Here is a 57671-nt window from a genome sequence, read left to right as displayed (position 1 = left end):
AAGAACCGATCTCTGATTATGCCCGCACAGTCCTTGCCGGAAAATATTCTGTTCCAAAGGAAAATATCATTATCGGAACCATTCATACACACTCTGGCCCTGATATCAGCTTTGAAGATGAAGGGGAAGACAGAAATCATCGCAAGGCAGTTTACAGGGAACTGGTAATGAAACAGCTTTTTGACGCTGTAGATGAATGCTTTGACCGTGGCTTCTTAGAGGTAACACCTTATATGGTAAAGGGAACAATAGAAGGTGTATACGGAAACCGCAATTATATTGACAAACCAAGTGATAAAGATATCAACATGATCCTGTTCCGCAATGAAAATCATGTAGTTGCAGGTATGTTCCAGTTTACCTGCCATCCAACTGTCCTTGGCATCCACAACATGAAGATCAGCTCTGATCTTTTAGGAAATGTGGGAAAGGCTCTGGATGAAAAATACAATAGTATTTTCATTACCATGCAGGGCGCCTGCGGTGATATGGGCAATCGCCAGTACCGTCAGGGAAATGATGAAAAAGAACTGTGGCGCGTACGTGATGAAGTAATGAAGCAGGTAAATGTTTTCGCAGAAACGGAAACTCCTATGGAGTTAAAAGCTGGATCTGTAAAAACTGCAGAATACACCATCCACCAGACTTATGATCTGGATGCCATGAAGGCACAGTTAGCAGAAGATGAAAAGAAGCTGGCTGCTGCTGTTACAGAGGATGATAAAAAGCTTCTCTGGTCCGGTGTCCGCCACATGAGAAGAAAGATCCAGTCAGGCGGCATCAATGTTACGCTCCGCTCTGTTATCTTCCATTTAGGTGACCTGGAGATGATCACGATCCCCGGAGAGCTGTTCTCCACCTTCGGAATGGAGATCAAAAAGAACTTTAATGCTCCTATGCGCATCGTATGGGGCTATGCAAACTACAGCGCAGGTTATATCGTAGAGAAAGATGAATTCGGAAAAGGTTATGAAAGCATGCAGACTCCTTTCCTCCAGGGAGAAGCAGAACTTTACGTAGATCATCTGATCAAATCCCTGTAGTATCTGATGATACCAGGGTCCCAAGTTCATAAATCCGATGCAAGCTTGCTTGCAGGAGGATTTTTGAACTTGGGACCCGCCAAAAACATGAGTAAGAAGCCATTTTTTGAAGAAAAATGAGCGGATTACGAATGTTTTTAGAATTGCGAGAGTGCAAAGCACGTAGCAATTCGGTATCAGAGGGGGCAAAATACCTTTTGACCCCAACATCATCTGATCCCCGCCACACTATTATAAATATAACTATAACTATAAAACTATAAGGAGAAGCGTTATGAGAAGATATATTATCGCCTCCCATCATTTACTGGCCCACGGCCTAAAAGACACATTAAATTTTCTTACTTCCATGGACGGCATCATTGATATCAGTGCCTATATGGATGACACCGATCTTCCAACCCAGATCAAAGAATTATTTGATTCCTTTGACCCGGAGGATGAAGTAGTCATGATGACTGATATGTTAGGTGGCAGTGTAAACCAGCAGTTCTGCCCATATGTAAACGATCATCGTCACCTGATCTGCGGTATTAATCTTCCATGTGCCTTAAGCCTGGTATTACAGCCTCAGGATATGCCTCTTACTGCAGAGACCATCCGGACTATTGTAGAAGAGTCCAGAAGCCATCTGATCTATGTAAATGAGTATAATGATGGGGCTAATGAGGATGACGAGTAAAAAATCGTGAAAATCCACTTCATTGAACAGACATACATAAAAGAAGCAGCTGACCGGATTTTTCCAACAGCTGCTTTTTTCGTAGAAAAATCAGGAATATATAAAGTCAGAAGTGTGAAAAACGCAAATTGATTTTATTTGAAAAAAATGATAAAACAGGGAATGAAAGAAGGGATATACATGAAACAAAAAACCGGGCTGCAAATGTCCAGTTCTCTGCCTGTTATGATACTTCTTAACTTATCCGGCGGAACACAGGATGCCTGCTCCTATTTTTTACGTGACCACGTTTTTGCCAATGCCCAGACGGGAAATATTGTTTTAATGGGGTGTCATCTGATCTCCAAAAATCTGAAGGATTCCATCCACTATTTTCTCCCTGTTGCCTTTTTTGCACTGGGGATACTTATGGCCTGTCTGATCCGCTCCCGTTTTCGCCGTACCGGAAGGATCCACTGGCGCCATCTGGTATTGACCATAGAGATCATCCTGCTGTTTATCGTTGGTTTTATCCCGGAACAGCTAAACTGGCTTGCAAATGGGCTTACCTCCTTTGCCTGTGCCATGCAGGTACAGTCTTTCCGTACAGTAAGAGGCAGTGCCTATGCCAGCACCATGTGTATTGGAAACCTGCGAAGCGGCACGGATCATTTTTATAAAGCTGTTACTGAAAAGAAAAAAGAGGAGCTTAAAATCGCTGCTATCTATCTGACTGCTATCGGCTCATTTACCATTGGCGCTGCCTGCGGCGGACACCTGGCAAACTATTTTTCCTACCGCACCATCTGGATCTCCTGCGGGCTTTTGATCCTGTGTTTCTTACTAATGCTGATCAAAGAAGAGGATGATCTGGCGGCAATAGAAAAGGAAGAACGCCAGGAGCTGAAAAAAGAGCAGGAAGAATTGAAAGAAGAAAAGAAAGAGCTTCAAAAAGAACAAAAAGAGCTCCAGAAAGAACAGAACGAATTAAAAGAAGACCAGAAGATCATCCGGGAAATGGATGAGAAAACACAGGATCAATAAATATATAAAACAGGCACTATGAAGATCATAAATTCCTCGCAGTGCCTGTTTTTTCAACGTTATTTTTTAGTTCATCAATTACGGTCTTACCGAAGTTCCATCAGGGAGTTTAGAAAAAAGCCAACTATGATCCATCTCTACTTCCGGATATTTTAATGCTTCTTTTTCATCAAAATCCACACCAATTCCATTTTTATCACTTACATAAGCATAACCATTTTTTACTACAGGACAATTAGGAAATACTGCCTGTTCCTCTTCAGAAAATCCTGAAAACTCCTGAATTCCAAAATTATGACAATTTAAATCCAAATGCATTTGAGCAGCCATACCAATTGGTGATAAGTCATTAGGACCATGCCATGCAGTTTTTACTCCATAAGCTTCACAATAATGAGCTAACTTTCTGGCTGGTGTAATTCCTCCAATATCGCTCAAATGAACTCGAATAAAGTCAATCCACTGATTCTGTACTAATGGTTTCCATTCTGTCGGATTGGTAAACAGTTCGCCCATTGCCAGAGGCAATGTGGTATGTTCCCGCAAAACTTTAAAAAATTCATCATACTCTGGCGCTAAAGAATCCTCCAAGAAGAACAGCTTATATTTTTCCAGTTCCCTAGCAAATTCTATTGTCTGAGCTAAAGACAGACGTTCATGTACATCATGCATTAATTCTACATTCCAGCCAATATCATTTCTAACCCGATCAAACAAATGATATACACTGTTCATGTACATTCTGGGATCAAAATATGCGCCTTGTGGAGCATTTTCAGGTTTTACAATACTTTGTCTTTTTCCTCCAAAATTTCCTCCATAAGTACCCATATGGCAACGAATATATCTGTATCCCTCTTCAATGTAACGCTGGATGCATTCTTCTACCTCTTCCACACAGCTTCCATCCGCATGGCGGTATACTGTAATTCCTTCTCTGCACTTTCCACCTAACAGACTGTACAGAGGCAGTCCTGCTATTTTTCCCTTAATATCCCAAAGAGCTTCATCCACACCAGAAATTGCATTATTCAGCACCGGACCATTTCTCCAGTAAGAACTGCCCATCATCATCTGCCATAAACCTTCAATATTATCTACAGATTTACCTTTAAGCATAGGTGCTAAATATTCTTCAATGGCTGTTACGACTGCTTTATGGCGCCATGTAAAAGTCGCACAACCATAACCACATAATTTCGGCTCAGATGTCTCTACTTTTACTACCACCAGGTTGATATTTCTTGGTGCTGTTACAAACACCTTTATATCACGTATTGTAATATGATTCATTTTTATTTTCCTCCTACTATTATCAGCTCTTCACAGCGCCACCGGTCATTCCTGCAATGAAATATTTTTGGAAACACATAAACAGAACTACTAACGGAAGGCTGGATATGGTGGATGCCGCCATCAGATCATTCCATTTGATCTGGTATTGTGAATTTAAAGCAACAATACCTACTGTCAGTGTTTTCAACGAATCCTTAGATACCAGTACTGATGAATACATATATTCATTCCAGCCATTAAAAAGCACAAACATAGCTACTGCCGCAATACCCGGAAGGATCAATGGAACAATGATCTTCCAAAATATACAAAAGCTGGAAGCTCCATCTACTCTTGCTGCTTCATCAAGTTCGATTGGTATTGTTTTAAAATATGATACCAGCATCCAGGTACTGAATGCCACATTAGTAGCCGCATACACAACGATCAGACCAAACAATGTATTGGTTAAATGATATCTGGAAAGAACTGCATAAAAAGGTACTACCAGCATAACGCTTGGAAACATTTGTGTAATCAGTAAAAAATCCAGTAACTGCTTACGTCCCTTAAACTTAAATCTTGTAACTCCGTAACCTGCAAGGCAGGCACATGCTACGCAGATGACCATTGCTGGAAGGCAGGTAAGTAAACTATTAAGTGTCATTTTTCCAAAGTTATATGTATTAAAGAATTTGTAAAATGCCTCTAACGAAAACGGATCCGGCAACCATTTAGGATTGGGATAGTAAGTCTGTGCCTCGGTCTTAAATGCCGTTGACAGCATCCACAACACAGGAACCACAATAAATGCTGCTAAAATTATAAGAATCACATAAGTAAGAACCGCATCTAATTTTTTTCGCTTTGATCTATTCATCGTCCTTCATCACCACCTTACTTACCAGATTGATCAGATAACAGATTATAAACACCAGAATACCCCAGGCAGATGCTTTTCCAAAACGCAGATCATTAAATGCTGTACCATAAATGCTTAAGCTGATCAGGCTGGTTGATGTGCCAGGTCCACCTGCTGTCATTGTATACACCAACGTATATTGTTTAAACCACCATACGCAATCAAGGATTAGCACTGTTGTTAAGATTGGTTTTAAACTCGGCAACGTAATATACTGAAACTGCTTCCATCTTCCTGCGCCATCCAGTTCTGCTGCTTCATAATAATCTTTAGAAATACTTTGCAGTCCTGCAAGTATCATTGTCATAACCAGTGGAAAGCCTTTCCAAATGCACACAAACACAACTGACGGGAACGCAAAACTGTTACTTCCCAACCATGACAGATTTGTGCTGATCAATCCCAGACCTCTAAGAATACTATTTAAAATTCCATACATGGGATTCATGATCCAGGTAAATAACAATGCCACCACTGCTTCAGGGAAAAACCACGGCAACATAAATATTACTCGAAAAAACGTTCTTCCTTTAAATTCTCTATTTAAAAGACTTGCTAATATAAATCCCAGAATAAAATGTCCTGCTACTACAAGTACCATAAATTTTAACGTTAAAAAAACTGACTGGTAAAATTCAGGTTCCGTAAAAGCCGCTAAATAATATTTCAATCCCACAAATTTCCATTTACTTACCAAATTTGTGTTAAAGAAGCTGATATAGAAGCCGTATAACATAGGGTATACAATTAATGCTCCCAGCAGAAACACAATAGGGAAGGAAAATAAGTATCCATCATACTGTTTTTTGATCTTACGTTTTTTTGGGGGCTTTTTTCCCAACATTTCCAATTCCCCTCCTTTTATTTTGTAAATTCCCGGAACTCAAAAATGTCCCGGGAATTTACAAATTACTATGAATTATAATTTTTTATATTATTAATTATAATCTTCCATTAATTCATCTACTGTCTTTTCCAGATCCGCAATTGCTTCTTCATTGGTCTTTTCATTTGAAAATACTGCAGCATAAGCATCACCCAATGCGCTCTTTAATCCACTTATGCCTGCAAAGCTTACTGTAGGACGACAGCCATCTTCGATCTGCTGCAGATAACCGGCATAATCATCACCTGTGATGTACTCAGCCTTCTGTCCATCTACAGTAGCAGGAATCTTACCACTGCTCTGCCAGAACATCATCTGATCGTCATGCTCTACAAAGAAGCGAAGAAATTCAACAGCAGCAGCGGCTTCCTCATCTGTAGTATACTCACTAATTGCATAGCCTTCTGTTCCCAGCATAGTTCCAGGATAATCACCAGGAAGTTTGAAAGACCCTAAATTGCCTTTCAAATCTGGATTATTTGCATAAGCAACTCCTAACGCATTAGAACCTGTCATAAACATACTGGTATATCCCATTGCAAAATAGTTTGCTGCTGTAGGATAATCAACTTCTGTAATACCAATTGGAACGATTCCGCCATCATTCATCTTTGTCCATTTTTCAAAAGCATCTGTAAATGTCTTATTATCTGCTTTCAGATCTGTATCCCACTTGCCGTCGGTATCTGTAACACAATCTACACCATTAGACCAAAGATAAGACATAAAACGGCTCTGTCCAGAAGAGTTATTAGAACCTACCATACCAAAGCCCCACTGATCGACTTCGCCATCACCATCTGTATCCTTTGTAAGTGCCTTTGCACACTCAACAAACTCATCCCATGTTTTAGGAATTTCCAAGCCAGCCTCTTTAAAACGGTCCTTCCTATAAATAATAGCCTGAGGCTGCAATGCAACAGGGAAATATGCGATCTCATCGCCCAGCTTGCAGGAATCTAATACACCATTAGCAAATTCTGCCGTCAGATCATCTGGAAGTAAATTAGTCAGGTCTTTTGTCAGTTCCAGATCATGCAGTGTTGCCACGGCATCCGCAGATGTAAAGAAAATCTGTGGGAGATCATCAGGAGTTGTTGCCATTGCAGACAGCTTTGTATAAATATCATTTGTGCTGATCGCCTGAATCTCTACCTTAATGTTAGGATGTTCTTTCATAAATTCATCAGCATAAGAATATACATATTTTCCATGTGGATCCTCTCCTGCATATCCACATAATACAGTCAATGAAACCTCTTTAGAGTCTTTTTCATCAGATGCAGCGCTTGTGTCTGTACTCTCACTTTTACTTGTATCAGCACTTGTTGCAGTACTGTTTCCAGAAGTTCCGCATCCTGTTAATGATGCTGCTGCTAAAACTGCCGCAAGTGCAGCAGATATAATTCTCATCTTTTTTACCATAAAATAGCTCCTCCTTCATAATTGTACTGGCCAGTACCTTTCCGATGCAATTATCTTAGCATACAGATTTCGAACAATCTGTATATATTTTTGCCGTTTTTCACCATTTTTTAGTCAAAAACGCCCAGAACTTTTCTACTCTGGGCGTTTTGCATCTCTTCATAATAAAAATTATCACCTAGCTCGTTCTAACCACGCTTTCATTTCTTTCCGGTATTGCAAAGGGCTTGTTTCCATAATTGTTTTAAATTGACGCAAAAAAGTATTTACACTGTCATACCCGCACTGGCTGGCAATGCTTGTTACACTTTCTTGCGTATTCTCCAAAAGTCTGGCCCCTTCACAAACACGAACACGATTAATATATTTTGTAAGTGGTTGCCCAATGCATCGGCTGAATTCTTTGCTGATGGTTACAGGGTGAAGATAAAATTGTTCACTCAATCCATTTAGGTTTAGATCCTCTATATAATGCTGGTCAATATACTCTTTAATATCATACATTTGCTGGCTCATAGAAGAAACCTCATTTTTATTTCTTTTCAGGTCCCATTGGCGATACAGAATAACTGCAATTTGCGTCACTATACTTTTTTCCACCATTGAACTAAAAGGCATATCCTGTTTTTGTTCATCATACAGAGATTTCAACAGATAAATACATTGATTGAAAACACTGTTTTCTACCTTTTTAAAATATTGTACAAACTCATCAGGAGATGTTCCCTGCCATACTTTGATCAAATCTTCCCCCAGGTTTAATCGCCTGTAGTAACTTGGCTTTACCGCCAGCCCATACCGCAAAAACGGAAGTTTATCTAATCGTCTCATATGATGTTTACGAGAGCCTATGATTAAAATATTACCTTTCTCTACATAATATTTTTTTCCCTCTACGTAATAATCAGCACTTCCGTTTTCTACAAAAAGAATCTCTGCAGATTCATGAATATGGTGCATTTCATTTTGTTCATATTCGCAAGAATGAGAAACATCATAATTTGCTTCGTTCAAAGCTTTAAAATGATCTGGCTCATAATAATCATTAATTTTTACATCCATAACATTGTCCTCATCCTTTCAACTTTCCTTGTATTTTTATTCCATGAACATATTAACATATACTTCTTGCTATGTATAGCAATGCATTTTCCGCAATCAAATAGTTTTTAACAACGCAAAATGTCCGGTATACGTATCTCCGGACATTTTACATTACATATGAAATTATATATTTTATACAGTATAAGAATCTACGGTAACTGTATAAGCACTGTCTCCCTGTACATACACTGTTTCGTTACTTCCCTTGATCGTTACCGTCTTTCCATCTGCATCTTTGATCGTTCCTTTATTTGTGAGCCCTGATAACCGGCTGTCTTTTGTGACGATCCATGTGGATGCGGCATCAATGGACAGATCTGCCGTTCCGCTGCCTCCATTTCCGGCGCAGGACTCATCCTGGATGAAGCCGCCTGTAAGAACGCTTCCCTCTGTCATCTTAAAGTCCAAAGTACTGATACTGTCCCAGATCACATCTCCTTCCATTTTCTGGTTTTCTTAGGCGTTTGCGAAATGCCTAAAGCCGTATAAATACGCAATGTCATTAACTTTAGCAAAGAGCAGAAATCGTAAGCATTTATAAAACTATGATTCCTGCTTTTTGTTTGTATATGGGCATACTTATCCCCTTCTCTTTGTATTCGTATTTTTTAGCTCAGTACGCTCTTTTATGGGTATTCGAATATTTTCCTGCTAATTGCCCTTTCGTTCTGGTATAATGCCGATCAGGACGAATGGGAACAAGATTTTTACTGATATCTTCATATATTTGCTGAAATAACATATTTTTCTTTTGACCATCCGTTTCAAGAAGTATATAAATCAGATCATTTTTTAAGATTCCAATACTAACAGTCTGATTGATCATCATTTTATGTTTTCTGTTCGCTTCTTTCTGATCCAGTTCACGCTCTGCATCTAATATGATATCTTCAACTAAATTGCTCAGATATATAGTGCTGTATATATCTTGTAATAACAGAATAGGTTTTGTTCCTGTAAAATTCTCTAACTGCAACCGACTCTTTAGCGTTTCATACGCAGTCTCTATCCCCCACCTCATATGATATAATTCTTTTATTTCTTCTGTATGAAATTCAGTTTGTGGAAGATTTGTAGCCAAAACTTCTAAACTTCCGTTTTCTAATAGGATTTTTACCATACGCAATGAAATTTCACCTAATTCTTTCATACGTTCTCCATCTGGCGTTCCCTCGTAATGTCTGATTCTTGACTTATCAAGTTTTATTTTAACTAGCTGATCCTTTTCTGTTAAACTGTTTTGCTCTTTTTTGTAATCACTGCTTTTTAAACGTACGATAAATTTAATATCCTTATCCATCATATGTATAAACGCTGGCGTAGAAGGATATCCTCTGTCCATGATAATAATGTAGGGAATGCTGCCTATTGTTTCCGGTATTCGCTCCATCTGTTTTTCGGCCAGGCGCATTTCATTAAATTTCACCTTATTACAGTCACTTTCCAGTATCATACGATTCATTACATCATAAATACAGCCTAATCCTATTTGAGCTTGGGGCTTTGCGTTTTTCCGGCTTGCAGAACCATATAGTTTCAGTGTTTCAGCAGTGGTAGGAATATTAATATCTGAGCCGTCAGCGGCTAATATTAAATGATCTTTATAAGTTGAAAAGGTGGAATCTGCATAAAAGTTACGGTTATGATATTTATATAATTCTAAAAAAGCATCTGGATTAAGTTTCATACGCTGTTTCAGATATCCTGGTTTTGAAATAGACACACCAGGATGAGCAAGTTTCATATAATTTCTCAGTTCCAATGCCAACGTCAGCCCCTTTCTGTTTATCATCGTGAAAAGAAGATCCTGAAGAGGCATTTTTCGAATTCTGGTAAAATAATTTTTATTACCTGATCGGCAAAATGCCTTAAATTCATCAGAAGTCATTTTTTCTATATCCATGAATATACGTTTCTGAGAATGCTTCATGCATAATCACATCCTTTTTTGAGCAGGTTCATGGCTTCTTTTTACAATATAAGCATATCAAAAAAAGCAGAAGATATCTAATCCATTTCGGAATAAATATCTTCTGCTTTTAAGTTAATGACATTGTATAAATACGGCATTTTTTCTTGTTAAAAATAAAATATCTCCTCAAGGTTTATGGTAAAATAGAATTGTCGAGAAACTATCAACCAATCCACCTAAAGGAGATATATACCCACATGATAACATATAAACAGCTCACTTTGGCAGAAATTTTTGAAGACTGTCAGCATAAATTTGACAATGACAAATACCAGTTCCTTTCGCTTTTTGATGAAGCCATTAACCTTGATGAAATTGTTCCTGTTTCTTTTATTTCTCATTTTTATGCCAGCACCGGAAGACCTCGCAAACATCAGCTTTATCCAATGCTTAAGGCACTTCTTATCCAGCGTATTTTCTCAATCCCGACGGACACACTCCTGATCGTATTTCTGAAATATTCCCAGGAACTGCGTGATTTCTGCGGTTTTGATGTTGTTCCGGATGGTTCCAAATTTACACGTTTCAAACAGGATTTTTTATCGGACTTACAATCTATGTTCGATCATCTTGTTGATCTGACCGAACCGATCTGCCAAAATCTTGATCCTGCCCTTGCTTTCATGACAATCTTTGATACCTCCTGGCATTGAAGCATGGGTTACAGAAAACAACCCCAAATATGCCAACCGTATTATCAAGCAGCTAAAGGCTTTCAAAAAATCCCATAACCTTAATGATTCCTATGATCCTTATAAAGCTGCTTATGGCTCTATGCCAACTCATGCGGCTTCCAATCAGGCAATCCAGCAGATGTACATCAATGGACATTTCTGTTACGCCTATAAATTTGGCATTATTACGAACGGGCTTGGTATTGTTCGTGACATCACTTTCTACAACAAGGACTTTCTAAAAAAACATCCTGATATCGTTGTGGGGAAGAAATCAGATTCACCGGATGAGGATAAATCCCTTGCCGATTCGAAAGCACTTCTTCCAGTTTTAATTGACTTTTTCCAGAAACATCCTTTAATAAATCCAAAGACGTTTCTTGGAGATGCTGCGTTTGATGCCACTAACATTTACAAATCCCTCTTTGAAGAAATTGGCTTTCAAAAAGCATTTATCCCTTTAAAAACAAAGCTTTCTGTGGAAGGAACCGACTATACTGTCAATGAAAACGGTATTCCCTCAGGGATTTCGCTTTTAGCACTGTATATTTATAAATAGTGCCCCTCTCACGCTTATTTTCTCTTTTGCTTCCTGAATAGCTGAATGCGCACAACGTCCCCCCTTAGTTAAATTTAGCTCATTTCAAAGCGCCTGTTTTTATTTTCCCACTGACAGACTATCCGCCCTTTTCATACAAGATACTTTTTACTTTTTCCAATAATAGCTCATCACAAAACTTCCGGTTCACACTTTTTCGGCTGATTCCACTTTCTTTAAATCTTTGAATACGGCGATACAGGTATAATTCTCTCATGTTGAAGCCGATGATCATCAGATCAAATATTACTTCTGTTGCTGCATGGCAATAGCAATGTTTTGCGTGATAATACGTTTTCAACTGGTGGAATCCATTCTCTTCTATATCCCATCTTCGGTTCATCATCTCCCATAAAACCCGAGGTTCCCCTTGATCCAGAGTCGTTACCAGCCACATCCGGCGTTCGTTTTCTTTCCAGCTTTCATGATATCGGATCACACGAAGCTTATGGGGACTATTATCTATCTCAAATCCTGAAAGATCCCAGACTTCTATATTCTTTTTTCCACAGGTAAACGACCTTTTTTTCCCCTCATCCCGCTTAAACAGGCTTTCCGCATCCTGAAACAGTTCCCTTCGTTCATCTTTTAGTCGGATCACCGCATCCAGTCCGCACTCTTTTATCGTATTGATAAATGGGGCATTCAGATACAGCGCATCTGCTACGATCACATCTGCGAAATGTCCGTGTCTTTCCTTCAGACGTCTGATCAGCTTTTTTCCTCCTGTCAGTTCTCCTTCATCTTTTTCCGCTCCGTCCCTCGGTTTTAACATTTCCTGGCCCAGGATTACATGTGGCGTTTTTCCTACTGTCATACAGACCACGCTCCGGTGGAAATATTCTGTTTCACCTGCACGGTTTTTCCGGCTAAGGCAGTCCGAACAGGACTTTTTTGTGCTGTTGAACAATTCCACTCCATCGATACCGGCTACAACATATCCACCTATAGTCCCTTCCCGAAATACACGGTTGCTTTTTATGATATCGATCGTCTGGTCGTGGATCTCACGGATCTCATCTGGATCTATCTGGGTAAGAAGGTCACGGACCGCATCAATTTTAGGTATTTTTCCATGTATGCAGTTTTTCAATCGTTTTCCCATACTTTCAGGCGCAGAAAAAACTGTATGAAAACTCTCATACTGCAGCATCAGAAAGAGCAGTGCCGGCATGACGATATTAAATAATGGGATCGTTCTTCTTTTTCTTTTGTCCGATAACCCCTTGATTTTCTCCGGGATTTTATATACACTTTTCATATAAGTTAGCAGCTTCTTTAATGCTAATTTTTCATTAAGGACACCTTCTTTCGTGTTGTTTTGTGGGTAACATAATTATACAATAAAAGGTGTCCTTTTTGATTGCTTATGCAGAAAAAACAGTAACTTTTTATTCAATATGAGAATTCCCCGTTCTGCCAGATGGATCCCTTGCAAAACGGGGAACTTTTTATCTTAAAAGCGAAATCCCTGCAGATTTCTTTATGCCAAAAGATCCCCTTTACCAGCTATTTACCGCCAATAAAGGAGATCTTACATTTCTATATTTCCATTATCCCGCTGCCTTCCCATGCAGATAAAAGCACACACCACCAACCATAACAGCACCGCCAATGATATTTTCAAGAGTAACCGGCAAAAATTAATCATTGTAAAAAAGCCTGCTGGAATATAATACATATTTGCCACGCAATGCTCAAAACCAGATACTACAAAAGCCAGAATCGGGAAGAAGATTGCCAGCACTTTTCCTCCAATATCTTTTACCGCTGCCTTTGCAACAGCTGCATTAATATTCGCCAACACCACTTCTGCCGGCACATTTAATAATGACTGCATTTTATTTTCCTCCGCTTTGTTTCTACAACTCTGTTGCTACAGCTTTATTCCAATTTCTGCTTCACAGCATCTGCCATTTTTTCACAAAATGCCGGGGATAATCATAGCACTGTCTGTCTTCTGGAACAATCAGCTTCTATGAATTAATTGAGAAAAAACATTCATGTATTCTTTTATGTATTTTTTATGCGCTCTTTATATCTGCACTTATATCCTTTTCCTTTCTTTATCTGCTTTTCTTTATAATAAAAATATCCTCAATAAACAAAAGCTTTATGCCTTACATTCACTGAGGATATCTGTTATATGATTTTATTCACACAGGAGGAGATTTTATGCTGATACTTTTTGCATTTACGATCATTTTTATTCTGTTCATCTTTGGTTATTTTGGCATCGACAAACTGGAGCATTACTTTAAAACCCTGAATAAATGATCATTCTGCCTTGATCATGCGGTACCCAATCCCTATGTGGGTCTGTATATACTGCGGGGCATCCGGTTCGCTTTCCAATTTTTTACGTAAAGTTGCCATAAATACACGTAAAGAAGCAATATCATTTTCCCAGCTGCTGCCCCACACTTTCTGGGTAATATAAGTGTGCGTCAGCACCTTACCTGTATTTTTAGCCATCAGGCACAGCAATTTATACTCTGTAGACGTAAGATGCAGCTCCTTATCCCCCATATAGGCACAACCTGCCGCAAAATCGATCCGCAGTCTGCCATTTGTATAAACAGACTCTGCTATCTGGGCTTCGTCATTCATAAGAGCCATTCTCCGTTCCACAACACGCAGACGTGCCAGCAGCTCCTCTACAGAAAAAGGCTTTGTAAGATAATCATCTGCCCCTGCGTCCAGTGCATCTATTTTATCCGTATCTTCGCTTCTTGCACTGATCACAATAATAGGTAAGTTAGACCAGGTACGTATTTTCCGGATCACATCTACACCATCCATATCAGGCAGTCCCAGATCTAAAAGAACTACATCCGGATTGTGGGAGGAAGTTTCTATAACTGCTCCATCTCCAGTCCCGGCAGTCAGGTATCTGTATCCATGGGTCTTTAATGTGATCGTGATCAGATTTCTTACCGGAACATCATCCTCCACAACCAATATCAATGGTTTACTCATTTAATGCCACCTCCTCTGCAGGCAATGTAAATGTAACGACTGCTCCATGGGGAATATTATCAGATATCCATATTTTTCCTCCATGGGCATTAATAATAGATCTGCAAAGCCCAAGCCCAAGTCCTAAGCTCCTGCGGCTGTCTGCCACCTGATCACCGCCAGTATAAAACATGTCAAATACTCTTTCTTTTCTGTCATCCGGGATCCCATCCCCCAGATCACATACAGAAATGATAACCTGGGAGTTTTCTCCGTTTTCTGCCTTTTCTTTCCTCACCCGAACCGTAATATCCGTTCCCTGAGGCGTATACTTTACTGCATTGCCGATCAGATTGATCAGTACCTGGACGATCAGCCTTGCATCCATCTTTGCAAGGATCAGCTCATCTTCCTCTTCTACCTTTATAGTTCTTCCTGTCCGGCTCTGCCCGGTATGTTTTAACGCCTCCCTGATCACCTCATCCACCAGTTCTGCTGACTGTCGGATCTGCATCCGTCCTTCCTCGATGCGGGTCACAGAAAGAAGATTTTCCACCAGATCGATCAGCCACATGGAATCATCATAAATGTCCCCATAGATCTGCCGGCGCATCTGTGCATCCAGACAGCTTTCATTGTAAAGGAGATTATTTGCATTACCTGAAATAGATGTGAGAGGCGTTCTCAGGTCATGGGAGATCGTTCTTAACAAATTCGCTCTTAACTGTTCATTCTTTGCCAGGATCGCAGCCTCCTCCTTTTCCCGGACATTTTTATCATTCTCCAGCGCAAGGGCACATTCTCCCAATATGGACAATAGCACACTGTTTTCAAATGCATCTAACGGCTGTTTCTGGATCATGATACCTACCACACCATAAACAGTACTGTTTACGCGGATCGCCAGATACTGCCTTTTTGCCTGCTTAAAATGGTCTGTTCCTGTTCCGGCATGGCGGTTATTCTCTAAAGCCCATACAGCAGCCTGTTCCTCACAGGTTTCATCTTCAACCAGGATTTCTCCCCCCTGTGGAATGGTGTGCAGAGGCTGTCCCAGTTTTCCATTTTTCACATCATAAATAACTGTTTCTCTTTTCAAAAGTTTAACGATCTGCTGTGCCGTTCCTTCCAGTATTTCTGATTTTCCCTTAGCCTGCTGTAAAAGCTGGTTTGTATCCAGAAGTACTTTCAGCCTGTACGCATCCCTTGCCGCCTGTCCTGCATGCTGTTTCAGCCTTGATGCCAAGGATCCTGTGATCAAAGCTGCAAGAAACATGACTGCAAATGTAAAAGGATAACTCCGGTCATAAGCCCGCAAGGTAAAACGAGGTGCCGTAAACAGGAAATTAAAGACCAGAACGCTGGCTATCGTAGCCGAAAAACTGTAGAACCAGCCTTCTGTTACAATAGAGATCAGAAGTACGCCTAAAATGTAAACGGTAATGATATTGGCATCTGTCAGCTTTAATTTTTCAAACATCCAGCCTGCTGCTGTAGCTGCAAATAAGATGCCTGCACTTTGAACCGCTGCCTTAAGGGAAAAATCATTCTTTTGCGCCAGCCTGTTCCATTTGCGGATTACCTCAGGTCCCATCTGGCTGTCAGGTATGATATAAATCTCCATTTCAGGCGCATGATCGATCAGCTTTTCCACAAGAGATGTTCCTGCAAAAATCCCTTTTTTCTTTGCAGCACTGCGTCCGATCACGATCCTGGTGATTCCTGAAAGCCTGGCAAACTCCGCAATCTGAAAAGAAATGTCATCACCGTAAACTGTTTCTATTTCTGCCCCGGATTGTTTTGCCAGCTTAATATTCTCTTTCAGACGCTCCTGATCCTCTTTTCCCATTTTTCCGGCCAAAGGTGTTTCTACAAATAATGCCGTTAATGTCCCATTAAAAGCCTCTGCCATCTGAGCAGCTGTGCGTATGATCTTTCCATTAGACGGTGAAGATGATAAACATACAAGTATCCGTTCTTCCATTTTTCTTTTCCCCAGGTATTCTGATGCTCTTCTGAAATCTTCTTAGGATCCACAAGGCCTGCAAATGACTAGTGTACTGTATCATTCACTTTCAGCAAAATGACGCAGAATAAATTTTCAATCTGCAAGGCGGAGGAATGAGGCGATGCGGTGGCATCGTCGATTGACGACAACACAGCAGATGGAAATTCAGGCAAGTCATTATGCGAAATGTGAATGATACAGTACACTAGTACATCGTTTTCGAAATAACTATACCACTCACTTGTCTGCGAATCTGATTGCACAGGCCTAAAAGCCTCAGCGTAGCCCGCTACGCCTGCGTTTTTAGACCTGCACACTCAACTCCGCATCCTACGTGATTAGTACAGTTATTTACGAAACGATGTACTAGATTGCAGTATTATGTTAAATATGAAAACACTTCTGGATATCCCTGCTTGCTCCCAGCACCAGCATGGTAGCATCTTTATCCAGTACTGTATCCGGGGTAATAGACATTTCCAGCTTGCCATCGCGTTTTAAAGCCATGATAGTGATGTTGTATTTCTTTCTGATATCAATATTTCCAACTGTCTTTCCCAACCAGTTTTCCGGAATGCTGATCTCAAAGATCGCATGGTCATCCGATAACTGGATATAATCAAAAATATGTTCCGAGCTGTAACGGATCGCTGTCCAGTTTGCCAGCTGTTTCTCCGGATACACGATCTCATCCGCGCCATTGCGCAGCAGAAATCTTGCCTGAACATCCCTTGCAGCCCTTGACACTACCAGCTTTGCACCCAGATCCTTTAAATAGGCCGTTGTTTCCAAAGAGCTTTGGAAATCCCCGCCGATCGCCACGATACACACATCAAAATTTCCAATTCCCAAAGACTGTAAAAATTCAATGTTGGTACTGTCTCCTATCTGTCCGCTGGTGACAAAAGGAAGTACTGCCTCTACGCGGTCCTCCTGCTTATCTATTGCCAGGATCTGATGGTTCAGTTCATATAATTTCTCTGCAATATGTCTTCCAAATCTTCCAAGTCCTATTAATAAAATTGATTTCAATGTGATTTCCTCCTTATTTCTGATCCATCATTTTCATTATTTCGCTTCACTCCCATATTGGTCCCTGCCGCATACGGTACGCAGTGGGGTATGCTATATTATCCCACAGTTATCTTCTCCTGTGGGAACTTTGTCATACTCGACCGCATGCCAGACAGCGCCGCAAACACCAGTGTCAGTCCACCTACACGCCCGCAGTACATTAAAGCAATGAGCACCAGCCTTGCAGCTGTTCCCAGCATGGGTGTTACCCCCAGTGTCAATCCTACCGTTGCAATAGCTGAACCTGCCTCAAAAAGGCTAGTGAGTACCGGAAGCCCCTCTGCATAGCATAAAAATAAGCCGCCAAGGGTACATAATACCACATACATCAGCATAACTACTGCTGCATATCGTACTGTTTCGTTTGGAATACGTCTGCCAAAGCACTGGGCATCTTCTTTCCTGCGAAATACAGCTGCCGCAGAAAGCAATAACACCGCTATCGTAGTCATTTTCATACCGCCTGCCGTAGATCCAGGTGCACCACCAATCAGCATTAACATGACCATTAAAAACCGTCCGCCTTCACTCATCTGCCCGAAATCCGCTGTATTAAACCCGGCAGTTCTTGGCGTTACCGCCTGAAACAGGGATAACCAGAACCGTTCCAGTCCATTTCCCCACTGGGATCCGTGAAACTCCCCAAAATAGAAAATAACCGTAGGTACGATCACCAGTATCAGATCTGTTACCAGTATTACCTTGCTCTGCATCCTGTATTTTTTAAACTGCAGCTTATTTGTCTTTATATCTTCCCAGGTGAGAAATCCCAGACCGCCGGTCAGTATGAGCAATACAATAACTGCATTTACAAGCCCGTTTCCAGCATAATAAGTCAGTGACGAGTACTGCTGTCTAACTCCCATCAGGTCAAAGCCTGCGTTGCAGAAAGCAGAAATGGAATGAAAAACGCCATACCAGATCCCTTTTCCCACTCCAAAGTCCTTTATAAACACAGGCGCCAGCAAAATTGCTCCTAACAGTTCGATCAACGCAATACCCTTCAGGAAAAAGCCTGTAAAACGGACAATGCCGCCTACCTGCGGTGCTGAGATCGACTCCTGCATCAGGCTTCTCTGCATCAGACCGATCTTCTTGCCTGAAACCAAGGCTACTGCAATGGTAATGGTAACAACGCCCATTCCTCCGATCTGGATCAGCAGCAGGATCACCACCTGTCCAAAGCAGCTCCAGTACGTAGCTGTATCATGGACGATCAGCCCTGTCACACAGGTAGCCGATGTAGCTGTAAATAAAGCATCCAAAAATGGCGCACTTCCCGGTTCCCTGGATGCAAAAGGCAGCATTAAAAGCAGCGTTCCCACTAATATAACTGCCAAAAAGCCAAATATAATGATCTGAAAAGAAGATAAGGTCTTCTTTTTAAAAAACAATTCCATTATTTCTCTCTCCTTTTACAATCCCTTCCCAACCATTCATATCATTTCATTATGCCATAATCCCCTCAAAGTTTCTGTTAAAAATAAGGTGCTCTGTATAAAGATTGTATAAAGAACACACTCCTATATACTTCCTAAAAATCCCCGCTCTTATCCATATCAGGCAGCTCCATTGCCTGTTGGTCTGAGGGCGCACAGCCAAACATTTTCCGGTATGCCCGGAAAAAGCTGGAATAATCCCCGAATCCAGCCTTTATCGCTGCCTCTGCGGCAGGTGTTCCTTCCGCCAGTTCTTTCCTTGCAATGGTCATTCTTTTATATAAAATGTAACGTGCTACTGTAGTCCCTGCTGCCCGCTTAAAAATCGCTGTCAGGTGGTTTTTACTCATATAAAATTTATCTGCAAGTCCCTCTAAGGTAAGATGCTCTGTAAGATGTTCATTTATATATCGCAGGATCTCCTGGGCCACATCTTCTTTACCTGGTCCCCGCCCCGCCCCTTTCTCATACATTGCAGATAGATAAGCCAAAAGAGATACGATCCGTGGGCGAATTGCAATATTTTGCAATTCCCTACTATATGAACCGCATTCTTCCAGGGAATTAAAATACCATTCTGCCCGAAACTGATCCTCCATATACCCCCAGTTTTTTCCAAGAGTCCCCAAAAGCAGCTGCCTTTCTTTCTCTGTCAAAAGCTCCGGCACAAAATGCAGACGGATCCTGTGATACTCGCTGCCATCCAGCACCCGCAACCCGTGAAAGCAGCTTGGCGGGATGATCAGCAGGCTTCCCGGCTTCGGTATATAAGAAGTTCCCTCTAAAAAATATTCCACATTCCCTTTTACCATGTAGTAGATCTCATAACTGTTGTGGCAGTGCATCTTATACTCCATATCTGCCTCATCACTGCGAGTATGGGCATACACTACCTGTCTTGTTTTAAAACTGTCTTCCTGATACATGTTCTCCCTCAATAATCTGCTCATTTTTCTTCAAAAATGGCTGCTTACTCATGTTTTTGGTGGGTCCCAGATTCATTTTATCAAAACTTGTGCGATTTGCAATATTCTTTACGCACATTACAATGGTTTTTACAATGTACCAGATATATAATAGGCAACGTAAACAAGAGAAAACCGAAAGGGTCCTCCCCCTTTCACACAAACATTTTATCCCCCCTTTATACACATATGTATACAGAAAAGACCAGGTATCCCCAGTACCTGGTCTTTTCGTTTTTTACTCACGACCCCCGCGCTTCGCGCTCTACTGCCTGCTACCCCAGGCGGGACCTTCGTTAATAGTCCAGGAAAAACAAATGTCTGCTTCGCAGCCGCTTGTTTTTCTCTTGGACTCATTACATCCACATCTGGAATAACACCACCATAAGCGGCATGGTCACAATAGCCAGCAGCGTAGTCATAACATTCACTGCGCTGGCATATTTAGAATCATTTCCATATACCTGGCACATCTGGGTAACTGTTGAAGCAGAGGGCGTGATCACTGCCAGAAATACGATCAGCAGAATCTTCTTTCCGTCCGGACTGCCATTTACAAGTCCGCTGACCTTTAACAACAGCAATGCGATCCCCGGAACAGCCACCAGACGTAAAAACGTAATAAAATAGATCCTTCCATTGGTAAAAATACTTTTTAAGCTCATTTCTGCGATCAGCATTCCCGTTACGATCATACTTGCCGGTCCAAGCATGCTTCCCACCGAGCCTAATGTATGGTTTACTATCTGCGGCAGGCGGATCTTTGTGAAAAACAACACCACTCCCGCAAATACAGCGATCATATTAATATTAAAAATTATCTTTCTCCAGTCAATGCCCTTTTCCATACTTAATACGCTTTTTCCATGACTCCACACAAATACCAGCTGTACACTCATAAACACGCAGCCATACAGCACCCATTCCTGGCCCAGTACAAAGGTCACAATAGGCATGATCAGATTTCCAGCATTAGAATAATACACAGATGCCTTTTCAACCTCATTTAAGCCCATCAGATGGCCTGCTGTCCACACAATGACAAGTAATACCACCTGCAGCATAACAGAGGCTGCAAAGGCCAGCAAAAGCCCCTGTACCTTCTCACTGGTATAATCCACCTGGAACGCATTGATGATAACACAGGGAATGATCAGATACAAAACGATCTTTGATATAACCTTGCTGTCTTCCCCCTTCAAAAGCCCTGCTTTTACGATCACATAGCCCATAAATATCATTAAAAACAACTCTGCGATCTGCTGCATCAAAAGTAAACTGATCTCCATAAAATATCCTCAAACCTTCTTTGAACTTGTCCAAAAGCTTCAAAAAGGCTGCCCTTTTGGACAACCTTTTTTCTTCTTTTAATACGGATCTTTCTGTAAATTTTAACCCATGAACTCCCGTAAAGGTGTAATATCAGATGCTGCGGCTCTCTGGTATGCCGGATCATTCTTTATTCCTGCGGCTGCCGCTTCTCCAAATGCATCTTTATAATCCTCATAATAATCATATCTTGTCAGGCGGATATTCATTTCGGAGAGCAGCTCTTCCTTACGAGACAAAGGACCCTCAAAGGACAAATCATGCTCTTCCATATAAGGAACCAGTGCATTATATTCTGCTACAAGACGGGCATTTGTCATACTCTCCACCGGAGTCCGTGCGTCAAACCAATCCGGCATCTTGCTGGGGTTCAGAGGTGGAAGGGGATCGAGTTTTTCACTGGCGGTAGTTTCTGTTGTTGTAGCCGTCTGTGTTGTTGCAGCTTCTGTAAAGACAGCAACTCTGCCCTCTGCCTTTCCATTGGTTTCATAATGGTTATAAAGAGCGGCCGCATCATATCCAAATGCTGCTTTCAGATCAGGATAGGTATCCGCATAAGTCCGATAATCAAAATCAGCCAGACTCTCTGCAGCGCTTACCGGAAATGCACTTCCCATTACAAGCACCATTCCAACTATTGCTATAAGTTTTCCTTTTTTCATGAACTATCATCCTCCTTGGTATTTGCATCTTTAAGTCCATGACACTATTCCTTTATAATGGTTCAGTGTCTTTATAGATAAGCCTATTATACCATGATTAAGGTGTCAAAAGGTAGTTTTTTACAATTTTCTAAAAAATAGAGAAATTCAATCCAAAAATGTTTTGATATTGTTGACTAAAGTGGGATATTGTTGACTAAGGTCCGAAAGCCACCGGTGCACATGACAAATGCGCATTTGGGAGAAAATCCTTTGTTCGTGGACTTGCGCCGCTTATTGTCAGAACTGCGAACCAAACTCGCACGCTTTGCGTGCTCAAACAGTGGTTCTCTGTTCTGACGCTATGCGCGCCCACTCACGGATTTTCAAACAAATGCTTATTCTGTCATGTGCACCGGCGGCTTTCTACGCTATTGGCAATAAAAAATGTAGGAGCAAACCAATAAACAGTTTTCATGCAGGAGGGAGATTATACTTAAGTACGGCATTTTTATGTGACATATCCAATACAGTAGAAAGGGCTCCTCCATGTATAATAAGCATTCGTTAGGCAATTTTGGACCTTTTGTGAGCATAGCGGACAGGGTGGAGGCATTGTTTGAACACGCGAAGCGTGTGAGTTTGCCGGAGCCCTGTCTAACTGGCGGCGGAACAAAAGGTCCTAAATTACCGTGAATGCGTTTATACATGGAGGAGCCCTTTCGAACCCTATTGAACTAAATCCCAACTTAACTTATAACACTTTTTGTCAAATCCCCGGTTACTTCATTTTTATGCAAGTGGCAAAACATAAAACTCCCACATATTTTGCGGTCTTCTGCAACATGTGGGAGTTTCTTATTTTGAATAATTATTTATTATACAATACCCTGAGCGATCATAGCCTCTACTACCTTCTCAAATCCGGCAATATTTGCACCTGCTACATAGTTTCCAGGTACTCCGTATCTTTCAGCTGCATCTGCTGCCTTTGCGAAGATGTCGATCATGATCTTGTGCAGTCTCTCATCAACTTCTTCAAAGGTCCAGGACAGTCTTAAGGAGTTCTGGCTCTGCTCCAGACCGGAAGTAGCAACGCCGCCTGCGTTAGCTGCCTTACCAGGCATGAACAGGATCTTCTTCTCAACAAACAGGTCTGTAGCTTCTCTTGTAGAAGGCATGTTAGCACCTTCAGCAACTGCGAAGCAGCCATTTGCTAAAAGAGTCTTAGCATCATCTAAGCTCAGTTCGTTCTGGGTTGCACATGGAAGTGCGATATCGCAAGGAATGGTCCAGATTCCCTTACCTTCTGTATAAACAGCGGTAGGAACAGCCTCTGCGTACTCTTTGATACGTCCTCTGCGTACTTCCTTGATCTCCTTAACAACATCTAACTTAATGCCGTCTGCATCGTAGATATAGCCGTTGGAATCGCTCATTGCTACAACCTTAGCGCCGTACTGCTGAGCCTTCTCAACTGCGTAAATAGCAACATTACCGGAACCGGAAACCAGAACAGTCTTTCCTGCGATCTCCTTGCCGTTGTGCTTTAACATCTCGTCTAACATGTATACAAGGCCATATCCTGTTGCCTGGGTTCTTGCTAAAGAACCACCAAAGGTTAAGCCCTTACCGGTTAAAACGCCTTCATATAAACCAGTCAGTCTCTTGTACTGTCCAAACAGATAACCTACTTCTCTGCCACCTACACCAATATCACCTGCAGGAACGTCTGTATCCTTTCCAATGTGACGGTACAGCTCTGTCATAAAGCTCTGGCAGAATGCCATAACTTCACGGTCAGATTTGCCCTTAGGATCAAAGTTAGAACCACCTTTACCGCCGCCCATAGGAAGTCCGGTAAGAGAGTTCTTCAAAGTCTGCTCGAAACCTAAGAATTTTAAGATACCCTGGTTTACAGATGGATGGAAACGAAGTCCGCCCTTGTACGGTCCGATAGCACTGTTGAACTGTACTCTGTAACCCTTATTTACCTGAACCTTTCCATTGTCATCTACCCACGGTACACGGAAAGAAACAATACGCTCTGGCTCAGTGAAACGCTCCAGGATACCAGCCTTGCGGTACTTATCCTCGTTTGCATCAATAACCAATCTTAAAGAATCCAGAACCTCTTTTACGGCCTGGTGGAATTCAGGCTCACCTGGATTCTGTGCAACTACTCTCTCGTAAATTTCATCAACATAAGACATTTGAATACCCTCCTTGGTTTTTATTAATTTTTTGGAATACCGGCTCTATGGGGGTCCGGCTTTCCCAGGGGATACTTGCTTTATTAAGCAGGCACTTTAGAAAAAGTATAGCAAGTTAATTTGTTAAAGTCAAGAAACAATTATATATAGGGCATATATGAAAATCCTAATAAAAAACATAACTCTGGGTTATGAAAAAGCACCATCACTTGTATTTTTAAGGATCTGCACTTTTTCTTCTTCTGTCAGCCCCATCAGCTTTTTCAGATAATCAAATTCCTTCTTAAGCTCTGTACGGCAGATCGCCATATCATCCGTACATACGGCTACCCTGATCCCCTGGCTTAAATATTCTCTCAACGGATATGCTTTCATATCCTGTACCGCTTTGGTGATACGATTGCTGGTCGGACACATTTCAAGGAAAATGCCCTTCTCGCAGATCATGCGCACCACCGCCGGATCCTCATAGCTTCTTACCCCATGTCCGATCCTTGCTGCTCCCATTTCAATGGCACAGGCCACCTCTGCCGCGCCACCGGCCTCTCCCGCATGAATAGTAAACGGGATCTCCTTATCCGCCGCTTTCTTAAACAGTTCTTTATATTTATAGGTAGGATAAAGTGCCTCTGCCCCCGCCAGATCCATAGCCACTACGCCATAGCCTTTCTTTCCCTCTGGCAGAATACGCTTCTTTATATATTCCCCGGTCAACTCCATGGTCTCTTCATTTTCCTTTTCATTTCCAGTGCCGCGCATACAGCAGAGGATCAGATTACATGGCAGTGTGGAGCGTTTAAGCCCCTCTAAAGCCGCTTCTATTACCTGTGCCTGGGATAATCCGTCCTGACAGTGTAACTGAGGCGCAAAACGCAGCTCAGCATAAGAAAGTCCTTCTGCCTTTAATTCTTCCTGCACCAGATATACTGCCTCACTGATTCCTTCCTTTGTCTGCAGTAACTTTAAGGGCAGAGCAAAGCACTGCAAAAACTCATTTAAACTCTGGCAGTCTTCTCCCACAGACAGCACCTGACTTAACTGTTCCCCTTCATATGGCAGTCTGATTCCCTGAAGCACTGCCAGCTTCTTTGCGATATCAGGTGTAATGGCACCGTCTAAATGAAGGTGCAACTCCCCATATCCTAATTTCTGTTCTGTTGCTTCCTTTAAATCAGTTCCCATCTGTAATCCCCTTTCTCCTGTTATACACTCCCGGAATCTTTTTGTATTTAATTTTATGATGTAACCGGATTGCTCCATTGCTATGCAATTCCCGCAATCCTCGAACACCTCAAACTCCCATAAAATGGCATGTTCACACCATTTTATTTCGTTTTCGGTGTTCGGCGTGTCAATAAGTATAAATTGCTTATTTGTGCGAGCACAAACGCAATTTATACTTTTGACACTTACATCATTTTATTGTTTCACGTGAAACATTTTTTAATATTCTGGTCATCTACTGTCTGTTACGTTTACCTGATTTTACCAATAGTATAACGAATTTTTCTAAAAAACACCATAATATTTTCCTGAGATCTTTCCGTACCCGTTACTGTTCATGCGTTGCATGACCAGCAACGGAATTTGCCGTGGCTTCGCATTTAAATACGGCAAATTCCCGCTACCACTACGTTATCGTACGGCACTTTCGGTTCCAAAAGTGCCTACCATGTACAATAACCCGTACCTGATCCTCATACATACGAACAGACCGCCTGCCCCGAAAGGCCGACGGTCTGCTCCAAACACAAAGGATAAAGGTTTTTACCCACAATGGGTTCGATTTATATAAATGATTATTTTCCGTAGTAAGCTCTTAAATACATTTCCTTGATCTCACTCATCAGAGGATATCTTGGGTTAGCGCCTGTACACTGGTCATCAAATGCCTGCTCAACCATGTCATCCAGTCTGTCTAAGAAGTCTTTTTCATCAATACCATATGCCTGAATAGAAGACTTAACACCAACCTGTTTCTTCAGATCCTCGATCTTCTCCATCAGCTTCTTAACAGCTTCCGCATCATCCTTAGCCTGGATACCTACAAAACGTGCACACTCTGCGTATCTTGCCTGGGTATGTGGATACTGGTACTGTGAGAAGGTTCCCATCTTACGTGGATTCTCAGCAGCATTGAATTCGATCACCAGATTTAATAACAGTGCATTTGCAAGTCCATGTGGCAGGTGATGGAAAGCACCTAATTTATGTGCCATAGAGTGGCAGACACCTAAGAATGCATTTGCAAATGCCATACCAGCCATACAGGAAGCGTCTGCCATCTTCTGACGTGCTTCTACATTTCCTGGCTCATGGTAAGCAGTTGGAAGATATTCAAATACATTCTTCATAGCCTTTAATGCAAGACCATCTGTATAGTCAGTAGCCATAACAGAAGCATATGCTTCCAGAGCATGTACCAGAACGTCCAGACCAGATGCGCTGGTCAGTCCCTTAGGCTGGCTCATCATATTGTCAGTATCAACGATAGCCATCTTAGGCAGCAGCTGATAATCAGCTAACGGATACTTAACACCGGTATTCTGATCGGTGATAACAGCAAATGGTGTTACCTCAGAACCTGTACCGGAAGAGGTAGGAACTGCTACAAAGTATGCCTTCTCGCCCATAGTTGGGAAGGTGTATACACGCTTACGGATATCGATGAAACGCATTGCCATATCCATAAAGTCTGCTTCCGGATGCTCATACAGTACCCACATGATCTTGCCGGCATCCATTGCAGAACCGCCGCCCATTGCGATGATCACATCCGGTTCAAATTCTCTCATCAGCTTTGCACCAGCCTGTGCATTTGCCAAGGTCGGATCTGGCTGTACATCAGAGAATACAGTATAGGTAATTCCCATTTCATTTAAACGGTCAGTGATAACATGTGTATATCCATTTTTGTACAGGAAAGAGTCTGTTACGATGAAGGCTCTCTTCTTGCCCATAACGTCCTTTAATTCCTTCAGTGCTACAGGCAGACAGCCCTTCTTAAAGTAAACCTTCTCAGGTGCTCTGAACCACAGCATGTTCTCTCTCCTCTCAGCAACAGTCTTAATATTTAACAGATGCTTTACACCAACGTTCTCAGATACGGAGTTTCCGCCCCAGGAACCGCAGCCTAATGTAAGAGATGGTGTCAGCTTGAAGTTGTATAAGTCACCAATACCGCCGTGGGAAGAAGGTGTATTAATAAGGATACGGCAGGTCTTCATGCGCTCTGCATGCTTCATGATCTTTTCTGTCTCATTTACATTAATGTACAGAGAAGATGTATGACCGTAACCGCCATCAGCTACCAGACGCTCTGCCTTATCCAGTGCCTCATCAAAAGTCTTTGCCTTGTACATAGCCAGTACCGGAGACAGCTTCTCATGTGCAAACTCTTCACTGATATCTACAGATTCAACTTCACCGATCAGGATCTTGGTATCTACAGGAACCTCTACGCCAGCCAGCTTTGCAATGGTATATGCAGACTGTCCAACGATCTTTGCATTTAATGCGCCATTGATCAGGATAGTCTTTCTTACCTTCTCGATCTCACCTGGTTTTAAGAAATAGCAGCCTCTGTATTCAAATTCCTTCTTAGCAGCTTCATATACTGGCTCCAGAATGGTTACAGACTGTTCAGAAGCACAGATCATACCATTATCAAAGGTCTTAGAATGAATAATGGAGTTAACTGCCATACGTACATCTGCAGTATCATCAATGATAACCGGTGTATTTCCGGCACCTACGCCAAGTGCAGGCTTTCCGGAAGAATAAGCGGCTTTAACCATTCCAGGACCACCGGTTGCCAGGATAATGTCTGCATCTCTCATAACTTCATTTGTCAGATCCAGAGATGGAACATCGATCCAGCCAATGATCCCTTCTGGTGCTCCGGCTGCAACTGCTGCATCCAGAACTACCTTTGCTGCTGCGATGGTACTCTTTTTAGCTCTTGGATGTGGGGAAATGATGATCGCATTTCTGGTCTTTAAAGAGATCAATGTCTTAAAAATCGCAGTTGATGTTGGATTGGTAGTTGGGATAACTGCTGCAACCAGACCAATTGGCTCTGCGATCTTCTTAATTCCGTATTCCTTATCTTCCTCGACTACACCAACCGTCTGTGTGTTCTTATATGCATTGTAAATGTATTCAGAAGCGTAGTTGTTTTTGATGACCTTATCTTCTACGATTCCCATTCCAGTCTCTTCTACTGCCATCTTTGCCAGCGGGATACGCATTTTATTTGCTGCGCTTGCTGCTGCGAAGAAGATCTTATCAACCTGCTCCTGTGTGTAAGTTGCAAATACTTTCTGAGCTTCACGCATTGCTGCCATCTTTGCATTTAAGCCTTCTACGCTGTCAATGATCTCCGGAACGACCTGTACTGTTTTCTTTGCCATTTCCATTTCCTCCATGATTCCCTTGTGTTTATGTTTCTTTGTGATACTTTGTGTTTGTTTCATTTAATGTGTTTTTTTCGTTAATTAATTATCAATCTTACATTAGGCATTATATCTCATTGTTAAAAAAATGTCAACAATATTTTTAAACAAAAACAAATTACATCCAAAAAAACATTTTACGAAATCATCAAGATTGCAAACATCCTATGCTCCGAATACAAAAACAATACAAAAACCGCCTGGAACAACAGATTGCATGACGCATTTCCTGTTTTTGTCCAGACGGTTTTCTGTTTTAATTTTCTGTTTTAACCTTTAATTCTCTATTTTAACCTTCTTTTATACGGTCGTTTATTGTTTTTATTTTAACACAATCTGTTTTTTATCCTATGCTGCTACAGACAACAGAATGTTTTTCTGCAGATTTCTACAGAGTCCTACAGATATTTCTTCAAATCTTCTACTCTGTCTAACTTCTCCCACGGAAGATCTACATCCTGACGGCCAAAGTGACCATAAGCAGCCGTCTGCTTGTAGATCGGGCGACGCAGGTCAAGCATCTTAATGATGCCGGCTGGACGCAGATCGAAGTTTTCACGGATGATCTCAACTAACTTTTCATTGCTTACCTTTCCTGTTCCAAAGGTATCTGCCATAATAGAAGTCGGATGCGCAACACCGATCGCATAAGACAGCTGGATCTCGCACTTGTCAGCCAGTCCTGCTGCTACGATATTCTTTGCAACGTAACGTGCTGCATATGCTGCGGAACGGTCTACCTTGGTGCAGTCCTTTCCTGAGAATGCGCCGCCGCCGTGACGTGCGTAGCCACCGTAGGTGTCTACGATGATCTTACGTCCGGTAAGACCACTGTCTCCGTGAGGTCCGCCGATAACGAAACGGCCAGTTGGATTGATAAAGAACTTGGTATTCTCATCTACCATATCAGCCGGGATGATCTCATCAAATACATACTTTTTAATATCCTCATGGATCTGCTCCTGAGTTACATTTTCATCATGCTGGGTAGAAAGGACAACTGCATCCAGACGTACTGGCTTGTCATTTTCATCATACTCTACAGTAACCTGTGTCTTGCCATCTGGACGAAGGTACTTTAATGTACCGTTCTTTCTTACCTCTGTAAGGCGTCTTGCCAGCTTGTGGGCCATAGAAATAGGATAAGGCATATATTCTTCTGTCTCATTGCTTGCAAAGCCAAACATCATACCCTGATCGCCAGCACCGATAGCATCTAACTCTTCCTCTGTCATATGCTTTTCACCAGCCTGCTTTGCCTCTAATGCCTTGTCAACGCCAAGAGCAATATCAGCAGACTGCTCATCAATTGCAGTTAAAACACCGCAGGTATCACAGTCAAAACCATATTTTGCACGGTCATATCCAATCTCGCGTACTGTCTCACGTACAATCTTCTGGATATCTACATAAGCCTTGGTAGTGATCTCACCCATTACCATTACAATTCCTGTAGTGGTAGCAGTCTCACACGCAACACGGCTCATTGGATCCTGTTCCATTAAAGCATCAAGAATAGCATCAGAAATGGCATCGCACATTTTGTCCGGATGGCCTTCAGTTACAGATTCGGAAGTAAATAATCTTTTCTCCATTTGTTCTCCTTTTGTTTTTTGTTCTGTTGTATTGTTGACTTGTTTTTCCTCATTGTGACCCGTTACCCGCCAAAGCGGGCACTGTATTTTGTGATCAGCGAACACGTCACCGGCTGTTCTCCATATACATGGCAATAAAAAAGTCCGCAGCAATTGCGGACTTGAAAATAGCAGATCTTCAAATCCTCTTATTGCTCGATCAAGCAGTTTTCCGGAATCTCCGTACTTTTCTGCTCCTCGCTCAGGCTGGCACCTTCCGGCCCTTTTGCATGTACATCTTGCTTTTACATACTCAACTGGGGTTGCCGTGACTTCGCAGGTCCTTTGTACCTCCATCACTCTGAATAAGGGATATTACGAACTTTTTAATTGTAAATCTTAACGGATTACCTCACATATCTTAATGGATTTGTGCAGGTATGTCAATATCTATTTTTCTCAATGTAAAAATTCAGTTCAGCCATGCACTGAATTTGAATGAGATAGTGTGTTGCAAGCTTGCTTGCATAAGCGCTTTCTCATCCAAATCAGCATATGGTGGAACCACCAAGCTTCTTGTTTTCATGAATATGGAAACAAGAAGCTGTCATGGCTGGACTGTAATAAATTTTTTATCAGCCTACACGCAGCTTAAACTTCTGCACTGCACGCTCAGAATCCACCTTTTCGATCACTGCACCAAGAGCCTGGAGCTTCTCTTCAAAGCATTCATAGCCTCTTTGTATATAACCGATCTCATCTACCACAGTATAACCTTCTGCAGCCAGTCCTGCGATCACCAGTGCTGCGCCTGCACGAAGATCCGGGGCATTTACCTGAGCCCCTGTAAGGCCTGCAACGCCATCAATGACAGCTACATTGCCTTCTACCTTGATGTGGCTTCCCATCCGGGCTAATTCGTCTACATATTTAAAACGGTTCTCAAAAATACTCTCTGTTACCATACTGGTACCACTTGCCAATGCCAGTGTAACTGCCATCTGAGGCTGCATATCTGTAGGAAATCCAGGATATGGCAAAGTCTTGATATCTGTATGTCTCTGGGATGGTTTTCCAACTACACGGACTGCATCATCAAATTCAATGACCTCACAACCGATCTCGATCAGCTTAGCAGAAATAGCTTCCAGATGCTTCGGGATCACATTTTTCACCATGATATCTCCTCTGGTAGCAGCTGCTGCACACATAAAGGTACCTGCTTCGATCTGGTCCGGGATAATGGAATACTCAGTTCCATGCAGCTTACCTACGCCGCGGATACGGATGGTATCTGTACCTGCGCCCTTGATATTAGCTCCCATACTGTTTAAAAAGTTGGCCACATCTACGATATGAGGCTCTTTTGCCGCATTTTCCAGAATCGTCTGGCCTTCTGCCATAGCCGCTGCCATCATAATATTAATGGTTGCACCTACAGAAACCACATCCAGATAAATATGGCTTGCTACCAGATCAATGGCATGGGCGATCACTGCACCGCATTCTATCTGTACATCTGCTCCCAGCGCACGGAAACCTTTGATATGCTGGTCGATCGGCCGGCTTCCAATGTTGCATCCACCTGGAAGTGGTACCTGGGCACTCTTATATTTTCCCAGCAGGGCGCCGATAAAATAATAAGATGCACGGATACGGCGGATATATTCATCATCAACTGACACCTCTTTAATACCGCTGCCGTTGATTTTTACTGTATGACGGTCTATGCGCTCTACTCTTGCACCGATCTCCTGGATAGCTTCCAGCATTACATTAATGTCCCTTACATCCGGAAGGTTATCGATCAGTACATCCTCATCCGTCATGATCGAGGCAGCCAGAATACCTAACGCTGCATTCTTGGCACCGCCGATGGTCACATCACCCACTAACGGATTACCGCCTTTTATAATATATTGTTCCATTACACACCTCTGTTGCTTGCAATCCTTTTAATAGGTCTTAAGAATTCCCTAAAAATTCGTTCACATTTTATTTACATCCATTAAATTATACCATAAGAACGGAATTTGTAAAGTGTGTTGCTTTTTTATTGTTATCATACGGCATCTGCGGGTTACAGTACACGGAATTTTCAGTTCAGAAAATTCCTACCCGTGAAAAGTAACACCTGCGGTTTCAAATAGATCTGCCATCTATGATATTTTATTCAACCTTCAGACCGCATAAAAATCCATTATAAGCACCGGAAAAATATGCATTTGCATCCCCTAATCCCATTTTATAGGTCTCCTGTGTAACCGGATCATAAATACTTACATTATACTGATCATAACCATATAAAAGCAGGCAGGAGCCGTCCGGCATAATAGCAGCTGCCGGAATACCTTTATCAATGAAATAAAGCACCTGGTTTACACTGCAGCCGGAAGCATCAAAGGTCATCAGCCCGCTTTCCTGCCGTTTATTCTTACCAAAGCTGTCCATATAAGAAAGCAGCTCTCTTGCCTGTCCTGCCGGATCCTTCAGGCTTCGGATGGGCTTTCTGTTGATGCGGTCCCACACAAGATACTGGTTCTGATCTGTTACATAACCCATTTTATCGTAAGCAGCATTCACAGCTTTCCCAAAATCCGTAAAGCTTCCCAAATAGCTGCCACTGCCATAAGCATAGAAAATAAGAGTACCATCTTCTGCTACATTTTGTCTGCCAGCAAGCTCCAGCGTGCTTGTATTTTCATAAGAAAATGCCTTTGGCGTTTCTGTTTTCACAGAAGATGACTTGATTTCATTATCTATCTGCACAAAATAAACCCGGCCTTTTTCCTGAGAAGCATACCATCCAATTCCTTCAAAAGGATCTGCATCCACTTTCTGGTTGCACACAATGGTATCCTCATCCTGATAGGAATACTGGTTATCTCCCAGCTTTACCATGCGCTTTAAATGGATACGGCCCTCTTCTGCTGTTACATCCGAAATATAAATCCCCGGCTTCTTATACTCACTCTGGATGTTCATCTCATTATCAGCAATATACATGGCATACATAGGAAACTCCTTTACGTTTCCATTTACCATCCACAGATCACTTTCATGTCCAAATCCATAGATCAGGTCACTTCCAACAAAACCAAGAGCCCGTACATAATCTCCTTCTGGTGCTGCAACATCCTGTTTCTGGGCAGTATCAAAATCCATTACATGAAGGGTCTGGGAATGGTAAGCATCCCCTCCTTCCAGCCATGCCATTTTGCTTCCGTCTGCACTTACTGCAAAATTGTCCTGGCTTAAACCATAGGCCACAGTAACAGATTCGTTACTGTTCAGATCGATACCTGTAACTTTTCCATTTAATAGCAGATAGGTCATTCCATTGTCCCCCAAATATGCCAGTGTGCTGATATCGGATCCCAGCTGGTCAAATCCAGTTGAAGCAGGTACAAAAAACTTTTCCTGCACCATACGTTTTTCTTCATCATAGTGATAGAAAACCACCCCCATCTGTCCTTCATAGCTTCCCCGGTTCATATAACCATATACCAGAAAATCCACATTTCCTTCATCTGTTACTGAAAGTACCTTCACATCATGCTTTTTATAGTCTGCTCTCACATCTTCATTGGAACCGTCTGAAAAGGTAAACAGACATGTGGCCTTTTTATCATGCTGGTCATAACGCCACAGATTACCGTTTACTTTAAAGAGAATATAGCGGGAATTTTCACTCTTTAACGCTTTTATCTGTTTTGCGTCTGAAATTCCAAGTAAAATCCGCTTTCCGGCAAAATTTTTCTGTTCTCCCTGAAATACTTCATTTGCATACCGGTTGTAATTCATCAGATAGATGCGTTTATCATTCCACTTCATGGTAAAGTTATCTTCTGCATTTACCAGTGACTGAACACCGGTACTATCTGTGATCCGTACCTTATACTCTACCTGGATCTGTCCCATAATACCGTCATACACCTGAAGCGTTATCTGTGGTTCGCCTTCCATTTCCGTAGTCAGTCCATCCCAGGTAAGGTGGTCAAAGCTGGCCTTAATGCTTACATTTCCAAGGGAACTGTTGTCCTCTGTGGAATTTGTTTCCAGATAAGATACCAGATCTCTTGCCTGATCATAATCCAGACTCTTTCTTGTAAAATCTTCTGCCAGCCGCAGCATGTCTCCTGCATGATCGCTGTCTGCCCACATAATTCGGGTATAATAATGAATATCCTTTTCCCCAGTGCTTATTTTAATATCCAGCAAATAGGTCTCATTCTGGGTCAGCAGATTCTGAATAGGAAGCACCGCCCGGATATCTTCCCCCTCTGCCTGCCAATCCTCTACCTCAGTTTTCTCGATCAGACGATCCATGCTAAGATTGCGGACTTCATAACTAAGTCCTGCAATCCCATTTCCATATTCCTTTACACGGATTGCCAGCTTTCTATCTTCAGGCAATACAGAAATAGTATCTCCCACTGCCTGATTACCCATATTCTGTATATATCCGTGGAGTGCATTTATATCTTTTCCATCAAATTCTGTATACACCACTGGAAACTCCGGTGCATTCATGGAAGAATACACTGCCTCTTCCTTTTGCATGTTTTTTCTCGCAGCAAAGAAATACACTGCCACTGATGCAGCAAAAACCAGTGTCAGTATACCAGCTGTTCGTATTATTTTTTTCATATATATAAGTCATTCCTTTTTATTACTAAACTGACATGCCTGCTGACGCAGGCATCACCATTCATGAAAGCCGATTGCTCCGCACCTTTGGTGCTCCCGCAATCGTCGCCAGCATTCGCAATCCGCGCTATCGCGCTCCTTGCTCATACCGGCTTGCCCGTCCGATACCCGTGAATTCGCTCATGCAAGCATGACTCATTCGCGGCTGCCGTCCGGGACTTTCATAGTAAACTACAAAATACCTTTTAACCCCAACATCATTGTATATGATACCCTATAAAACTACAACTTAATCTTTTTTTAAGAGATATCCTTATCGCAGGTCATTTTCATTTCCAAAAGTGCCTGCCTATGTACAATAACAAAAAAATACCCTGATACAATGTTTCACGTGAAACATCATGCCAGGATATCTTAGTTTTCTTTTATAACACTTATATTTTACTGCTGCTTATCTATATAGCCCAGAGCCTGTTCCAGTGCTTCCTGTTCTTCATTTCCAAGTACCACCTCTGTCTGCCCCCGGTCCACTTCCTTCATATATATATAGCAGCCTTCTCTGCTATGGATGCAGTTTAATACAAATCCTGTATTAGTGTAGTCTAACAGTGCAAATACAAAGCTTAAATTGCCCCCCATTCCCTGAAAAGCATTATATTTTACCATTCCAAATTTCTGGAAGGATGCACGAAAATTCCGGTTTAAGGTGCGGATAGAATCTTTTGCAGCTCTGTCTTCTGCTTTCAGGTTACGGATCTCTTCAATCTGATCCATGATCACATCTTCCAGTGTCTCTGCATCTTTTCCCCGCATAAAATAGTCATATTTACGGCTCAGGCTTTTTAGCTGCATCATTGTTGATATTAACAAGATCAGCAGTATAAGCACTAAGCCAATCAGTCCCAAAATAAGAAATCCCGGATCAAATGGGAGCTGATTTAAAATACTGGTTTCCATCATGAATGTATCATTCTCCTTCTGTCGATCAGCCGATGGATTCTATCATTTCCACGATTCTTTCCAGTTCCGCTTCTGAATAATATTCTATTTCAATTCGGCCTTTATTTTTGTCTTTATTGTGTATGCTTACTTTAGTTCCCATAACAGATTTCATTCTATCTTCCAGATCCTGATAAATGAGAGCCAATGTTTCATCCTTTTTCTTCTCTTCCTTCTTTTCACCGGAAGCTTCCTTCTGCAGCCGCTTTACCAGACGCTCTGTTTCACGGACGCTTAATTTCTTGTCCAATATTTCTTTTGCAGCCTTTAACTGCATCTGTGTATCCTCTAAAGAAAGAAGAGCCCTTGCATGTCCACTGGTGATAACACCCTGAACAAGCATATTCTGGATCTGTTCATCTAATTTCAATAAACGCATAGTATTGGTGATCGCAGTCCTGCTCTTTGCCACTCTCACTGCAATCTCTTCCTGGGTCAATCCAAATTCATCGATCAGCTGTCTGTAGCCTAATGCCTCTTCAATGGGATTCAGATCCGCTCTCTGTACATTTTCAATAAGAGAGATTTCCATTGCTTCCTGCTTGCTGTATTCCTTCAAAACAGCCGGAACTTCTTTTAACCCAGCTGCCTTTGCAGCACGCCATCTTCTCTCTCCTGCAATGATCTCATAAAAGCTATCGTTTTTCTGCACCAGTAATGGCTGCAGCACTCCATAATTTTTAATGGATTCCGCCAGCTCATTAATCTTCTCTTCATCAAAGGTCTTTCTTGGCTGTTCTTTATTTGGCTGTACCAGATCCAGTTTTAGCATCAGAATACGACCTTTTTCATCCATCTCCTCTGCTGCCTTTGCTTCTGCTTTAGCTTTAGCCTTTTTCTCTGTCTCTTCTTTGTTTTCTTTTACAACATCTTCCCCAAAAATTGCCCCCAGGCCTTTTCCTAATCCCTTCTTTGCCATTATAACTCTTCTCCTCTGCTCATCACTTCCGCTGCCAGCATACGATAACTTTCTGCACCTGTTGACCTTGTATCATAGAGGTTAATGGGCATACCATGGCTTGGTGCTTCTGCCAATCTTACATTTCTTGGAATAATGGTCTTATAAATAGTCTGATTCAGATTGTTCTTTACACTTTCCACTACCTGAAGTGACAGGTTGGTACGTGCATCATACATGGTAAACACAACACCTTCCAGCTCCAACTGTGGGTTCAATTTTCTTTTTACCAGTTCTACTGTCTTTAACACCTGGTTCAACCCTTCCAGGGCATAATACTCGCACTGGATCGGCACCAGTACAGTATCCGCTGCTGTCAGTGCATTAATGGTCAGTATATTTAAAGAAGGTGGGCAGTCAATCAGGATAAAATCATAATTGTCCCGCACTTTATCCAGATAACGTTTTAAAAGCGTTTCTTTATCTTCTACTTCCTGAAATTCAATTTCCGCACCTGCAAGATTCATATCGGAAGGAAGCACGTCCAGATTGTCCTGGATGTTTTTTACTAGGCATTCATCCAGATCTGCTTCTTCTGCCATCATATCATAAACCGTATGTTCATAATCTTCTTTTTCCACTCCCAGTCCGCTGCTTGCGTTTCCCTGAGGATCAAAGTCTACCAGCATTACATGCTGTCCTGCCTCTGCCAGACAGGCTGATAAATTGATTGCTGTTGTAGTCTTTCCCACCCCGCCCTTCTGGTTGGCAATTGTAATAATTCGTCCCATATTTCTTTTTTACATCCTTTCTCAGAAAAACATTCACATTGCCTCTCTGACCATCAAAAACGATTATAGCACAACTTTATACTGTTGGCAAAATGTTTCACGTGAAACATCCTGGTATATCTTAAATCTTTTGTTGCTGTTCATGCATTGCATGACCAGCAACGGAATTTGCCGTGGCTTCGCATTTAAATACGGCAAATTCCCGCTACCACTACGTTATCGTACGGCACTTTCGGTTCCAAAAGTGCCTATCATGTACAGTAACAAATCTTTTGTCCGTTGTCATAGCGTACTCCATGTATTATAATAATTTTAGTACATCCTTTCGTAAATAGCTGTACTGATCACATAGGATGCAAATTTGAGTATGCAGTTCTAAAAACACAGGTATAGCGGGCTGCGCTGAGGCTTTTAGAGCTCTGTGATCAAATTAGCAGACAAGTGAGTTGTGTAGTTATTTCGGAAACAATGTACTAGCAAGAACTGCCGCCGCAAGGTGACATATCCCCTTTATTAACCCATTTTAATAGGAAGAAAGAGATATCTGAATGAAAACAAAAAATAAATTACTTACCTTATTGATCCTTTCATCAGGTGCTGCTGCTGCTACTGCCCTGATCAATAAAGCGGTGAAACTTTCCGCTGTATCAAAGCATATTTTAGAAAGCCGTGTTTCCCTCTGCTATCGCTGGCGTCTGGGAAATATCCATTATACAAAGATTGGTGAAGGAAAGCCATTATTGCTTGTCCATGATCTGGAACCAGCTTCAAGCAGCTATGAATGGCATGAAGTGCGCAAAAGACTGGCAAAAAATCATACTGTATACACCATTGACCTGCTAGGCTTTGGCCGTTCTGAAAAGCCTAACCTTACTTACACCAATTATTTATATGTGCAGCTGCTTTCTGATTTCATCAAATCAGAAATTGGTCATCGCACTGACATTTTAGCCACCGGGGATGCAGCGTCCCTGGCAGTTATGGCCTGTGGAAATTCTCCGGAGTTATTTGACCGTCTGATTCTTGTGAATCCAGAGTCCATGCTTTCCTGCAGTATGGTACCTGGCAAAAATGCAAAACTTTATAAATTTATTCTGGATCTGCCTATTGCAGGCACTTTGATCTACCACATTGCCAGCAGCCGCCAGAACATTGCAGATACTTTCAAAAATATTTACTACTCCAATCCATACTCTGTAACAGCCAGACAAGTAGATGCATATTACGAAGCTGCTCACTTAGGCGAATCACCTAAGTCTGTTTATGCCAGTGTAAAGTGTAACTATACCAAATGTAATATCATTAACTCATTAAAGAAGATTGACAACAGTATCTATCTTTTAGGCGGTACTGACCTGGATGATATGGAAAGCACACTGGAAGAATATAAAACCTACAATCCAGCCATTGAATCTGTACTTATCCCGAATACCAAGCATCTTCCACAACTGGAATCACCTGTTGCATTTTATGAGATATGTGAAACATTTTTGGGACCAGAATAAATCCCGAATGTTTCACGTGAAACATTGCATAAACGCCAGCACCACTTATTTACCTCAGGAGGTTCACTAATGCTTCGTATTGGCTGTCACTTATCATCTTCTAAAGGCTACTGTGCCATGGCAAAGGATGCCCTGAAGATCCACGCAAACACTTTCCAGTATTTTTCCCGCAACCCTAGAGGCGGTAATGCCAAAGCTCTGGATCAAGATGATATCTCCCGCTTTCTCCTTCAGGCAAAAGCTAATGATATCCATCCATTCCTGGCACATGCTCCCTATACCTTAAATGGCTGCTCTGCTGATCCGACTCTTCGTGATTTTGCGAAACGGACCATGGCAGATGACCTTGCGAGATTGGAATCCACTCCCGGAAATCTCTATAATTTTCATCCCGGAAGCCACGTAAAGCAAGGCACTGATGTGGGGATCTCTTATATTGCAGATATGTTAAATGAAATCTTAAAGCCGGATCAGACCACTACTGTTCTCCTGGAAACCATGTCCGGAAAAGGAAGCGAAGTCGGAAAAAGCTTTGAAGAATTAAAAGAGATCATTGATAAAGTAGAATTAAGTGATCATCTGGGAGTCTGCTTAGATACCTGCCATATATGGGATGCAGGCTATGATATTGCAGAACACTTAGATGATGTGATATCAGAATTTGACCGCATTATCGGTCTTGACCGTTTAAAAGCCATTCATTTAAATGATAGTTTAAATCCTTTAGGTGCTCACAAAGACCGCCACGCCAGATTAGGAGAAGGCCATATTGGGCTGCCCGCCCTGAAGCGTTTCATCAATCACCCGGCTCTGGCCCATCTCCCCTTCTACCTGGAAACGCCCAACGATCTGGACGGATATGCAAAAGAGATTCAACTAATGCGTGAAGCATGGGACTATTGACCCGTTGCAGTTGTTAAAGCGATGTCTGCATCAGCAGGCACCGCTTTCTGTTACTTTATAAGGGATCATGATCCGTTTTCCCCTTATACGGTCATTTTCTTCTGCATCAAAGGCTTCCAAAAGCAGTTTTACTGCCTCTTTTCCCTGTTTTCTTCTGTCTTTTTCTACAGAGATCATCTCATCACCTAAAACCTGTGCTGTATTTTCAGCATCCATTCCCATAAAAATGATCTTTTCCATTCCCACTTTTTTACATTTAAAAAGCTCCCTGATACACTGATCAGCTGCTATTTGATTTAAAGCCAAAAATGCATCCGGAAGTTTTTTTCCCTGAAATACCCGACTTAAGTCTTCTGCTTCCCTGAGCACCATTTTCTCTGCCCCGGATATTCCATTATCTTCTAATGCCTGCAAACAGCCTCTATACCGTTCTTCTGTAACAACATCCATTTCAGGCTGTCCCAGTATAATGGCTATCTTTTTGCAGCCTTTTTCCACCAGACGGCAGATACCTTCATAAGCGCCCCGGAATTCATCTGCAAAAACGCCATCCATTCCTGCATTTTTAACATCTTTTTCTGTAAGCACAACTGCAGTTCCCTGTTCTTCCAGTTCCTGCAGTGCACCTCGCAGTTCTTTATTTTCACTGCACACCGGCACTAAAACAAGACCTTTCATGTGCTGGTTTTTCACCTCTTCCAGCCACTTTTTCTCTGTTTTCTGGTCATTTTCGCTATCCATAAAAACAAGGCTGTATCCGTGTTTTGCAGTTTCTTTTGCAGCACCTTCTAATATCTTTCCATACTGTTTTTCTCCCACATTTGGAATAATGATGCCAATATTAAAACTATCTTTACTGCTTAGGCTTCTGGCGATCATATTAGGAGTATAATTATACTCCCTGATGATCTCCATTACTTTCTTTCGGGTATCTTCCTTTACATACCCTGAATCATTTAAAACCCTGGATATTGTAGCACAGGAGACTCCCGCAAGCTTCGCCATTTCTTTGATATTCATAAATTAAATTCTGCCTTTTCCATGATGTATCATTCTGTTATTGTCTGTTTATTTTAGTAACAACAGATAGTTGTCTGTTAATTATGCCTTTTCAGCTCACATGTAACCGGTTTCATATTTATTTCCCACCTAACGGTTCTTTTCCAGGAAGTCCTGCTTTTCTCGGATACTTTGCCGAAATCGGTTTCATTTTTCTGATCTTGATCAAACTTCTGGAGCCTTCTCCTCCTGGGAGCTCAAATCCGGTGACATTTTCAATCTCTCCGCCTAAAATCCCCACTGCTTTTTTCGCCTGAGTCAGTTCTTCTACGATCTCACCAGACTTATAAGGGATAAAATATCCCCCCACTCTTACAAATGGCATACAATATTCTGATAAAGAGGAAAGATTTGCCACTGCACGGGATACGCACAGGTCAAATTTCTCCCTGTAATCCTTATTTCTGCCTCCATCCTCTGCTCTTGCATGGACACAGGTCACATTTTCAAGCCCAAGACGTTCACAGACCTCTTCTAAAAACCGTACTCTCTTATTCAAAGAATCCAGCAAAGTGACTTTCAAATGAGGAAATGCTATTTTCAAAGGGATGCCAGGAAAGCCCGCTCCCGTTCCCACATCAATCAATGAAACCGTTTTCTCAATTTCAGAAAAACCTTTTACAAGGCTCAGGCTGTCACAAAAATGCTTTGTGATCACTGCATCTTCTTCTGTAATAGCCGTCAGGTTCATTACTTTATTTTTTTCCACCAGAAACTGGAAATAATCGTAAAACTGCTCCAGCTGCTTTTCGCCTAACCGGATACCTAAAGGCTTTACGCCCTCTTCCATTTTCCGTGCAAACTGCTCTGTCATAAATTTTCAACCTCTCACTTGCTTCTTTCCAGATATACCATTAATACGGAAATGTCCGCCGGTGACACTCCTGAAATTCTGGAGGCCTGTCCAATGGTAGACGGCTGGATCTTATTTAACTTCTGTACTGCCTCTTTTCTCAGGCTGTTTACCTGGGCATAATCAAAGTTTTCCGGCAGCTTTTTGCCCTCTAACTTCTTAAACTGGGCTACCTGCTGCATCTGACGTTTAATATAGCCTTCATATTTGATCTCAATATTTACCTGTTCCTGTACATCAAAAGCAAGTTCAGGACGGTTTTCATCTACCTCTGCCAGCTTCTCATAGTCCAGTTCCGGGCGCTTGATCAGCTCTGCCAAAGTAGTTCCTGACTTAAGAGGAGTGCTTTCATATCTGGCCAGCAGCTCCTGAACCTTTGGGGTACCGCCGATGGTCGCCTTTTCAAGACGTTCGATTTCTGCATTGATCTGTGCCTCTTTTTCAAGGAGATGCTCATATTCCGCATCACTTACAAGACCGATATCATGCCCGATCCGGCGTAAACGCAGGTCTGCGTTATCCTGTCTTAAAAGCAGTCTGTATTCTGCCCTGGAAGTCATCATACGGTATGGTTCATGGTTTTCCTTAGTCACCAGATCATCAATAAGTACACCAATATAGGCCTGAGAACGATCCAGAACCACCTGTTCTCTGCCCATAACCTCCATAGAAGCATTTACACCTGCCATAAAGCCCTGTACAGCTGCTTCCTCATAACCGGAGCTTCCGTTAAACTGACCGCCTGCAAACAGACCATGGATCTTCTTAAACTCTAATGTAGACTTAAGCTGTAAAGAATTGATACAGTCATATTCAATGGCGTAGGCATTTCTTACGATCCGCACATGCTCCAGCCCTGGCACAGTGCGGTACATTGCATACTGTACATCCTCAGGAAGAGAACTGCTCATACCTCCTAAGTACATTTCATTCGTATAAAGACCTTCTGGTTCCACAAATACCTGATGGCGTTCTTTATCAGGGAATTTTACCACCTTGTCCTCAATAGACGGACAATATCTTGGACCTGTTCCTTCAATCGCACCGGAAAACAGAGGCGAACGGCTTAAATTATCACGGATGATCTTGTGTGTTTCCTGATTTGTATAAGTGAGCCAGCAGGATGCCTGTTCTTTCTGAACGCTTTCGGGATCTGTAGAGAAAGAAAATGGAACCACTCTCTTATCACCAAACTGTTCTTCCATCCTGGTAAAATCAATGCTGCGCTTGTCTGCCCTGGCCGGTGTTCCTGTTTTAAAACGGAACATTTCAATTCCATTTGCGATCAGCGAATCGGTAAGATGGGTGGCTGCCTGAAGACCATTTGGCCCTGTAGGATTGCTCACGTCCCCGTAGATGCATCTTGCCCGCAGATATGTTCCAGTACACAGTACAACCGCTTTCCCATGATATATGGCCCCGGAAAAGGTTTTAACTCCCTTTATCTGCCCTTCCTCTACTATAAGCTCAGATACTTCTGCCTGGCGGATGGTCAGATGTTGGGTATTTTCCATGGTCTTTCTCATCTGGCGGCTGTATTCCTGCTTATCCGCCTGGGCTCTTAAAGAGTGGACAGCCGGTCCTTTAGACTCGTTTAACATCTTAGACTGGATAAAGGTCTTATCAATATTCTTTCCCATTTCTCCGCCTAATGCATCCAGTTCTCTTACCAGATGTCCCTTAGAGCTTCCACCTACATTGGGATTACAGGGCATGAGGGCAATACTGTCCACACTGACTGTAAATACAATGGTCTCAAGGCCCAGTCTGGCACAGGCTAATGCTGCCTCACAGCCGGCATGACCGGCACCAACTACCACAATATCATATGATTCTTCCAAATATGGCATTTTCTTAATTCCTTCCTGTTTCTATGCGGTTACTGTTCATGCGTTGCATGACCAGCAACGGAATTTGCCGTAGCTTCGCATTTTAATACGGCAAATTCCTGCAACCACCGCGTTATCATACGGCACTTTCGGTTCCAAAAGTGCCTCCCCCATATACTGTAACCTACGCGGTCATTTCCATGTGCATCCAATGCACAAGACCGAGTATTTCCCCATACATTTTACCACATCATTTTCCCATACAGAACTTGGAAAAGATCTCATTTACCAGATCATCTTCCACCGCTTCTCCTAATATCTTTCCAAGCTGCTCATAAGCATTCATCAGATCAATAGAATAGAAATCTTCCGGCATGCCGTCTGATACGCTTTGTTTTACCATTTTAAGACTGTCCAGTGTCTGTTCCAGCGCCTCTTTGTGGCGTACATTGGTAATATAAACCTGCTCATTAAAAGAGAGCTTTCCGTGGTAAAACAGCCGCCTTATCTCTTCCTCAAGAGCTTCAATGCCCTGCTCCTCTTTTGCAGAGATAGGGATCACTCCATGGCCACAGGTATTTTCTAACTCTTTTTTATCTATCGCCATTTCCAGATCTGTTTTATTTAAAAGGACAATTGCTCTGCGCCCCTTAATAAACTCCATGATCTCTTTATCATTTTCATCCAGTGCCCTGGAACCGTCTACCACATAGATGATCAGATCTGCGTCCTCTGCTGCCTTCATAGCACGCTCCACGCCGATTTTTTCCACCACATCCTCTGTATCACGGATACCTGCTGTATCCACCACATTTAAGCTGATGCCCTTAAGATAAATATGCTCTTCCAGGGTATCTCTTGTAGTTCCTGCGATCTCCGTGACAATAGCTCTTTCTTCCCCTAAAAGCACATTCATCAGAGAAGATTTTCCTGCATTTGGCTTTCCTAAAATAACAGTCTTTATCCCTTCCGACATCACACGGCCATCATCACAGGAAGCTAAAAGCCTTTCTACCTGTTTTACCATAGGCTCCAAAGCCTCTAAAAGATGCTCCGGATACCCATCTAATGAAATATGCTCCGGATCATCTAATGCAGACTCAATAAAGGCGATCTCAAATAATATCTTTTCACGAAGCTCCCTGATCTTTCGTGAAACAGAGCCTGCTAACTGACTTACTGAGCTTTTTAAGGCATATTCATTGGTAGACTGGATCACATCTGCCACTGCCTCTGCCTGGGCCAGATCAATACGCCCGTTTAAAAAAGCGCGTTTTGTAAATTCTCCAGGCTCTGCAGTCCTTGCGCCATTCCGGATCACAGTTTCCAGTATCTTCTTTACAATGAACACGCCTCCGTGACAGTCGATCTCCACTGTATCTTCTGCTGTATAGCTGTTAGGTCCCTTCATGATCATGACCAGAACTTCATCCAGACGTTCTTCACCATCATAAATATAGCCATAATGGATCGTATGGGATCTCACCTGGCCCAGATCCTTTGGCTCCCCCTTTTTATTTCTGTAAATGCGGCTTATTACCTGCAGGGCTTCATCACCGCTTATCCTTACGATACCGATACCGGAATTGCTCATTCCAGTCGCTATCGCTGCAATGGTATCTGTTTTCATTCATTTTCCCTCATTTCATTCCCCTATTATACAAAAAAGGCTGTCGCTTATGCAACAGCCTTTCTCATTTTATTTTAAACATTATTTTTTATTTATCAGTTCAGTACTTATAATTACTCCTGTGTGCTTTCACTGACTGTTTCAGTCACAGGCTCTGCCTTTGGTGCAGTCTGGTAAGAACCGCCTCTGCGGTTATTTCCCTTATAACCATAAGAACGGCCTCTGCCGGCTCTGTCATATCTTCCCTTTCTTTCACCGGAAACAGCTTCCTTTTTTAAAGCAATGACTACATGGCGGAAAGGTTCCTCTCCTTCGCTGCGTGTGGTCACATACTTGTCATTCTGGACTGCTGCATGGATGATCCGTCTTTCATAAGGATTCATAGGCTCTAAGGATACCGGACGTCTGGTACGTTTTACCTTATATGCAATATTCTTTGCAAGGGTTTCAAGAGTCTCTTTTCTTCTTTCACGGTAATTTTCCGTATCCAGTTTTACTCTTAAATAGCCTTCTGTTCCCTTATTTACGATCAGGCTTACCAGATACTGTAAGGAGTCCAAGGTCTGTCCTCTCTTACCAATCAGGATTCCCATGTCATCTCCCTCTAAGTTCAGGGAAAGCTCCTGCTCTTCTTCATTGTAAGCAGCTGTAATAGATACCTCAAGGTTCATGGCACCAAAAATCTGGGACAGAAACTCAATCGCCTTATCAGCAATGGTCTCTTTCTTTTTTGCACGTATGATCGCCGGTTTTGCACCGATTCCCAAAAATCCGGCGCTTCCCTTGTCAACCACTTCATACTCCAGCTTGTCACTGGTAGTTTCAAGTTCGATCAACGCCTTCGTAACCGCTTCGTCTACTGTTTTCGCAGTAACCGTAATCATATCCATACGAAACAAACCTCCTATTTTTTATTGCCCTTCTCCTGGCGTTCATTATACTTCGCTACCATACCGGCCTTGGAAGCCAGACTTCCTGGTTTTGCGTCCTGGTTATAATACTTATTGGACTCTTCCACCTGGGCCTTGCTCTTTGCGATCTTAGCCATACGTGCGCTTTCTTCACGGGATTCCTTTTCTTCATACTTTTTCAGCATGTCATCCACGTTTCCAACCTTTGTTGGCGGAAGTCCTTTTTTCGCACGCTTCTTGTTAGTCTTTTCTACATTTTTCTGTACCAGCTCGTCCATATCTACTTTATTTAAGTAAGAATTAATGACCATCTGCTGGATAACGGTAAACACACTCTGTGCTACCCAGTAGATACCAATACCGGAAGCAAAGGTAAAGCAGAAGAATACAGACATTAACGGCATGGTCACGTTCATGGACTTCATCATATCAGAAGTTGGATTTTCTTCCACCTGCTTTGGCTGGTTTGCAGTCATCAGCTTAGTGCTGTACCACTGGCTGGCACCTGCTAAAACAGGAATTGCAATAGCCGCGATCACCATTGTGATGGTTCCTGTACCGCCGCTGAAGAAATTCGTAATCACCTGCCATGGTGTATATGCAATGTTCAGTCCAAAGAAGTTCTGCATCTTCTCAATGGCCTGTACTGCGTTCACACCACCTTCTACGGCAGCTTCACCTGCTGCAGGGAACGCACCGATAAAGGTCTGCCACTGTTGTGCAGTGAATTTATATAATAGATCGATAACTGTATTTACGTTAGTAAAATCAAATTTGTCGCCAGTCATTCTGCATGCCTGTGCAAGCTGTGTAAACACATCCTGTGTCTGATAACCAGCCGGCAGCTGACTGATAACGGTTTCATAATATCCTCTTACAGACTGTACATAAGCCGGGATATTATAGATAACACGGTACAAAGCGAAAATGATCGGCATCTGGATAGCCAGTGGCAGACATCCGCCTGTCATAGATGTACCATACTTTTCGTAAACCGCTTTCATCTCTGCCTGCATCATCATAGCAGATTTCTGGTCGTTTTCTTTGCCCTTGTATTTTTTCTGGATTGCATTGATCTCCGGCTGCATAACAGCCATAAGCTTAGATGATTTCTGCTGCTTAATAGTCAGCGGCATCATCAGTATCTTTGTAACCAGTGTAAACAGGATAATGCACAGACCGATATTCTCAATGCCGAAGGTACTGGTAAAACGGAACAAAAGATCCATGATCCAGCCTAAGATTCCGGCGATTGGCCCCAGAATACCGCCTGTTTTCGTCAAAACAACTGCGCCAGCTAAACTGTTCAAAACGCTACCTCCTTATGGAGCACCTACTGTGCTCGTTTTTTCTACGGAACTGGATCATAACCGCCTTCTGCAAAGGGATGACAACGAAGAATCCTTTTGCAGGCCAACCATGTACCTTTAAACACACCGTACTTTTCCAGTGCTTCAATGGCGTATTGAGAACACGTAGGTGTGTAAATACAGTGAGTGTATCTTTTAAGAGGAGAAAGATATTTCTGATATCCTCTTATCATCAGGATCATCGTTTTTTTTATGATCTTCATTTTCAACTTCACTTCGATTCTTTTAAAATATGATGCAGTCCGCACAGGTGCATATAAGCACCTTCCAAATGTTTGTAATCTGATGCTGCTGCGGCAGTTCTCGCCACAACGATGATGTTTAACCCAGTCTCAATTTTTTCATTGTTCAGCCGGAATATCTCCCGCATCAGTCTGGCAATATGATGTCGTACCACACTGTTGCCTACTTTTTTGCTGACCGATATGCCAAGCTGGTTTGATTCTTCCCCGTTTCTCATTACATACATAACAAGAAGACGATTTGCGTAGGACTTTCCATTTCTGTATATATTCTGAAAGTCACTGTTTTTCTTAATGGAAGGAAATCGTTTCATATAGAATAGAAACTCCTTTTCGTTTCATAGGCAACCGTCAGATCTTCTCCAAAATGCCGGGCATTTTACCTGTCCCTGAACGATTGCACATAAACAAAAAGGCCACATCCTGAAAATGTGGCCTTACTGTTCTCAATGTTCTTAAGCGGTTAATTTAGCTCTACCTTTTGCTCTTCTTGCAGCAATAACTTTTCTACCGCCAGCTGTCTTCATTCTAGCTCTGAAGCCATGAACTTTTGCTCTCTGTCTTTTCTTAGGCTGAAATGTCATCTTCATATTCCGGGCACCTCCTATCAAATATTATCTGGTAATGTGGTAACACACATTTAGACTAGTATAATTAAACATCTTCTCGATTATATAGAAAAAATCGGCCTTAGTCAAGGGATTTTTTGAGGAAAACCGGGAAAAAATTGTGGATAGAAGTCCCTGTGTGTACCGTGTATATCTTTACCCACATTATCCACAATTTGTTGATAAGTTGTGGATAAGTTATGGAAAACCCTTTCTTCTTCCACACTCACACAGTCCACATCCCTATTTTCCCTTTATTTTTCCAATGTGAACAACTCCCCTTTTTTCTTATCCACCATTTGTGGAAAACCGTTCCGTTTTTTATCTTTTTCACTTTCATCCACAGCTTTCCACCAAAGTTATCCACAATATTTTACACTTTTGATTGAAAAAAAAACGGCTTTAGTATACAATGTACTTAGATTGGGCAATTCTGCACTACAGTTTCAGGAGACAGAAAATGATAGATAAAATTAAAGAAAACTGGGAAAAAATCCTACTGATTTTAAAAGAAGAACATGAAGTATCCGATGTTTCCTACCGGACATGGCTTCAGCCTTTAACTCCTTATGAATTCAAGGGAAATACCGTTACCATCATCGTTCCGGAACAGACATTTTTAGCCTATGTAAAAAAGAAATACGGCCTTTTACTGCAAGTTACCATTTCAGAATTCTTAGACCAGGACTGTAATGTGGATTTTAAAGTAAAAGATCAGATTGAGGAAGAAAAGCAGGCGCAGGCTCCTTCCCTTATCCAGAAAAATAAAGCAGTTGTAAGCCCAGATGTGATCCAAAGTGCCAACTTAAACCCAAAATATACCTTTGATACCTTCGTTGTAGGTTCCAACAACAACTTAGCCCATGCAGCTGCACTTGCAGTTGCGGAATCTCCCGGCGAGATCTACAACCCGCTTTTTATATACGGAGGCGTTGGTCTTGGAAAAACCCATCTGATGCATGCGATTGCTCATTTTATTTTAAAAAATAACCCACGCGCAAAGATCCTCTATGTCAGTTCCGAGACTTTCACCAATGAACTGATCGATGCGATCCGTAACAAAAACAACATTACAACCACAGAATTCAGGGAAAAATACCGCAATAATGATGTTCTTCTCATTGATGATATCCAATTTATTATAGGAAAGGAAAGTACCCAGGAGGAATTTTTCCATACCTTTAATACATTATATGAATCAAAAAAGCAGATTATCATATCTTCCGATAAACCACCAAAAGAAATTGAAACCCTGGAAGAACGTCTGCGCTCCCGTTTTGAATGGGGTCTTACTGTAGATATCCAGTCTCCGGACTATGAGACCCGTATGGCTATTCTGCGCAAAAAAGAAGAAATGGAAGGCTATAATATTGACAATGAAGTAATTAAATATATTGCCACCAATATTAAATCCAATATCCGTGAGCTGGAAGGTGCCCTCACAAAGATCGTCGCTCTCTCCCGCTTAAACAAATGTGATATTACCTTAGGTCTGGCGGAAGAAGCCTTAAAAGATATTATTTCCCCAAATGCCCAGCGGGAAGTAACACCAAACCTGATCATCCAGGTAGTTTCCGACCATTTTGGCATTACGCCTCTTGATATTTCATCTCAGAAGCGTACAAAAGAGATCGTTTATCCAAGACAGATCGTTATGTACCTATGCCGGAATATGACGGAAACTCCTCTGCAGTCTATAGGCCGTATCTTAGGCGGAAGGGACCATACTACCATCATCCATGGCTCTGAAAAGATCGCTGCAGATATGAACAAAGATGACAATCTTAAAAATACCATTGAGATCTTAAAGAAAAAGATCAATCCACAATAGCCTGTGAAAATACTGTGGATTAATTGTGGACAGACCGGCAGTCGTTTTTCGCGAAAATTTTTCAAAATTTAACCTGTGGATAACTTTAAAGCTATTCCGAAAAAATGTGGATGATTTCCACAACGCTTTCCACACCGGTTTTCCACTGTTTTTCAGGGTTTTTTCCACTTTTGCACAAACCCACAGCCTCTACTACGGTTTCTACGAAAAATAATTCTTTATATACCCTATTAGAGGGCACTCATACGCAAACAACTCAGAAAGGAAGTTATCAACAATCATGAAGCTCAGATTTCAGAAAGATGATATTGTTAACGGCATCAGTATTGTTATGAAGGCCGTTCCTTCTAAAACAACCATGTCTATTTTAGAATGTATTCTCATCGATGCTTCTTCTGGTGAAATCAAACTGACTGGAAATGATATGGAGCTTGGAATTGAAACAACTGTAAATGGTGAGATCCTTGAACACGGAAAGATCGCTCTGGATGCAAAGCTTTTTTCCGAGATCACCAGACGGGTATCCAGCCAGAACGCAGTAGTTACTATTGAATCTGATGATAAATTCAATACAACCATCAGCTGTGAAAATTCTGTATTCAATATCCAGGGCCGTGACGGAGATGAATTTTCCTATATTCCTTATATTGAAAAAAATAAGTATATCAGCCTGTCTCAGTTCACTTTAAAAGAAGTGATCCAGCAGACGATCTTCTCCATTTCACCAAATGACAGCAACAAAATGATGGCCGGTGAATTATTTGAAGTCAATGAAAACCAGTTAAAAGTGGTATCTCTGGATGGCCACCGTATTTCCATCCGCAATGTTACCTTAAAAGATCATTATGAAAATACAAAAGTGATCGTTCCTGGAAAAACATTAAGCGAGATCAGCAAGATCTTAGGTGGAGACAATGAAAAAGAGGTGCTGATCTACTTCAGCACAAACCATATTTTATTTGAATTTGACCAGACTATCGTTGTTTCACGCCTGATCGAAGGAGAATATTTCCGTATCAACCAGATGCTTTCCAGTGACTATGAAACAAAAGTAACCATTAATAAAAAAGAATTTTTAGACTGTATTGAGCGCGCCACTATCCTGATCCGTGAAAATGACAAAAAACCGCTGATCTTAAATGTTGGCGATAATTCTATGGAATTAAAGTTAAATTCCAGTTTTGGTTCCATGAATGCGGAACTTATGATCCACAAGACCGGAAAGGACATTATGATCGGTTTTAATCCTAAATTTTTGATCGATGCCCTCCGTGTGATCGATGATGAAGAGATTAATATTTATATGATGAATCCAAAGTCCCCATGCTTTATCAAGGATGAGGAGGCTAACTACATCTACCTGATCCTTCCGGTAAACTTTAATGCAGCTTCAGTATAATGCATAATTATGCACTATAAATTTATATATGTCCGCATAACACGGACGGAAAGGGAGTACAGAACATATTATGGAAACCATTAAGTTAAGGGATGAATATATCAAACTGGGTCAGGCTTTAAAGGCGGCCGGTTTTGTTGAGTCTGGTGTGGACGCAAAATATGCCATTGAAGATGGTCTTGTATATGTAAATGGAGAGCAGGCTTTCCAGAGAGGAAAGAAGCTGGTAGACGGAGATGTTGTCACCTATGAAGGCCAGACTATTAAGATCATCAAATAAATTTTAACTGTTGAAAGAGAATTTCTATGACTATTGAATCCATAGAACTTAAGAATTACCGCAATTATGAAGAACTGCATATGGAATTGAGTCAGGGAACCAATATTCTCTACGGCGACAATGCACAGGGAAAGACAAATATCCTGGAAGCGGTCTATGTGTGCTGTACTACCAAGTCACACAGGGGGGCGAAAGATAAGGATATGATCCGTTTTGGAGAAGATGAATCCCACATTAAGCTCCAGATAAAAAAGGGTGTGGTCCCCTGCCGCATTGATATGCATTTAAAGAAAAATAAAACCAAGGGGATTGCTGTAGACGGTATCCCCATCCGGAAGGCAAGCCAGCTGTTTGGACTGGTCAATGTGGTATTTTTCTCACCGGAGGACTTAAATATCATAAAAAACGGTCCTTCTGAGCGAAGACGCTTTATTGACATGGAGCTTTGCCAGCTGGATAAAGTGTATGTCCATTCTTTAGTCCAGTATAATAAAGTCCTTCTCCAGCGGAACAAACTTTTAAAAGAACTTGGTTTTCATCCGGAATATGAGGCAACACTGGATGTATGGGATGAACAGCTGGTGCGTTTTGGAAAAGAAGTGATAAAAGCCAGGAGAGACTTTATCCATCAGCTGGGGGACATTATCAAAGAATTGCATACAAAGCTTTCCGGGGGCAAAGAAAATATAGAAGTGATCTATGACCCGGATACAGAGGAAAATGAGCTGGAAGCGGCGGTAAGGAAGAGCCGGCCGCAGGATATGAAGCAGAAGACTACGCTGGCAGGTCCCCACAGGGATGATATCAGCTTTGTAGTGAACGGCATTGATATTCGCAGGTTTGGTTCCCAGGGCCAGCAGAGGACAGCTGCATTATCTTTAAAGCTTTCCGAGCTGGAGCTGGTCAAAAAGATCAGCCGGGATGCTCCGGTGCTTCTGCTGGATGATGTGCTGTCAGAACTTGACAGCAGCCGTCAGAACCAGCTTTTAGATGCCATACAGGATATCCAGACTATGATCACCTGTACCGGTCTGGAGGATTTTGTGAACCACAGGTTCCACATTGACAAGATATTCAAGGTGGAAGAGGGAAAAGTTACAAGCCAAAATTAAATTATACAGATATACAGGTTGCAGAAAAACGGTAAAAGATCGTAAGGCTGCTGACTGAAAAAGAAAGGAAGATATAGAACATGGGAGAGCAGTACGGAGCAGATCAGATTCAGATTCTGGAAGGACTTGAGGCGGTCAGAAAACGTCCTGGCATGTACATTGGCAGCACATCTGCCCGCGGACTCCATCATCTGGTTTATGAGATCGTAGATAACGCAGTGGATGAGGCGCTGGCAGGATACTGCGATTCCATTGATGTGACCATTAATCCGGACAATTCCATTACCGTAATTGATGATGGACGTGGAATTCCGGTAGATATCCAGAAAAAAGCAGGACTTCCTGCAGTAGAGGTTGTATTTACCATCCTTCACGCAGGTGGTAAGTTCGGAAATGGCGGTTATAAAGTATCCGGCGGTCTCCACGGTGTAGGCGCATCTGTTGTAAATGCATTGTCTGAATGGCTGGAAGTTTTAGTATACCGTGATGGAAATATTTATAAACAGCGTTATGAAAGGGGCAAAGTCTGCTATCCGTTAAAAGTGGTAGGAAACTGCAGCGCAGATAAGCATGGTACTACTGTTACCTTCCTTCCGGATAAGGAGATCTTTGAGGAAACCGTATATGATTATGATACATTAAGAATCCGTTTAAGAGAAACTGCTTTCCTCACTAAGAACTTAAAGATCATTTTAAGAGATGACAGAGAAGAAAAGAAAGAAGAAACTTTCCACTATGAAGGTGGTATCCGCGAGTTCGTTACCTACTTAAACAAGGGAAAAGCACCTCTTTATGAAAATGTTCTTTACTGTGAAGGTACAAAAGAAGGCGTTTATGTAGAGGTTTCCATGCAGCATAATGACTCCTATACAGAGAACATTTATACATTTGTAAATAACATCAATACTCCGGAAGGCGGTACCCACCTTACCGGCTTTAAGAATGCCCTTACAAAGACCTTTAATGACTATGCGAGAAAGAACAAGCTGTTAAAGGACAATGAAGAAAGTCTTTCAGGCGAAGATATCCGTGAGGGCTTAACAGCCATTATAAGCGTTAAGATTAGCGAACCCCAGTTTGAAGGCCAGACTAAACAGAAACTGGGAAACAGTGAGGCAAGGGCAGCTGTAGACAGCATCGTAAGCGAGCAGCTGACCTATTTCCTGGAGCAGAACCCGGCAGTTGCCAAGGTCATGTGTGAAAAGTCCATTCTGGCACAGCGTGCAAGAGCTGCAGCAAGAAAGGCACGGGATCTGACACGTCGCAAATCGGCTTTAGACGGTATGGCTCTTCCAGGAAAACTGGCAGACTGTTCTGACAAGAACCCTGAAAACTGCGAGATCTACATTGTAGAGGGAGATTCTGCAGGCGGTTCAGCAAAAACTGCACGTTCCAGAGCGACACAGGCCATCCTTCCTCTTCGCGGAAAAATCTTAAACGTAGAAAAGGCAAGAATGGATAAAGTCTATGCTAATGCGGAGATCAAGGCTATGATCACTGCTTTTGGCACCGGTATCCATGATGATTTCGACATCAGCAAGCTGCGCTACCACAAAATCATCATCATGACCGATGCGGATGTAGATGGTGCCCATATCAGTACGCTGCTTCTTACATTTATATACCGTTTTATGCCGGAGCTGATCAAGCAGGGCTATGTATATCTGGCTCAGCCGCCGTTATACAAGATCGAGAAAAATAAAAAAGTATGGTATGCTTACAGTGACGAGGAATTAAATTCCATTCTTATGGACATTGGCCGTGACAACAGCAACAAGATCCAGCGTTACAAAGGTCTGGGAGAAATGGATGCAGAGCAGCTTTGGGAGACTACCATGGATCCGGAACGTCGTATTTTACTGCGCGTGACCATGGATGAAGAGACCACATCAGAAGTAGACCTTACTTTTACTACGCTTATGGGTGATCAGGTAGAGCCAAGACGGGATTTCATTGCCCAGAATGCAAAGAAAGTTAAGAATCTGGATATTTAACCAGATCAAGAAAGAGCAAGCCTCTTCTTCAAATCCGCATCCTACGCGATCAGTACAGTTATTTACGAAATGATGTACTAGTACATCGTTTTCGAAATAACTATACCACTCACTTGTCTGCGAATCTGATTGCACAGGCCTAAAAGCCTCAGCGTAGCCCGCTACGCCTGCGTTTTTAGACCTGCACACTCAAATCCGCATCCTACGCGATCAGTACAGTTATTTACGAGACGATGTACTAGTTATGGGCAGGCAGTGTAACCGGATTGCGAATATCCTTCGGCTTGACTTATGAAAGAGAGTACATTTACGCATAAAGGAGATAAATTATGGAACCGAATGTATTTGACAAGGTTCATGACGTGGACCTTAAAAAGACCATGGAACAGTCCTATATTGACTATGCCATGAGTGTTATCAGCGCCAGAGCACTTCCTGACGCCAGGGACGGCTTAAAGCCGGTACAGCGCCGGGTGCTGTTTTCTATGATAGAGTTAAACAACGGACCGGATAAGCCACATCGTAAGTGTGCCCGTATCGTTGGTGATACTATGGGTAAATATCATCCTCATGGTGACAGCTCCATTTACGGGGCATTGGTCAATATGGCACAGGACTGGTCTACCAGATATCCATTGGTAGATGGTCATGGAAACTTTGGTTCCGTGGATGGTGATGGTGCTGCAGCCATGCGATATACAGAGGCGCGTTTAAGCCGTATTTCCATGGAAATGCTGGCAGATATCAATAAAAATACAGTAGATTTCGTGCCCAACTTTGACGAGACGGAAAAAGAGCCTGTAGTATTGCCTTCCAGATTCCCAAATCTGTTAGTAAACGGTACTTCCGGTATTGCCGTTGGTATGGCTACTAATATCCCGCCTCACAATCTGCGAGAAGTTATTGCAGCTGTTGTAAGAATGATCGATAACCGTGTAAATGAGGACCGGGAGACTTCTTTAGAGGAAATCATGGAGATCATCAAAGGACCTGATTTTCCTACAGGAGCTACCATTTTAGGAAAAAGGGGCATTGAGGAGGCATACCGCACCGGCCGTGCAAAGATCAAAGTGAGAGCTGTGACTAATATTGAGACTATGCCAAACGGAAAGTCACGTATTATAGTTACAGAACTGCCATACATGGTAAATAAGGCCAGACTCATAGAAAAGATCGCAGAGCTGGTAAAGGAAAAAAAGGTGGACGGCATTACCTATATCGGTGATGAATCCAACCGTGAAGGTATGCGCATTAATATTGAGCTGCGCCGTGATGTAAATGCAAATGTTATCTTAAACCAGCTGTTAAAGCATACACAGCTGCAGGATACATTTGGTGTGATCATGCTGGCCCTGGTGAACAATGAACCAAAGGTCATGAACCTGCACCAGATGCTGGACTGCTACATTGCCCACCAGGAGGATGTAGTAAGACGCAGGACCCAGTATGATTTAAATAAGGCAGAGGAGCGTGCCCACATTTTACAGGGCTTGCTGATCGCCTTAGATCACATTGATGAGGTCATCCGCATTATCCGTGGTTCTGCAAATGTAGCAGATGCAAAAAATCAGTTAATGGAGCGTTTTGGCTTAAGTGACGCACAGGCTCAGGCAATCGTAGACATGAGACTGCGTGCTCTTACAGGTCTGGAACGTGAGAAGCTGGAAAATGAATATAAAGAGCTTCAGGTACGTATTGCAGAGTTAAAAGCAATCCTGGCAGACGAGAAGAAGCTTTTAACCGTTATCAAAGAAGAAATCAATATTATCGCTGAGAAATATGGTGATGACAGAAGAACTGCCATTGGTTATGATGATGATATGTCCATGGAAGACCTGATCCCGGATGAAGATACCGTGATCGCTATGACTCATTTAGGCTATATCAAGCGTATGGATGTAGATAATTTCAGAAGCCAGAACCGCGGCGGAAAGGGCATTAAAGGAATGCAGACGATTGAGGAGGACTATATTGAAGACCTTCTTATGACTACCAATCATCATTATATGATGTTCTTTACCAATACAGGCCGTGTATACAGGATCAAGGCATATGAGATCCCTGAAGCAGGCCGTACAGCCCGTGGAACAGCTATTGTCAATCTGCTGCAGATGCAGCCAGGTGAAAAGATCACGGCTATTATACCGATGCGTGAGCTGAATGAGGATAAATATCTGTTTATGGCTACTAAGAAGGGTATGGTAAAGAAGACCCCGATGTTAGAATACGAAAATGTTCGGAAGAATGGACTTCAGGCAATCGTACTCCGCGACGATGATGAACTGATCGAAGTAAAGGCCACAGACAATACCCAGGATATCTTCCTTGTGACTAAAAAGGGAATGTGTATCCGCTTCAAGGAAACAGACGTAAGAGTTACAGGCCGTGTTTCAATGGGCGTTATCGGTATGCGTTTTGATGAAGATGATGAAGTCATTGGCATGCAGATGGAAAGTCAGGGAGAACATCTTTTAGTTGTATCTGAAAATGGTATGGGCAAGCGTACCCTGATCAGCGAATTTAATGCACAGAACCGCGGTGGTAAGGG

44 protein-coding genes, 2 pseudogenes and 1 riboswitch (2 of these 47 only partly in view) are annotated in these 57671 nt (G+C 42.1%); of the genes and pseudogenes, 12 read left to right on the top strand and 34 right to left on the bottom strand.

All coding sequences use genetic code 11. The annotated features are described in order from the left end of the window. The 3 genes from OGM16_06045 to OGM16_06035 all read left to right on the top strand — a co-directional run. Positions 1–1043 carry the 3' portion of a hypothetical protein gene (locus OGM16_06045; protein ID UYJ47803.1) on the top strand. 181 nt of this gene lie to the left of the window's left edge, so only the last 1043 of its 1224 coding nucleotides appear in the window; its start codon lies off the left edge, out of view; it ends in the stop codon at positions 1041–1043. A 274-nt stretch (positions 1044–1317) separates the two neighbouring features. Next, positions 1318–1725: a PTS N-acetylglucosamine transporter subunit IIBC gene (locus OGM16_06040; protein UYJ47802.1), complete on the top strand. Its 408-nt coding sequence runs from the start codon at positions 1318–1320 to the stop codon at positions 1723–1725. Between the two features lie 180 nt (positions 1726–1905). Then, positions 1906–2748 (top strand): DUF1275 domain-containing protein, encoded by an 843-nt coding sequence (locus OGM16_06035; protein ID UYJ47801.1) that lies wholly within the window; start codon positions 1906–1908, stop codon positions 2746–2748. Between the two features lie 78 nt (positions 2749–2826). Here the strand turns inward: OGM16_06035 and OGM16_06030 are convergent, their stop codons facing one another. The 7 genes from OGM16_06030 to OGM16_06000 all read right to left on the bottom strand — a co-directional run bounded on the left by OGM16_06030 (position 2827) and on the right by OGM16_06000 (position 10263). Then, on the bottom strand, positions 2827–4041 hold the full coding sequence (locus OGM16_06030; GenBank protein UYJ47800.1) for a starvation-sensing protein RspA: 1215 nt from the start codon (positions 4039–4041) through the stop codon (positions 2827–2829). A gap of 22 nt (positions 4042–4063) precedes the next feature. Then, positions 4064–4903, bottom strand: coding sequence for a carbohydrate ABC transporter permease (locus OGM16_06025; GenBank protein ID UYJ47799.1), 840 nt, complete (start codon positions 4901–4903; stop codon positions 4064–4066). Further along, positions 4896–5789 carry a sugar ABC transporter permease gene (locus OGM16_06020; protein ID UYJ47798.1) on the bottom strand — a complete coding sequence of 298 codons (894 nt, stop codon included), beginning with the start codon at positions 5787–5789 and terminating at the stop codon, positions 4896–4898. Before OGM16_06020 ends, OGM16_06025 begins: the two co-directional genes overlap by 8 nt. A 93-nt stretch (positions 5790–5882) precedes the next feature. Further along, the gene (locus tag OGM16_06015) at positions 5883–7256 is read right to left on the bottom strand and encodes an extracellular solute-binding protein (protein ID UYJ47797.1); all 1374 of its coding nucleotides are present in this window, start codon (positions 7254–7256) and stop codon (positions 5883–5885) included. 174 nt (positions 7257–7430) lie between these two features. Next, positions 7431–8318: an AraC family transcriptional regulator gene (locus OGM16_06010; protein UYJ47796.1), complete on the bottom strand. Its 888-nt coding sequence runs from the start codon at positions 8316–8318 to the stop codon at positions 7431–7433. A gap of 174 nt (positions 8319–8492) precedes the next feature. Further along, positions 8493–8804, bottom strand: a complete 312-nt coding sequence (locus OGM16_06005) for a hypothetical protein (GenBank protein UYJ47795.1) — start codon at positions 8802–8804, stop codon at positions 8493–8495. Positions 8805–8973: 169 nt separating this feature from the next. Beyond that, positions 8974–10263, bottom strand: a complete 1290-nt coding sequence (locus OGM16_06000) for an IS4 family transposase (protein UYJ47794.1) — start codon at positions 10261–10263, stop codon at positions 8974–8976. Between the two features lie 266 nt (positions 10264–10529). Between OGM16_06000 and OGM16_05995 the strand changes: the two are divergent. After that, positions 10530–11526, top strand: a pseudogene (locus OGM16_05995) (transposase). Between the two features lie 157 nt (positions 11527–11683). Here OGM16_05995 and OGM16_05990 read toward each other — a convergent pair. The 18 genes and pseudogenes from OGM16_05990 to OGM16_05905 all read right to left on the bottom strand — a co-directional run bounded on the left by OGM16_05990 (position 11684) and on the right by OGM16_05905 (position 37597). Further along, a complete protein-coding gene (locus OGM16_05990) occupies positions 11684–12865 on the bottom strand; it encodes a transposase (protein ID UYJ47793.1) in 1182 nt (393 codons plus the stop codon). A 292-nt stretch (positions 12866–13157) separates the two neighbouring features. Next, a pseudogene (locus OGM16_05985) lies at positions 13158–13378 on the bottom strand (formate/nitrite transporter family protein). Positions 13379–13881: 503 nt separating this feature from the next. Further along, positions 13882–14583, bottom strand: a complete 702-nt coding sequence (locus OGM16_05980) for a response regulator transcription factor (protein ID UYJ47792.1) — start codon at positions 14581–14583, stop codon at positions 13882–13884. Next, positions 14576–16546, bottom strand: a complete 1971-nt coding sequence (locus OGM16_05975) for a DUF4118 domain-containing protein (GenBank protein UYJ47791.1) — start codon at positions 16544–16546, stop codon at positions 14576–14578. The genes OGM16_05980 and OGM16_05975 overlap by 8 nt, the downstream gene beginning before the upstream one ends. Positions 16547–16954: 408 nt before the next feature. After that, the gene (locus tag OGM16_05970; protein ID UYJ47790.1) at positions 16955–17602 is read right to left on the bottom strand and encodes a TrkA family potassium uptake protein; all 648 of its coding nucleotides are present in this window, start codon (positions 17600–17602) and stop codon (positions 16955–16957) included. A 98-nt stretch (positions 17603–17700) separates the two neighbouring features. Further along, positions 17701–19044, bottom strand: coding sequence for a Trk family potassium uptake protein (locus tag OGM16_05965; protein ID UYJ47789.1), 1344 nt, complete (start codon positions 19042–19044; stop codon positions 17701–17703). Between the two features lie 134 nt (positions 19045–19178). Beyond that, positions 19179–20033, bottom strand: coding sequence for an AraC family transcriptional regulator (locus OGM16_05960; GenBank protein UYJ47788.1), 855 nt, complete (start codon positions 20031–20033; stop codon positions 19179–19181). 371 nt (positions 20034–20404) lie between these two features. Further along, a complete protein-coding gene (locus tag OGM16_05955) occupies positions 20405–21337 on the bottom strand; it encodes an AEC family transporter (GenBank protein ID UYJ47787.1) in 933 nt (310 codons plus the stop codon). Positions 21338–21439: 102 nt separating this feature from the next. Continuing rightward, positions 21440–22039: a hypothetical protein gene (locus OGM16_05950; protein UYJ47786.1), complete on the bottom strand. Its 600-nt coding sequence runs from the start codon at positions 22037–22039 to the stop codon at positions 21440–21442. An 857-nt stretch (positions 22040–22896) separates the two neighbouring features. Next, on the bottom strand, positions 22897–24231 hold the full coding sequence (gene gdhA, locus OGM16_05945) for an NADP-specific glutamate dehydrogenase (GenBank protein ID UYJ47785.1): 1335 nt from the start codon (positions 24229–24231) through the stop codon (positions 22897–22899). 189 nt (positions 24232–24420) lie between these two features. Next, positions 24421–25413, bottom strand: coding sequence for an adenosine deaminase (gene add, locus OGM16_05940; GenBank protein ID UYJ47784.1), 993 nt, complete (start codon positions 25411–25413; stop codon positions 24421–24423). A gap of 617 nt (positions 25414–26030) precedes the next feature. Beyond that, positions 26031–28643, bottom strand: coding sequence for a bifunctional acetaldehyde-CoA/alcohol dehydrogenase (adhE, locus tag OGM16_05935; protein ID UYJ47783.1), 2613 nt, complete (start codon positions 28641–28643; stop codon positions 26031–26033). Positions 28644–29083: 440 nt separating this feature from the next. Further along, a complete protein-coding gene (metK, locus tag OGM16_05930) occupies positions 29084–30280 on the bottom strand; it encodes a methionine adenosyltransferase (GenBank protein UYJ47782.1) in 1197 nt (398 codons plus the stop codon). A gap of 185 nt (positions 30281–30465) precedes the next feature. Next, a riboswitch (SAM riboswitch) is annotated at positions 30466–30631 on the bottom strand. Positions 30632–30894: 263 nt separating this feature from the next. Further along, positions 30895–32187 (bottom strand): UDP-N-acetylglucosamine 1-carboxyvinyltransferase, encoded by a 1293-nt coding sequence (locus tag OGM16_05925; GenBank protein UYJ47781.1) that lies wholly within the window; start codon positions 32185–32187, stop codon positions 30895–30897. Between the two features lie 241 nt (positions 32188–32428). After that, positions 32429–34909: a hypothetical protein gene (locus tag OGM16_05920; protein ID UYJ47780.1), complete on the bottom strand. Its 2481-nt coding sequence runs from the start codon at positions 34907–34909 to the stop codon at positions 32429–32431. A 441-nt stretch (positions 34910–35350) separates the two neighbouring features. Further along, on the bottom strand, positions 35351–35866 hold the full coding sequence (locus tag OGM16_05915) for a DUF4446 family protein (GenBank protein UYJ48402.1): 516 nt from the start codon (positions 35864–35866) through the stop codon (positions 35351–35353). 28 nt (positions 35867–35894) lie between these two features. Beyond that, positions 35895–36827: a ParB/RepB/Spo0J family partition protein gene (locus OGM16_05910; GenBank protein ID UYJ47779.1), complete on the bottom strand. Its 933-nt coding sequence runs from the start codon at positions 36825–36827 to the stop codon at positions 35895–35897. Continuing rightward, positions 36827–37597, bottom strand: a complete 771-nt coding sequence (locus OGM16_05905; GenBank protein UYJ47778.1) for an AAA family ATPase — start codon at positions 37595–37597, stop codon at positions 36827–36829. The genes OGM16_05910 and OGM16_05905 overlap by 1 nt, the downstream gene beginning before the upstream one ends. 548 nt (positions 37598–38145) lie before the next feature. On the opposite strand from OGM16_05905, the gene OGM16_05900 reads away from it, so the two are divergent. Next, positions 38146–39102, top strand: a complete 957-nt coding sequence (locus tag OGM16_05900; GenBank protein UYJ47777.1) for an alpha/beta hydrolase — start codon at positions 38146–38148, stop codon at positions 39100–39102. Between the two features lie 69 nt (positions 39103–39171). After that, positions 39172–40005: a deoxyribonuclease IV gene (locus tag OGM16_05895; GenBank protein ID UYJ47776.1), complete on the top strand. Its 834-nt coding sequence runs from the start codon at positions 39172–39174 to the stop codon at positions 40003–40005. Positions 40006–40035: 30 nt separating this feature from the next. On the opposite strand, the gene OGM16_05890 is transcribed toward OGM16_05895, so the two are convergent. From OGM16_05890 to rpmH, 9 genes are all read right to left on the bottom strand, one after another. Continuing rightward, on the bottom strand, positions 40036–41025 hold the full coding sequence (locus tag OGM16_05890; protein UYJ47775.1) for a LacI family transcriptional regulator: 990 nt from the start codon (positions 41023–41025) through the stop codon (positions 40036–40038). A 118-nt stretch (positions 41026–41143) separates the two neighbouring features. Next, positions 41144–41878, bottom strand: a complete 735-nt coding sequence (gene rsmG, locus OGM16_05885) for a 16S rRNA (guanine(527)-N(7))-methyltransferase RsmG (protein UYJ47774.1) — start codon at positions 41876–41878, stop codon at positions 41144–41146. Positions 41879–41892: 14 nt separating this feature from the next. Further along, a complete protein-coding gene (gene mnmG, locus OGM16_05880; protein ID UYJ47773.1) occupies positions 41893–43767 on the bottom strand; it encodes a tRNA uridine-5-carboxymethylaminomethyl(34) synthesis enzyme MnmG in 1875 nt (624 codons plus the stop codon). Between the two features lie 229 nt (positions 43768–43996). Beyond that, the gene (mnmE, locus tag OGM16_05875) at positions 43997–45376 is read right to left on the bottom strand and encodes a tRNA uridine-5-carboxymethylaminomethyl(34) synthesis GTPase MnmE (GenBank protein ID UYJ47772.1); all 1380 of its coding nucleotides are present in this window, start codon (positions 45374–45376) and stop codon (positions 43997–43999) included. 113 nt (positions 45377–45489) lie between these two features. Further along, a complete protein-coding gene (locus OGM16_05870; protein ID UYJ47771.1) occupies positions 45490–46266 on the bottom strand; it encodes a protein jag in 777 nt (258 codons plus the stop codon). Between the two features lie 14 nt (positions 46267–46280). Further along, positions 46281–47597, bottom strand: coding sequence for a YidC/Oxa1 family membrane protein insertase (locus tag OGM16_05865; protein ID UYJ47770.1), 1317 nt, complete (start codon positions 47595–47597; stop codon positions 46281–46283). A gap of 41 nt (positions 47598–47638) precedes the next feature. After that, positions 47639–47860 carry a membrane protein insertion efficiency factor YidD gene (yidD, locus tag OGM16_05860; GenBank protein UYJ47769.1) on the bottom strand — a complete coding sequence of 74 codons (222 nt, stop codon included), beginning with the start codon at positions 47858–47860 and terminating at the stop codon, positions 47639–47641. Between the two features lie 8 nt (positions 47861–47868). Beyond that, positions 47869–48213, bottom strand: coding sequence for a ribonuclease P protein component (gene rnpA / locus OGM16_05855; GenBank protein UYJ47768.1), 345 nt, complete (start codon positions 48211–48213; stop codon positions 47869–47871). A gap of 141 nt (positions 48214–48354) precedes the next feature. After that, the gene (gene rpmH, locus OGM16_05850; protein UYJ47767.1) at positions 48355–48489 is read right to left on the bottom strand and encodes a 50S ribosomal protein L34; all 135 of its coding nucleotides are present in this window, start codon (positions 48487–48489) and stop codon (positions 48355–48357) included. Between the two features lie 478 nt (positions 48490–48967). On the opposite strand from rpmH, the gene dnaA reads away from it, so the two are divergent. The 6 genes from dnaA to gyrA form a co-directional block, all read left to right on the top strand. Further along, positions 48968–50338 carry a chromosomal replication initiator protein DnaA gene (gene dnaA / locus OGM16_05845; protein ID UYJ47766.1) on the top strand — a complete coding sequence of 457 codons (1371 nt, stop codon included), beginning with the start codon at positions 48968–48970 and terminating at the stop codon, positions 50336–50338. Positions 50339–50618: 280 nt separating this feature from the next. Continuing rightward, complete coding sequence (gene dnaN, locus OGM16_05840) at positions 50619–51737, top strand: DNA polymerase III subunit beta (protein UYJ47765.1); 1119 nt, start codon at positions 50619–50621, stop codon at positions 51735–51737. Between the two features lie 70 nt (positions 51738–51807). Continuing rightward, on the top strand, positions 51808–52017 hold the full coding sequence (locus OGM16_05835; protein UYJ47764.1) for an RNA-binding S4 domain-containing protein: 210 nt from the start codon (positions 51808–51810) through the stop codon (positions 52015–52017). 26 nt (positions 52018–52043) lie between these two features. Further along, positions 52044–53129, top strand: coding sequence for a DNA replication/repair protein RecF (recF, locus tag OGM16_05830; protein ID UYJ47763.1), 1086 nt, complete (start codon positions 52044–52046; stop codon positions 53127–53129). Between the two features lie 80 nt (positions 53130–53209). Then, positions 53210–55123, top strand: coding sequence for a DNA topoisomerase (ATP-hydrolyzing) subunit B (gene gyrB / locus OGM16_05825; protein UYJ47762.1), 1914 nt, complete (start codon positions 53210–53212; stop codon positions 55121–55123). Positions 55124–55452: 329 nt separating this feature from the next. Next, positions 55453–57671, top strand: partial view of a DNA gyrase subunit A gene (gene gyrA, locus OGM16_05820; GenBank protein UYJ47761.1) — the 5' portion only. Its footprint extends 313 nt past the window's final position; the window shows 2219 of its 2532 coding nt (coding positions 1–2219); it begins with the start codon at positions 55453–55455; its stop codon lies off the right edge, out of view.

It is taken from the genome of Lachnospiraceae bacterium (genome assembly GCA_025758065.1).
GTDB lineage: Bacteria > Bacillota > Clostridia > Lachnospirales > Lachnospiraceae > Enterocloster.
Note: the sequence above shows the minus strand (reverse complement) of the source record. Positions and strands in the feature narration are given on the sequence as shown.

What these genes read in the sequence shown, in the direction of transcription:
- OGM16_06040 (UYJ47802.1), top strand. Translation starts at nt 1,318, where the DNA reads ATGAGAAGATATATTATCGCCTCCCATCATTTACTGGCCCACGGCCTA.
- OGM16_06035 (UYJ47801.1), top strand. Translation starts at nt 1,906, where the DNA reads ATGAAACAAAAAACCGGGCTGCAAATGTCCAGTTCTCTGCCTGTTATG.
- OGM16_06030 (UYJ47800.1), bottom strand. Translation starts at nt 4,041, where the DNA reads ATGAATCATATTACAATACGTGATATAAAGGTGTTTGTAACAGCACCA.
- OGM16_06025 (UYJ47799.1), bottom strand. Translation starts at nt 4,903, where the DNA reads ATGAATAGATCAAAGCGAAAAAAATTAGATGCGGTTCTTACTTATGTG.
- OGM16_06020 (UYJ47798.1), bottom strand. Translation starts at nt 5,789, where the DNA reads ATGTTGGGAAAAAAGCCCCCAAAAAAACGTAAGATCAAAAAACAGTAT.
- OGM16_06015 (UYJ47797.1), bottom strand. Translation starts at nt 7,256, where the DNA reads ATGGTAAAAAAGATGAGAATTATATCTGCTGCACTTGCGGCAGTTTTA.
- OGM16_06010 (UYJ47796.1), bottom strand. Translation starts at nt 8,318, where the DNA reads ATGGATGTAAAAATTAATGATTATTATGAGCCAGATCATTTTAAAGCT.
- OGM16_06005 (UYJ47795.1), bottom strand. Translation starts at nt 8,804, where the DNA reads ATGGAAGGAGATGTGATCTGGGACAGTATCAGTACTTTGGACTTTAAG.
- OGM16_06000 (UYJ47794.1), bottom strand. Translation starts at nt 10,263, where the DNA reads ATGGATATAGAAAAAATGACTTCTGATGAATTTAAGGCATTTTGCCGA.
- OGM16_05990 (UYJ47793.1), bottom strand. Translation starts at nt 12,865, where the DNA reads ATGAAAAGTGTATATAAAATCCCGGAGAAAATCAAGGGGTTATCGGAC.
- OGM16_05980 (UYJ47792.1), bottom strand. Translation starts at nt 14,583, where the DNA reads ATGAGTAAACCATTGATATTGGTTGTGGAGGATGATGTTCCGGTAAGA.
- OGM16_05975 (UYJ47791.1), bottom strand. Translation starts at nt 16,546, where the DNA reads ATGGAAGAACGGATACTTGTATGTTTATCATCTTCACCGTCTAATGGA.
- OGM16_05965 (UYJ47789.1), bottom strand. Translation starts at nt 19,044, where the DNA reads ATGGAATTGTTTTTTAAAAAGAAGACCTTATCTTCTTTTCAGATCATT.
- OGM16_05960 (UYJ47788.1), bottom strand. Translation starts at nt 20,033, where the DNA reads ATGAGCAGATTATTGAGGGAGAACATGTATCAGGAAGACAGTTTTAAA.
- OGM16_05955 (UYJ47787.1), bottom strand. Translation starts at nt 21,337, where the DNA reads ATGGAGATCAGTTTACTTTTGATGCAGCAGATCGCAGAGTTGTTTTTA.
- OGM16_05950 (UYJ47786.1), bottom strand. Translation starts at nt 22,039, where the DNA reads ATGAAAAAAGGAAAACTTATAGCAATAGTTGGAATGGTGCTTGTAATG.
- gdhA (UYJ47785.1), bottom strand. Translation starts at nt 24,231, where the DNA reads ATGTCTTATGTTGATGAAATTTACGAGAGAGTAGTTGCACAGAATCCA.
- add (UYJ47784.1), bottom strand. Translation starts at nt 25,413, where the DNA reads ATGGGAACTGATTTAAAGGAAGCAACAGAACAGAAATTAGGATATGGG.
- adhE (UYJ47783.1), bottom strand. Translation starts at nt 28,643, where the DNA reads ATGGCAAAGAAAACAGTACAGGTCGTTCCGGAGATCATTGACAGCGTA.
- metK (UYJ47782.1), bottom strand. Translation starts at nt 30,280, where the DNA reads ATGGAGAAAAGATTATTTACTTCCGAATCTGTAACTGAAGGCCATCCG.
- OGM16_05925 (UYJ47781.1), bottom strand. Translation starts at nt 32,187, where the DNA reads ATGGAACAATATATTATAAAAGGCGGTAATCCGTTAGTGGGTGATGTG.
- OGM16_05920 (UYJ47780.1), bottom strand. Translation starts at nt 34,909, where the DNA reads ATGAAAAAAATAATACGAACAGCTGGTATACTGACACTGGTTTTTGCT.
- OGM16_05915 (UYJ48402.1), bottom strand. Translation starts at nt 35,866, where the DNA reads ATGGAAACCAGTATTTTAAATCAGCTCCCATTTGATCCGGGATTTCTT.
- OGM16_05910 (UYJ47779.1), bottom strand. Translation starts at nt 36,827, where the DNA reads ATGGCAAAGAAGGGATTAGGAAAAGGCCTGGGGGCAATTTTTGGGGAA.
- OGM16_05905 (UYJ47778.1), bottom strand. Translation starts at nt 37,597, where the DNA reads ATGGGACGAATTATTACAATTGCCAACCAGAAGGGCGGGGTGGGAAAG.
- OGM16_05900 (UYJ47777.1), top strand. Translation starts at nt 38,146, where the DNA reads ATGAAAACAAAAAATAAATTACTTACCTTATTGATCCTTTCATCAGGT.
- OGM16_05895 (UYJ47776.1), top strand. Translation starts at nt 39,172, where the DNA reads ATGCTTCGTATTGGCTGTCACTTATCATCTTCTAAAGGCTACTGTGCC.
- OGM16_05890 (UYJ47775.1), bottom strand. Translation starts at nt 41,025, where the DNA reads ATGAATATCAAAGAAATGGCGAAGCTTGCGGGAGTCTCCTGTGCTACA.
- rsmG (UYJ47774.1), bottom strand. Translation starts at nt 41,878, where the DNA reads ATGACAGAGCAGTTTGCACGGAAAATGGAAGAGGGCGTAAAGCCTTTA.
- mnmG (UYJ47773.1), bottom strand. Translation starts at nt 43,767, where the DNA reads ATGCCATATTTGGAAGAATCATATGATATTGTGGTAGTTGGTGCCGGT.
- mnmE (UYJ47772.1), bottom strand. Translation starts at nt 45,376, where the DNA reads ATGAAAACAGATACCATTGCAGCGATAGCGACTGGAATGAGCAATTCC.
- OGM16_05870 (UYJ47771.1), bottom strand. Translation starts at nt 46,266, where the DNA reads ATGGATATGATTACGGTTACTGCGAAAACAGTAGACGAAGCGGTTACG.
- yidD (UYJ47769.1), bottom strand. Translation starts at nt 47,860, where the DNA reads ATGAAGATCATAAAAAAAACGATGATCCTGATGATAAGAGGATATCAG.
- rnpA (UYJ47768.1), bottom strand. Translation starts at nt 48,213, where the DNA reads ATGAAACGATTTCCTTCCATTAAGAAAAACAGTGACTTTCAGAATATA.
- rpmH (UYJ47767.1), bottom strand. Translation starts at nt 48,489, where the DNA reads ATGAAGATGACATTTCAGCCTAAGAAAAGACAGAGAGCAAAAGTTCAT.
- dnaA (UYJ47766.1), top strand. Translation starts at nt 48,968, where the DNA reads ATGATAGATAAAATTAAAGAAAACTGGGAAAAAATCCTACTGATTTTA.
- dnaN (UYJ47765.1), top strand. Translation starts at nt 50,619, where the DNA reads ATGAAGCTCAGATTTCAGAAAGATGATATTGTTAACGGCATCAGTATT.
- OGM16_05835 (UYJ47764.1), top strand. Translation starts at nt 51,808, where the DNA reads ATGGAAACCATTAAGTTAAGGGATGAATATATCAAACTGGGTCAGGCT.
- recF (UYJ47763.1), top strand. Translation starts at nt 52,044, where the DNA reads ATGACTATTGAATCCATAGAACTTAAGAATTACCGCAATTATGAAGAA.
- gyrB (UYJ47762.1), top strand. Translation starts at nt 53,210, where the DNA reads ATGGGAGAGCAGTACGGAGCAGATCAGATTCAGATTCTGGAAGGACTT.